Origin of the sequence: Alteromonas sp. MmMcT2-5 (assembly GCF_022348315.1) — a bacterium.
GTDB lineage: Bacteria > Pseudomonadota > Gammaproteobacteria > Enterobacterales > Alteromonadaceae > Alteromonas > Alteromonas macleodii.
Genome location: NZ_JAKRFB010000002.1, coordinates 230,685 through 288,355, shown reverse-complemented (window position 1 = coordinate 288,355; position 57,671 = coordinate 230,685). Strand labels below are relative to the sequence as shown.

Genomic DNA, 57,671 nt, shown 5'->3' with positions numbered 1-57,671 from the left:
GAAGATATTATCTCTACCTATATGGAATTCGACTTTGAAGGCGAAGTTGCAGACATGTTCTTAAGCGCAACCGCTGGTGTGCGTTATGAAATGACGGATGTGACGGTTAACGGAACGCAAGCGCCAATAACGGGCTTAACGATTCTGGATCAAACCGAAATGCTGGCTGGTTTTGGCGATGCGCAAAGTATTGCCACTGAGTCTGATTACGACGTGCTATTGCCAAACTTCAGCGTACGTTTGGAAATTACCGACGACTTAATTGCGCGCTTTGCGGCGAGTTCAACTATTACTCGCCCTACGCTTAACAGCATGTCGCCGGTAACGGTAATTACAACCACCCGCCAAGGTGGTGACTTAACATCTACCAGTGGTAACCCTGCGTTAGAGCCATTCAAATCGGATAACTTGGACTTGTCACTAGAGTATTACTATGACGAAGCAAGCTATGCATCGATTGGTTACTTCAGAAAGCTGGTATCGAACTTTATTGTTAATAGTCAAGAAGACAAAACCTTTGAGCTTGCTGACGGCAGCCTGCTAACCGACCCTTCTACAGGCACTAACGCTAGCGCGCCAGATGCGGGTGACGACGTAGCTGTGTTTACCAATACTCTGCCAAATAACGGTGAAGACGCGACGGTAGACGGCTTCGAGCTTGCGCTTCAGCACACTTTCGATAATGGCTTTGGGGTGCTTGCCAACGGAACTATCGTTGACAGTGACGCCGAACTCGATCCATTCGATATTAATCAGGTATTTGCACTAACCGGGTTAAGTGATTCTTACAACTTGGTGGCATTTTATGAAACTGACGATTATCAAATTCGTCTTGCCTATAACTGGCGTGATGAGTTTGTTCAGTCGTTAACACAAGGGCAGGGTGACGGCCCAACCATTGTTGAGTCTTATCAACAGCTTGACATTAGCGGTAGCTACAGCGTGACAGACAATGTAGAAATCTTCTTTGAAGGTATTAACCTTACAGAAGAGTTTGTACATAAACGCGGTCGCTTCTCTAATCACTTGCTGTTGGTTGAAGACAGCGGCAGACGTTGGGCCTTCGGTGTGCGCGGAAACTTTTAGTTTCGCGTAATTGGGGCCGACATTTGTTGGTCCCACATTCGTGGCTACCCTTTGGTAGCCACAGTTTTTATTCAGGAAATCAGTATGACAACAGCAACTCCCATAACGCACATTGTAGTAGTTGGTGGCGGTAGCGCAGGGTGGCTAACGGCTGGTCGTATTGCAGCGCAACATCAATGCGCTACCCGCAAAGACATTAAAGTAACCTTAATAGAAAGCCCCAATGTGCCTATTATTGGCGTGGGCGAAGGCACTTGGCCAACCATGCGCTCAACACTAATTGCATTGGGTATTAGCGAAACCACTTTCATCAAAGAATGCGACGCCACATTCAAGCAAGGGGCAAAGTTCGCTAAGTGGACCAGCGGTGAAGAGCACGATTTTTACTACCACCCTCTCATGCTGCCCCAAGGTTTTTCGCAAACAAATTTAGGCCCTTATTGGCAGTCTGTTGCACCAGAATTAAACGAATCTTTTTCCCATGCAGTATGTGTTCAGGAAGCGATATGCGAAGCAGGTTGTGCACCTAAAAGCATACGCCACGCAGAGTTTGCAGGCACCGCAAACTATGCTTATCACCTAGATGCAGGAAAATTTACCGCCTTTTTAACCAAACACTGCACTGAAAAACTAGGTGTACACCATGTGCTGGCCGACGTTAACCGCGTTGAAAGCAGCAATAACGGCGATATCAAAGCCCTTAATACCGAGCAAGGGGTAATAGTAGAGGGCGACCTTTTTGTTGACTGTACCGGCTTCAAATCTATGCTGCTTGGTGAGCATTACAAAGTGCCGTTTATTCCCTGTGACGATGTACTTTTTATCGACCGAGCATTAGCAGTACACGTGCCTTATGACACCCCGCAAAGTCCTATTGCTTCCCACACTATCTCCACCGCACAAGACGCCGGTTGGATTTGGGATATCGGTTTGCAGTCACGCCGAGGTGTAGGCCACGTCTATTCCAGTAGGCATCAGAGTAAAGATGACGCCTATGCTCGCTTAGACACATACGTTCGCCAAACCAGCACGTTAAACGGCATAGATGGGATAAACGTAAAAGACATTACTATTCAAAGCGGACACAGGCAGCGCTTTTGGCAAAATAACTGCGTGGCTGTTGGGCTAGCGGCGGGCTTTCTAGAGCCGTTAGAAGCCTCAGCGCTTGTACTGGTGGAGCTGTCTGCCTCAATGATTGCTGAACAGTTACCAGCAAACCGAGCCGTAATGGATATTGTGGCGAAGCGCTTTAATGACACCTTTTCTTACCGTTGGCAGCGAATTATCGACTTCTTAAAGCTGCATTACATGTTGAGTAAGCGAGAAGACAGCGCATTTTGGCGGGACAATCGCGATAGTCATACTATTCCGGATTCATTAAAAGAATTACTCGCACTGTGGCAATACCACCCACCTAGTGACAAAGACTTTACCAGCAACAACGAGGTATTCCCCGCGGCAAGCTATCAGTATGTCCTGTACGGTATGGGGTTCACCTCAGATTTAGGCGCACATCAGCAATGGGTTAACGCCGACTTTGCTAAGCAACAGTTGATGCAGAACAGAAAAGCTCGCGGCATGGCGGTGGAGAAACTGCCTAAACATCGCGAACTTATTAATAAAATTCACCAATTCGGCCTGCAGGCCGTTTAACGTAAATCAATAAGCAGGGCCTACGTATGACTCACATGGTTGCCATTAATAATAAACAACATGCAGATTTGAAAGTAACCGACGATGCATTGTCACTCAGTGCCAATCAGCACCTTGTTCCTGTGGTGGTCTCTGAACTCAACAAGCTTGTGGTACATTACCCCGTGGTGATCACCAAGTTTGACGATTCTGGACAATTTGGCTTATCTGCCTTATTAGGTTTTGAAGAAAAAGAAAACCTATTTTGGCAACAAGGTGAATGGGATGCGGTTTATATTCCCGCACAGTTTGAACGCCTGCCTTTTTATGTAGGAACGGAAGCGCAAAGCGCTGACAGCAGCAACCGGGTGCTGTGCATTGATATGGATAACGCTTCAGTAAGCGAAGAAAAAGGCACACCGCTTTTTGATAACACGGGAGAGCCCAGTAACTACCTGTTAGAAAAGCAGCAGATCCTTGCTCAGCTTCTTGACGGTGAAACGCAAAATCAACGTTTTATTGCCGCGCTGCAACAGCACAACCTTATCACACCATTCACCCTAGATATTACCTTTGAAAACGAAAGCAAAACGTCTATAACAGGGTTATATACCATTGATGAAGATAAGCTAGCGGCGCTTAGTGCTGACGCGATTGCTGATTTGCATGCACAACACATGCTGCAATGCATTTACACGCTCATAGCGTCAAACGCACAAATCTATGCCCTTATCGACAAAAAGAACAAGGCGAATAAAAACGCAGACGCATGGTTTCAAACTACAAATTGATTAAGGTTGGTGAGCAAGCCACACCGATTGTTGTTATCGATGGTTTCATACCAGACCCGCTGAGTTTGGTAGAAACAATTGCTCAACACCACCCGTTTACAAAACGAGATGGCGACTTTTATCCGGGGGTGAGAAGTCACCCGCCCCAGGAGTATGTCGAACACCTACATACCTCGCTTCCGCTGCTGTTTAGCCAACTTGCTTCGCATAATGGGCTACAAGATTTTGGCGTGGAAAAGCCGCTTCAAATACCCCTAGTGCAACTTTCCATAGCCAATCAAGAGCCGAAAAATTTGTCGCCCATTCAATGTATTCCACACATCGATACGCAAAAGGATAATGAATGGGCATTGGTACACTATCTGTTTAGCGCACCTTTGGGCGGTACTGCATTCTATCGACATATTGAAACGGGGTTAGAGCGGGTTAATGCAGCGCAATACGAAGGCTATTTTAAAACCTTAAAACGTCAAGCCACCAGCGTAGGGCTACCACCTAAAGCGTACATAAACGGTGATACCGCCATGTTCATCCAAATCGCCCGCATTGAGCCTATGTTTAATCGCGCCGTGTTGTATCCAGCCAACTTGCTGCACAGCGGCTGTTTACCTAACGATATTTCGGATTCTGTTGATGTGAAAGAAGGCAGGCTAACCGCAAACGCCAGTATCACGTTTAAAGGGTAAAACGCTCAGCCCTAATAATGAGGACTATGAAAACTTCAGATAGCGATTTGCGATAGCTGCCTTTGGTAGTGCTCGTTACGTTACTGCAATTTTAAGATTGACGACTAATTCATTAGTGAAAGTGTAATAGACGCGATTTCATCCGTGCCCGTTACGGTTATTGGTGAAGTCAGGCTATCAAAGGTAAATGGAATTTTCTCATAGCTTCGACCGCCGTGCTCTCTAGCCACTTCAACGTGAAGTATTAACGACGAAGAGTTTGCGCTTTGTCCAAAATCATCCAATCCATCCCACTCTATGTGCAAGGGCGCGTTTTTCTTTGTAGCCCCGGCAAACCCATCGACTAAACCTTCATTTTTCCGACCCACTCTTCGCCACCATGTGCGCAGCTCGCCTAGCCACCTTTCGCTGGTGCCGCGAAGCGCCAAGCTTTTTACTAGCCGGTTCTTTTCGTCGCTTATCCACACGCTTACGTAAGGACCGCGATAATCTGCAATGTCAAATAGCGGTAAGGTGATATCAATTGAGATGGCGTGGCCATTTTTTTCAGCCTTGTTTTTACCCGACGTGCGAGCCGTATAGGTGTTGCTGGTAAATACCCTGCCATTTTCATCAATTAACTTCAGCGCTAGTGATGGGTTCGCGTTAACTAACTCCATGGCTTGCTGCGCTGTTTTGGTTGCCGAAAAGTGTGCTAACAACATGGCTTCAAATGCGTTATCCGCCACTGATATGGCTTGAAACTTGGCGCTAGGCCAACCGTCACTGTGGCTTAACACGCCCTTTTCTAAAGACGCCAGCTTTGAAGTAGAAAGTACTGGGCGTTGCCACGGCCTGATGTATGCGATGGTGCTTGGATTACTAACAGCGTCCGTTGCGCGGCCATTTTGAATTACAGCCTCTTGCGCCACGGTCCCCTGCCAACTAAAACCTTGGTTCGACGCGTGGGTTTCTAGCCCTTGCGCGCTAATGTGGTAAGAACGAATATTAATTGATGTCAGGTAGTGAGCAATGCGATCTACGGCAAGAGAAGCTGTGAACTCGGATAAATCCCACTGGATAGGTGACGCAAATGCCACGCTGTTATCGTCATTAAAATTGACCTCAGCAATGCGCGCCACACGAGCAAGACGTCTCACTTCGCGACGCGAAAGGTCATGCTTACCTTGAACATATTCGGCCCAATAGTCATAAAGCGCACCGTTGCGGCAGCTTATGTTACCTTCAGTCCGATTAAACCAATCCTCGCACCGCTTAATGGCACTGTACAGCCACGCCGGAAGTGTACCTTCGTAACGTTGATTAATTTCGCTAAGCGCACTCGTTGCGTTTGATTTATCTAGCGTTTGATAGGTGTCTTTAATCAGTAGATCAATATTCTTTTGCTCAATGGCGCTAAGTGTCTGCTCTTCGTACAGGGTTATTTCTGTGTTAAGTGTGTGGGAGGTTGCTTCTGGTGATGGTGCAGGAAACACATACAACTCGGCCTTAACAGCATAGCTGGCGGTAAATACCGCCAGATATAAAAGGAAACGCCCAACCATTATTCGCTGACTTGTGCAGTGGTGGTGTCACTTTGCTCCTGCTGACGTGGCGCAGGCGCTGGATCAGCTAACGTTAAGTAGCCATCACCATTAGTGTCGTAGCGATGAAAGGCATTAAACCCAGACACCATGTACTCTGAAAATGTCATTTTGCCATTCTCGTCTGTATCAAGAACTTCAAAGCGAACGTAAGTTTGTTTAATTTGCCCTTCATGGGTCTTCTCGATCTGTGCATCCAGCCTGTCTTCAAACTCAAGCACGTATTCTTGCTCTGTAAGCTTGTCATCACTGTTTTCGTCTGTACGCTGGAATTGCGCTTTGCGAACGGCGTGAAACTCTTCTTTTGTTACCTTTTCGTCACCGTTTTGGTCGTATAAGGTGACAAAGCCTTCAATATTGTGGCTGGTCGGCATGCGCAACATAGGGCGCTGTACTAGCTCAGGTTTGTCATCTTTTTCCTGTGACGCCGAGCGACGGGGCGCTGGTTCAGGGTCGCCCAGTGCAACTACACCATCATTATCACTGTCCATACGCGAGAAACTTCGCTCACCCACCGCGTTTACTTCATCAATAGTAATGAACTCGTCATCGTTACTATCGACAGCATGGAAACGTATGTGAGTTTGTTTTACCGATGCTTTTCTGTCTTCAGCTAACCGTTTTTCTACTTTGCCTTCCCACTCATAAACGTATTCACTTTCATCAAGTACACCGTCTTTGTTGGTATCAGACGCATTGAAGCGAGCGCGTCTGGCATCAACGAACTCTTCTAATGGAAGTGACTCGTCTTTGTTTAAGTCATAGGTCAATATAATGCCGCTGGCGCTATGTGGTGCCGCTACTGCCGAAGCGCTAATACAAAGCGCAGATACAACGGCTAAACTTACTGTTTTAAACATAATTATCTCCTTGTACCCTCAATGATTAATAGGCTTCGAATGATAGTGTGGTGGTGTAGCTATAAGTGGGCACGTCTGCACCATCAGGCGCGTCGGTACGCAGTCTTACTTGCATCAAATAGACATCTTGTGCTGAAGGAGTAAATGACGCTTGCCCTTTGGCATTTGTCGTTAATTTTTCTACATCAGATTCTTCGGCGAACTGATCTTTTCCTTGGTACACCGAGATTTCATGATCGGTAACAGGCTTACCGTTAAACAGAACTTTGAAATTAAAACTCTCGTTGGCAAACAAACTGTTAGGGTGATTAATTGCCACGATCTCTAAGCCGTCGTTTCTTGGCGCTAACGCCTGTTCACTTGGCCCTTTCTTCGTTACGTACGTTGTTGCAAACGTAACTGATTGAAAGTGCTCTTTTAGTATCGCACCTTCAGGTAGAGGCTTTTCATTACCTCGCATAGAGCCTCGCTCACCGTCCTTTTCATACACGCGAAAAATTGCCCCCATGCGTTTTCCGGTCGAAAACTGGTAAGTCCCTTCTTCCTCTAAAGTGTGCTCAAGAACATTACGGGTAGACAGATCGACAACCTTCTCCACACTCACTTGCTTGCCGCTAGGGGTTACCACTTCAAACGATGCATTCGTAATTGCCGCTTCTGGTACAAAAAATTGTTCTGCAAAAGATGCATCCAGCGTGACTTTACCGCCTCTAACCGGTTCAAACTGAAGCGGTTTTAGGTAAGCCACGTGGGCTAGAGCAGCGCCACTGAAGCAGCTTGCAATAAGCAAGGGTAAACTGATGAGCGTGTGTTTTTTCATGGTTTTTTATTTTCTAGTTGTGTAAAAGTGAAATCATACTATTGCAAATGATAATGGTTATCAATAGTATTACGATCGATTTTTGACGCACGAAGTGTCAAGAAATCGCTTTGACAGGCGCGATTTAAGAAAAATAAAAATGATATCAACCGACGCAAACAGGAGGTTTAGCGTTGATACGAAATACTAATTATTTGCACTTTTATTAAAAATTGGAAAAGAACAATGAAATTTAAACGCTCAACGGTAGCTATTTCGCTTGGCTGTGCGCTAACACTTCCTGCCCTAGCTCAACAATCAGAATTGGCAGTTACAAAGGCCAAAAGTGAAGAAACCCTGACAACGACTGTCGAAACCGTGCTGGATGCACAAACTCTGTCAAAGCGCTCAATTACAAATATTGAAGATACCGCTCGCTATATCCCAGGAGTACAAACTAATGATACGGGTAACCGTTTCGGTAACGATGGCTTCAACATTCGCGGCTTGGAAGGAGACGCCGTAGCAGTAACTGTAGATGGCGTCGGTCAAGGCGAAACGCTAAACCCAAGCTCATTCGCCGCTTATGGAATGTATGGATCGAGCCGCGGCGAAATTGAATTGGAACACGTAAAAGCCGTCAATATCACTAAAGGCCCAAGCGCTGTCGCGCAAGGACCAGGCTCCCTTGCAGGCTCAGTTACCTACGTGACCAATGAAGCGAGCGACTTTTTACCTGCCACAGGTGATGCTACAGGCGTTAAGTTGAAAACCGGTTTTGATGCACGCTCTGACGAATGGCTAGTACACGGCACCGTCGCTAACAGAACGGGTAACTTCGACTCGCTATTGCAATACACAATGCGCGACAGTAGTGAAACAGAAGCCCACAGCCATGGTGAGAATATCTCTGGCTCAGCACGTGGTCAGGCTGACCCGATGGATAATCAAGTCGATGCAGTTTTACTTAAACTTGCTTATAACTTTTCTAAGCACCAGCAACTAGGCTTTGTTTACGAAAAGACAGACAGAGAAACGAACGGCGTACCTCTTTCTCGCCAAAGTGATTCTTATTTTGACTTCACCTCAGCGGATGAAAATAACCGCGAGCGAATTGGGCTTTTCTTTAACAACGAAAACTTGGGCCTAGCGTTTGCTGACAGCATAGATGTGACATTGAACTATCAAGAGCTGTTTTCATCGGGTGTAACCAGCTTTCTTTACGGCAGTGCAGACGGCGACGCTATATTGCGTACCGAAGACCGCAATTTCAGCCAGGACTCATTGAGTTTCAATGTTGATTTGGCCAAATCAATCACCGGAGAATTTAACCATGAGATTATTTATGGTTTTAGTTTTCAACAGGTGGACGCTGAAGCGGTGATGTTTGACCGCAGGTTCGCTGGACAAACCGCGGACTCGCCTATATTAGACGGCTACCCTATTCGCGACCAAAGCTTTGTTCCAGAAACCGAAAAAACGTTAATTACAGCCTACCTAGCTGACACGGTTGAACTTAGCGAGCAATTAAGTGTAAACCTTGGACTTCGCTACGATTCAACCGAATACACGCCTACTGTAGATAGCACATTTTCAGACCCCACAGGGTTAAGCATCACAGACAGCGAGTTTAGTGCGGTGGTTGGTGAGATTGGTGCTACCTACGAATTCGTAAAAGGTCATTCTATAAATGTCCGTGTTGCTCAGGGCTACCAAGCGCCTACGCTACAAAGCTTATATTTTGGCACGAACTCAGGGGATGAAGTTACCGACATTATAACTGGTGACACCTTTATTGATCTTGATCGTATAGCCAACAGTGAGCTTGATGCTCAAGAGTCGACTAACTTTGAACTCACTTATATTGGTGATTTCGAGAACGGGAATGTCAGCGTGTCGGTGTTTAGAACTGAGTACACCAACATGATTCAAGACGAGACTTATTCAACGCCTTATGGCACTGAAGTAACTACCGTGCAGTGCGGTCGTTTCGGTTGTGAAACTGTAGTGAACACTGATGATGTATTCACGCAGCCACAAAATACGGGTGAACTGACTGTTGACGGTTTTGAAGTTACCGCCAATTATCATTTTACCGATAATGTATCAGGTCGTTTTGCATATACAGCGTTGGACGGTACCTACGACACCGCGTCTGCTTTCAACAATGCAGGTGACGACTTAGAAACCGTATCGCCAGATACCGCAACAGTTGGATTAGGCTACGTATCTGATGAAGGTGATTGGGGCGCAGAACTTGTCGCAATTTTGAGTAAAGGGGTAGAAGAAAGTACTCAACTTAGCTACACCTCGTTGAACAACGGCGCAGGTCCATCGCATACGCCTGCAGGCTATGCTGTTTTCGACCTGCTCGCCTACTACGACATTACTGAAAACCTGCGCTTTACCACGGCAATTTACAACCTTACAGACAAAGAGTATTACCGCTGGGAAGTACTTAATAGCGTAAGAGACGGTACTGGTGGTTTCTTTGGCGGCGTAAGCGGCAATGGATACCAGCGCTACTCAGAGCCAGGCAGAAGTATAAGTGCCTACGTCACTTACCAGTTCTAATGTAACCAAAGTGCAGGCCATACTGAGTTCAACTTAGCCAAGTGGCCTGCTATTCACTCAAGTATTCTCCCATGAATGTTTATGAAAGTTTGTTCACGAAAATGGGTGATCGAAAGTTCCTGTTCAAACGTTTTCTCGCTATCTCTCTTTTTAGGACTTTCACTATGTTTGGACTTTTTAAAAGCAATCCAACCAAAAAGATGCGGAAGCAGTATGACGCCCTTCTTGAAAAAGCCATGCACGCGCAAAGAAACGGTGACATAAAGACTTATTCATTGCTTACCGCCCAATCAGAAAAACTGTGGAAAGAAATAGAAACACTGGAGAAGAATACACAAGGAACATAAATGCTAGGCGCTTGCACATTGCGTGTGACCGAATACTAATACGTGATGTTTACACCTAAGGCGTAGCGCGCCCCCGCGTCTTGCACAAGCAAGAGATGATTGCTGAATCGGCCGCGCTTATGCACGGTTTCGTTAGTAATATTGATTCCTTCAAAAAATACAGAAACCCTCGGGCTAAATTGGTATGAAAGGCTCATATCCCACTGCTTGTAGGGGCTAACAAAGGTAGGCTCGGTGCTTTGGGTTTGGTTCAGTGATTGCAAGAACCCTTCTCGCTGGTTCCAGGCCACCCGCCATTGCAGCGCATTTTTTTCATAAAAAAGCACCATGTTTTTTGCACCCGACAACCCTGTAAGTGCGAAGGTTGAACGGATATTGGCGGTGTCTAATTCAGCGTTGCTGTCTACAAAGCTCGCATTGGCCTGAATTCCCCACCCTGACTCGCCAAACAAATGCTGTACTGCTACCTCTACCCCTTCAACCGTTGCAGACTCACCGTTGCTAGGAGATATTACGGAAAACTGCGCTAATGCATCAGCATCATCAACCGCGTTTGGATCTGTGCCGGTGCTAGGGTCAGTCACGTTATTAAAGGTTTGTGTACTGCTTTCATTAACAATGAAATTATCTACCGTTTTTCTAAAGTAACCTGCCGATATATAGCTATTTTCCTGGTAGTAATGCTCAATGGCCAAATCAATGTTTTTTGCCTCAAAGGGCAATAGCTGTGCGTTTCCGATACGCGCCCGCAGATCACCACCTTGTCGCGTGGTGGTGTAAGTTACGCCCGGCGCCATCTGTTCTAAGGTTGGGCGGGTGATACTGTGATTATAAGCCGCGCGAAATACCCAGCTATCTAACCAGCTGGCTTTAAAACTTACGCTAGGTAAAACATTGGTGTAGTTTGACGATTCATCAATGCTTACCGAGGCGCCAAATTCTTGCCCCAGTTCGGTTTGGTCTAAAATAACTAACGCCGACAACTGTTCGTCGACACCACTTACTTTTACGTCAGTATACTCAGCCCGTAGCCCTGCATGCACATCAATAAACCAAGGCGCAAAATCCTTTTCAATAGCGGCTTGAACATACCCCGCATACACGGTTTCCTTAACCGCGAAAGAACTCCCCCGAGTTTCAGCGGCTAAACTGACATCACCGGCGTTCTCCAAGTAACGAAATAATGTATCGCCGTCGTGACGCAGCCACTGATGAGGTATGTTCTCATGCCCACTAATTGACCCAAGAAAATCGTCGCCAGCGTCAAATATGGTTTGGAAGCTATCGGGAATATCAGGTGCATCAAAATAGCCACAAAAACTGCAGTGTCTTGCGTCGGCTTCGTTGTCTCTTCTTTCGTTGGCTTTTTCTCGCTGAGTTAATGCTCCGCCAACGTCAATTTTGCTAAACCAGTTATCGTCGCCAAGCACGCTTACATTGATTTTTCCTTGCCCTATATCGTCGTCAACACTCCATCCTCTGCGCAGCATCACATGAGAACGGCCGTTAGCTGGGTCTAAGTAATGGGATACCCCCACAGGCTCCCCCAAAGCGTTAACTTGACGAGGGTTGGCTTGTTCAAAGCCCGATATAGCCGGCAATATGTTTGATTGAGTATGGTCAAATGAAGAGCGATTTAAATAGCCGATAAGAGAGAGTGAATTGCCCTCTCCGTTATTGTCATCGACATTAGCCATTGAATAAGACAGATCAGCATCAACAATTACGCTATCGCTCGCGATATAGTTTGCTGCAAAACCGAAGCTTTTTAAAGTCGACGAACGGTTAAATGTGCGCGCGTGAAAGTCGGTGGCGTGCCCACTGTTTTGTGAAAAAGCCACCGCCGTGCCGTTTTTATCAACCGTAACATCTTCAAGATTACTTGATGTAAACCAATGCCCCATTGAGGTTGCCGAGGTCTCCACATCGAATGTCGACCCCAAATAGTCGGCAGTAAGCTCTAGCTTGTTGTTAGGTCTATACTGTAAAACGAGTGCAGACCCCGTGCGGGTTCTATCGTCAAAACGCACTCTTTGATCGTAATTTCTGGGAACGTATAACGTAGGAACGTATTCAGAAAGCTCACTTTCAGGTACGTTAGTATTTACCAACCAGCCATCAATTTGCGCTTCTTCTAACCGCGCTTGGCGCTTGTGCTGAGTAAAAGAGGCTAGAATACCAAACGAGTTATTTAAATAGGTGTTGCTGAACATAGCAGAGGTAGAAGGCGCGTATTGTTGCGAGTTGGTGTCGTACTGCATTTTGACGCTGCCAGCCGCCCGCATTCCCTTGAAGGATAAAGGTTTAGCAGTTTGAACATCAATCGTAGCGCCAATGCCACCCGACTGCATAGTCGCCTGACTTTGTTTGTGTACGGTTACACTGCTGACAATCTCAGAAGCCAGTGTATCAAAACTGAATTCGCGCCCGAGCTTATCGGTTGCCATGGGCCTGCCGTTTAATAAAACCCGATTAAATTCCGGCCCAAAGCCCCTCACCGTAACAAGTTGCCCTTCCCCTTCTGCGCGGTCGATAGATACGCCAGACACACGCTGCAGCGCTTCTGCGAGGTTTTGATCGGGGAACTTACCCATATCCACCGACTGGATTGTATCAATGATGACGTTCGCGTTGCGTTTAATCCCCACCGATTGAGCAACACGCGCTCGCAAGCCCCTTACTTCAATGTATTCAATGTCGTAACTACCTTGCTCATCCGGTACGGTCACCAAGCTATCGTCTTGTGCGGTAATGGCGTTAAACAGGCGACCTAGCAAGTGATTGTTTTCATCGCCATCGCTAGCAGGCACTATTTTTATGCGTGTGTTATCAACAATGTGAGCACTCAGACCCGTACCAGCTAAAAGCTTTTTAATTGCCTCCTGCGGCGTATAGTTACCACTTACTTCGTTGGCAAAGACATGTCTGACTTTATTGAAGGGAAAGACTACGGTCAGCTCGGCCTGGTTTGCAAACGCGATGATCGCCTCATCTGCGCTTTGTGCGGGAATAGCGAAATTTATCGCTGGAAGCGGTGACTTATTTTGAGCAATTACTTCGGCTTGTTGGTGAGGAAGCACCGATTGAGCAATAGCGGTGTGACTTGCGCCGAACGACACCATACACAGCGCAACCGTTAAAGCTTTAGGCTTAAAAGGCAGCTTGGGTTGTGTGTCGAATGGGTTATTTGCCACAGGCATATTTGTATTTACGCTATTGTTATTATTAATTTATGAAGGGGAAATGCCTACGCGTCACCCTCCTCTTTATTGTTGGTGTTGTTTTAAACTAGCGCCGCATTATATACAACCCATTAACAAATTTAATTTTTGAGCGATAATGTTGAAAATACTGGGGGAAAATAGCGTGGCTGTCGTCTTAGTAAGTAACAACGATAAAAAATAACAATATGCCCATAGAAACAGCCATACATAATGCCTATATGTCGGCGCGCGGCTCGATGGCCAAAATGCTATCGCGCCTTGTGCCGCCTAAAGAAGTCGACGACATACTACAGGATACGTACGTCCGCTTGTGTCAGGCTAAATCTACTGAGCATATTAAAGAGCCTAAGTCGTTTTTGTTTAAGACCGCAAAAAACTTGGCTTACGATCATTTAAAGCGTGCTGATACGCGCATGGTAGACGACAGCGTAGAGGTTGCGGCGGCGCTGGAAAGTGCAATTAGCGGTGTTGAAGATGAAACATTTCACAACAACGCTACCCAGCAAGAGTTTAAGTTGTTTTGTGATGCAGTGCGCGCCCTACCCAAACAATGCAGGCGCGCATTTGTGTTGAAGAAAGTGTATGGCTACTCTCTTAAAGAGATTGCCCAGGAATTAGAGATAAGCGAAAAAACCGTGGAAAAGCATATTGCTGAAGGGATTAAAAGATGCACCTTATTTATGCGACGACAAACAACGTCGTATACACGGCCGAACGCTTATCAAAATGGTGGGCAACACAGTACGGCGGATGTAAAGAGAGACGCCCATGAATAGTTCAACAAACGAAACAAAAAACGCTAAGTCAGACACCAATAGCAACGTTGTACAGTTTAATAGCGATGAGCGTGTGCTTGATGCCGCTAGCGAATGGCTAGTGAAACTCGACGAAGGGCTTGATGCCGAAGAAATGCAAGCGCTAAAAACATGGCTCGCAACGCCTTTGCATCGAGACACCTTCCTCGAAATGGTAGCCTTGTGGGACAAGATGTCGGTGCTTAGCGAACTGGCTGAAATCGTACCTCATACACCTGAGCCTAGCGCCAAACAAAAAGCACACAACACCGTGACTTGGAAGCGCCCGCTGGCCATTGCTGCCTCGTTTTTAATGGTTGGGCTGTTAAGTTATCAGGGGCTAAATATATTCTCGCCGTCTAACCAAACCGAACCTGTTGCACAAATGGCAAGCTACTCGTTACAAGCTTCGACCAAACCGGGCGAGCACAAGAGTATTAGCTTAGAGGACGGCAGTACACTATGGCTTAATACCAACTCTCAAGTGAACATCGCTTTTACTGAAACCTCACGGATTATTCAGCTTGTCAAAGGTGAGCTTCATATCGAAGTGGCGAAAGACAAATCACGCCCGCTCAATGTACTTGCAGCCGGTAAAGCCATACAGGCGGTTGGTACTGCTTTTAATGTGCAATATCACCGCGGCGACCTTGAACTGGTAGTTACCGAAGGCGTGGTAGAAGTCGCCAGCTATACACTTAACAAAGCGAATGGCGAAAGCATTATTGATCCAATTATTAAACCGCAGGCTCAGCCACTGACGTTAGTTCAAGGTGAAAAATCGCTTTTATCTTTGCCTAACAGCACCGTTGAGACCGTGTCAGATGAAGATATCGCGAATGATTTAAGCTGGCGTGAGGGCAAGATTGTATTTCGCGGCGAGCCATTAATTGACGTGATTGAAGAAGTAAGCCGATATACGGATAAAACGGTCGTTTTAGGTGATGCTGCGCTTGCTAACATGCAAGTAGCAGGGCTATTCAACACCAATGATGTAGACGCGCTTATTGCCGCCCTTGCCGACAATTTACAGATATCTACAGACTACTCTAGCGACACTATTGTTCTTCGCCCCCGTTAACGGTGGGTTTGCTCATAAGTTCTTACTTAGCTTTATTGAGCTACAAACTAAGAGTAAAGCGCGTTCTAAAGCTTAACTCGCGCTTTTACCCACTCCCCCTTACAATGACGCCTTATACCAGTCGGCATGCATTGGTATGATAGATAAATGCATCAAACAATAAGGCGTCTTTGATATGCAAATAGGCAGTGCTGTAACGGCAATTAAACATTTCACTTCCAGGCTACTATTTCTGGCCACCTGCGCGGTGCTATCTAATACAGCTTTCGCCATTGAAGCTGGCCAATATTACTATTTCATTTCTGACAAGTGCGTGGCTAAAGGCCCTCAAACGCCCGAAGAGCGAGGCGCCGTAACCCCAGATGTTATGCTATTTGAAGTGGTACCTGCGGGGATCAGCGACTACTACGTAAACATGAATACGAGCGCACTGATTCACTATACAGAGGAAGGGCAAGCGCACCTTTCTTCAATGGAAGCAGAGCAGGCCTATACTGCTGGTAAAGCACCGTCGAAAGACAGCCTTAGAAAAGATGGCAATGCCATTCAGCACGACTTCATGCTGCAGCGCGAAGCAATAGATTTAAAAACCCTGATAAACACGTTAAATGGTTTTTCCCAGCTGCAGTCTGATAAAGGCTACTTTTTTAAGAAAATCGTAGGCCTTTCTAACCCCGACGCTAAATTTAAAGCCATTACCCGGGTTCGCTTAAGCGATATGGGTTACGACAATCGCATGATGCTAACAAGCTACTCCAGCGACTACTTTATGCTGGATGAACAAGGTAAGGCCTCTGACACAGCTTTTATTACGGTAGATCACGGCGCAGCGCTACGCAATTCACTGCACGACACCAACAGCCCGTACGCCATATTTACCAAAAATTCAGTATGCGGTGAAAAGTGGGAGCCGGGCAATTAACAAGGTAATTAGCTAGGACATACTTTAAACGCTTGTTGAATGGATCGGGCTTACTTCGGCCTTTAGCGGCTTTGGTTTTAAAAGGCTCTGGTTTTAATTACTACGATAAAGCGTTTTAATAAGGTGGTAGCCGAAACGGGTCTTCACCGGCCCGTGTACTTTTAGCACGTCTTTTTTAAATACCACATCGTCGAAGGCTTTTACCATTTGGCCTCTACGGAATTCACCAAGATCGCCGCCACGCTTGCCCGACGGACATTTAGAATGACGCTTTGCTAACGTCGCAAAATCCTTACCCTTTTTAAGCTGCTCTAAAATAGAAAGCGCTTCTTTCTCTGTTTTAACCAAAATGTGAAGTGCGGATGCCGTTGCCATGGAAAGGACCTAATTTGTCTCGGGGTTTAAGAATAATATCGTGCACGCTAAGTATACCCTAGTGAACAACCCGCCTGCCATTAGTCAATGTGATGTGTTGGGCTAAAAAAGCGATGTAAAGGCTACTCTGCTGTTTAAAAACTGCGTATCGTTAACCTTTATCAATCATTGACGAGCCTTCCCTTTTGTTACCAGAATTCGACTTGGCCCAAGCGATAGGAATGTTGAGTTTTGCGCTTGGCATTTTGTGCTTTTATCAGCGTGATGATCAGCACCTGCGAATAATGATGGTGGTGATGAATTTAAATCACGCCCTGTGCATTTTGCGCTACTTGGTGCCGTAACCGCATGCTTAAGTGCCTTGCTTTCAGTGGTAAGAACAGGCATTTCAATTAAAACTCGCTCCCGAAGTGTCGCCTACCTGTTTATATTGATATCGCTAGCAGCCGGGCTGTATTTGGCCGAAGTTTGGTACGATTTATTCCCTATTTTGGGCACGTGCATAGGCACTTATGCCTTATTTTGTTTGTCAGGAATACGCATGCGTTTAGCGTTTTTGTGCGGCGCTATATGTTGGCTAACCAACAATATTATTGTCGACTCTATTGGCGGCACCCTGCTTGAAGCTACGCTACTGGCAGTTAATAGTTTCACTATTATTCGCTTGTACAGAGGGCAAAAAGCACTCGGTCAGGCCTGATTGCCCAAAGTGAATGCGTTGCTATACACACACTGCATTGGAAGCTTTCAAGCCAACCTCGTCGAGTGAGTCGAAACACGTCAATTAGAACGAGAGCGCAAACAGACTCGTTACTGACGTATGATAGTCCAATGACATAGCGATAGATAACAGCGTTATATTCACAATGGAGAAACCAAAAACACGTTTTGCCCAGCCTTCTACGTTGATGTCGGGTCTGTATCCGCGCAGCGCCATTAACAGCCACCAAAGGCTTGTTGCGAAAGCTACTGTTAAAAAGCCAATACCTGTATAACCGCTAAGTGGAAGCAGCATTACAACTAAAGCAAATAACGCAATATGAAGAACAATATGGCGTTTTGCTTTCGCGATACCTTGCGATACAGGCAATACTGGAATGCCAGCCGCCTTATAGTCGTTATATCTAAAGATAGCGATGGCATAAGAATGGGGCATTTGCCAAATGCTGAACATCCCCAGCAAAATAGCCGCAGCCATATCAAACTGACCGCTCGCGGCGCAATAACCGACTACGGGCGGAACGGCCCCCGACAAACTGCCAACGAAGGTGCCATACACCGAATTTCGCTTCATATACAGGCTGTAAACACCCACATAAATGACGTAGCCAAAAGCGGCAAAAAATACCGCGGTAAGGTTGGTGTAAGCTGCTAACAAGCCGAACCCCGAAATGCCTAGCACAGCACCATGCAACATCGCAGTAAGTAATGGCAACTCGCCTGTTACCGTAACCCGGCTAGCCGTGCGCTGCATTTTGCCGTCGATATCTCGGTCAATGCAGTTATTGATGACACAACCTGAAGCCACCACCAGCGATAAACCGATGAGCGTTGCGAGCAATAGCCAATAATCTATATCGCCACGGGACGCGAGCAAGAAACCGCCCGTTACCGAAATAGCATTGCCCATAATAATGCCGGGCTTGGTGACTGAGAGGTAACGTTTATAAGTAGAGGTCATGGGTAAAATCCAAATTTAGAACGCGCCCATTTAGACACGTATCAAGGTGTACTGAGAAGCCCGAATGTTGCCCCCCAAAATAGGTTGCACCAATAGAAGGGCGAAACATGAGGGCTTAACGTACTGACCGCGATGAAGTAAACACATTGAAAAGCCTGACATGATCGTCAGGCTAGACCACGCATATACAGAGATTTGCTAATACATCATCATGGCGTTTGATTCGTAGATGATCCAAACGGATAACCCAACCACCATGAAAATAATAAGCGCACTAAATAAGAATGAAAACGTATTGGCTCTGCCTTCTTCAGTAACAAAGTTAAGGTGCAAAAAGTATTTAAGGTGCACCCAAATTTGAACCAAGCCCAAAGTTACCACGCTCCAAATCGTGGTAACTTTAGATAGGTCGCCATTCATCACTAGAGTGAACGGAATAGCGGTAAGTACCACAGATAGAATGAAGCCAATAATATAAGACTTCACATCGCCATGTGCGTCATCACTTTTGTGGGTCGATGAAGCGTGACCGTCCGTATTTGAAGCTAATTTTGCATCGTGTAACGCCATTACATTGCCCCCATTAAATACACTACGGTAAATACACATATCCATACGATATCGAGGAAGTGCCAAAACAGACTTAAGCAACTAAGTCGAGTAACGGTTTGCTCACCTAAACCTCGGCGGGTTACTTCAATAAACATGATTGTCATCCAAATAAGGCCCGCTGTAACGTGCAGTCCGTGCAGTCCCACTAACGAGAAAAACGCCGTTAGAAACGCACTTTGCTGCGGCCCGTTGCCATGCTCAATAAGGTGATGAAATTCGTACACCTCCATACCAATAAAACACGCACCCAGTGCCCATGTCACCGCCAGCCAAGCAAGGGCGCCTGACTTGTTTTGTCGGTGAGCACATATCATGGCAAAGCCAAAGGTAATGCTGCTTAAAAGCAGAGCGGCTGTTTCAACTGCAACAAAGTTGAGCTCGAAAATATCTTTGCCAGACACACCGCCCGCCGTATTCATAAACAGCACGGCATAGGTGGCAAAGAAAGAAGCAAACAACAAACAGTCGGTCATTAAGTACAACCAGAAACCAAACACGGTGTTGTTTTCATGATGTTCTTCGTGTGCGTGTTCATGCGGCATTGATGCGGCGCTTGATGTTGCAATAGTACTCATGAGCGACCTCCCACTGTATTGGCACTTAAGTGCGTAGCTTCAACTCGTTCAACCTCATCTACCTGCACGTAGTAATCAACATCCGAGGTATAGCAACGCTTAATAAATACTCCTATTCCCGCCACTAAACCGACAACAGCAAGCCACCAGATATGCCAGATAAGGGCAAAGCCCATTAGAGTAAAGCTCATGCTCATGAAAACTCCGGCTGAAGTATTTTTTGGCATATGAATAGGCGCGTAATTTTCAGGGCGTTGATACGACTCGCCGCGTTCCTTCATATCCGTCCATGCATCAATGTCTTTGATGTGAGGAATCTTGGCAAAATTGTAAAATTGAGGCGGTGACGCCGTTGACCACTCTAGCGTGTGACCATTCCACGGGTCGCCCGTTGTATCGTTAAGCTTCTCTTTGTTTTTGAAGCTTACAAACAGCTGAAGTAGCTGGAAGAAAATACCAATTGCTATAACAAACGCACCAAATGCAGCAATGTACAACCAGATATTCCAGTCAGGGTTGTCGGTGTGATTTAAGCGGCGTGTCATACCCAAAAAGCCAAGCACATATAGGGGCATGAACGCCAAAAGGAAACCAATTTGCCAGCACCAAAAGGCTGCTTTTCCGGTTTTTTCGTCAAGCTTAAAGCCCATGGCTTTCGGGAACCAAAACGCAAAGCCAGCCAGATAGCCAAATACCGCACCACCAATAATGGTGTTGTGAAAGTGCGCAATGAGAAACAAGCTATTATGAAGTACGTAGTCAGCACCAGGAATAGCAAGTAACACCCCTGTCATGCCGCCAATGGTGAAGGTCACCATAAAGCCTAACGTCCACAGTACAGGCACACTCAATATTAAGCGACCGCGATACATGGTGAATAGCCAGTTAAACAGTTTCACGCCCGTGGGTACGGCAATAACCATGGTCATAATGCCGAAGAAGGCATTCACATTGGCGCTCGACCCCATGGTAAAGAAGTGGTGCAGCCAAACAATAAAACCAAGAATGGCAATGGCACCCGACGCATACACCATCGACTTGTAGCCAAACAGGCGCTTAGCGGTAAACGTAGATATAACTTCTGAAAAAATACCAAATGCAGGCAGTACCAGAATATAAACCTCAGGGTGTCCCCACGCCCAGAACAGGTTGATATACATCATAGAGTTACCACCAGCTTCATTCGTGAAGAAGTGGAAATCCATATAACGGTCTAGCGTCAGCATGGCTAACACAGCCGTCAGAATTGGGAACGAAGCAGCAATCAGAATGTTTGCCCACGTACAGGTCCATGTGAAAATAGGCATTTGCATTAACTTCATGCCGGGCGCACGCATTTTAAACACGGTAACTAAGAAGTTTACGGCGGTTAGCAGCGTACCGAGCCCGGATATCTGCAGGGCCCATATGTAATAGTCGACGCCAACCCCGGGACTAAACTCCAACCCGGCTAGCGGCGGATAAGCAACCCACCCTGTTTTTGCGAATTCACCTAACCCCAAAGACACATTTACTAGAATTGCGCCACCTGCGGTCAGCCAAAAACTTAAGTTATTTAAAAATGGAAACGCCACATCGCGAGCACCAATTTGTAGTGGCAAAATGATATTCATCAACCCAATCATAAACGGCATCGCCATGAAGATAATCATGATAACGCCATGCGCTGTGAAGATTTGGTCGTAGTGCTCTGGCGGTAGATACCCGGGCGCACCATTGGTTGCCATTGCAAGCTGAGTACGCATCATAATAGCGTCGGCGAAGCCACGCAGCAGCATGATCATAGCCAACACAATGTACATAATACCAAGACGTTTGTGGTCGACAGACGTTATCCAATCAAACCATAGGGTTCCCCACTGTTTGTACTTGGTGATAAGCATGGCTATGACCACACCCACCACTGCCACAACAGCAAGTGTCACCATAATAATCGGCTCGTGATAGGGCACGGCCTCAATAGATAATTTACCTAATAAAGACATGGTTATTGTGCATCCTCTTGGTGATGGCTGTGTTGCATTTCAGGCATGGCGTGATGTTCGCCCATGGCGGTATTTTCCGGCTTGTTGTAGAAATCCATAGAGCCGTGATCTTTCATGTATTTCATAACAATGTTATGAAATAAACCGTCATCGACTTTGCTGAAATAGGTCACCGGATTGTTTTCGCTTGGCTCAGCAAGCTGCTCGTAGGCACCTGACGTTAACGATGTTTGCGACTGCTTAACGCTGGCAACCCACGCCTCGAAGTCATCCTCGGTAGGTGTGGCAATAGCGTTAAACTTCATTCCAGTGAATCCCGCACCGCTGTAATTTGAAGAAATGCCTTTGTACGTACCTGGCTCGTCGGCAATAAGATGAAGCTTGGTTTCCATTCCCGCCATGGAATAAATCTGGCTTCCTAGCTGAGGAATAAAAAACGAATTCATGGTGCTTTCAGAAGTAATCTTAAACGCAACGGGTTTATTGGCTGGAAACACCAATTCATTGACCGTTGCGATACCTTGTTCAGGATAAATAAACAGCCACTTCCAGTTGAGCGAGACTACTTCGACAGTAAGATGCTCTCCTTGACCTTCTAGCGGTGCATAAGGGTCGAGTGCGTGAGTAGAGCGCCAGGTGATCACACTCAACGACACGACAATGAGAATTGGAATGGACCACACCACCGCTTCTATTTTGGTCGAATGTGCCCATTTAGGGGTATAAATTTCGAAATCGCGACTAGCGCGATACTTCCACGCAAAGTAAAGCGTAAGAAAAATAACGGGAACAACAACAATCAGCATTAGGATGGTGCAAAGAATAATCAGATTCTTTTCATCCATACCCACTTGCCCTTTAGGGTCAAGCACGCCACCGCTGCAACCGGCCAACGTCAGCCCTGCACCAGCAACAATTAAAGTAAAAAGGTTACGAATAGACAAAACAAGTTCCTATAACCCACAAGTTAAACGGCGATGACTGGGCCGCTTAATAGAGAATGGCAGCGTTACAGCATCGAAAAACACACCGGTAAAGCTTTGTCACACATATTGCGCAACGCTTTCGGCGTTAGATAATCAAATCGGAGACGTTTAACTAAAAAGTGGGGGCGCTCTACTGCCAACCGTCTGAACAAAAGGCTGGGGGAATGTAGGGCAAAGGTAAGGAATAGGTCGGCGCTGTTTTGTTATTTGCGCCTTTGCTATAGCCGTGGCTTTAACCAAGAGACCAACTAACACTAATGCAATAGTGGGAACAATAAATTGCGAAAGCGTGTGATTGGCCAGTGCAATGAAAAAAGGCTCTACAACCAAACTTTCATTAAACGCACTGACAAATTCTGCCGAGTCAGCCAAGGTACCACTGATAACTAGCGCAATGTTCAGCAGTAACACCAGATTAGCCAACCACAGAATAGCGCCTACACCACTGGTGTAGTTTATTGCGGGTCTAATCGAAGAATTCAGTTCGTCTAAAAAAACGAAAGAACGTGGTGCCATATAGAATGTAATGCCTTACAAGAACAATGCTCTAAGTTTAACGCTGCTTCAAATGAGAATGAGAAAGCAGGCGTGGCAGAGTAATCTCAAATAAGGACAAGTACAAGCCACCTATCGACGGGCTGAAAAGACCTAGTAATTAAAGCACCAGACACAAATGACTATTTTATTAACATTCAGAAGGTAAGACTCTGCTTCCACAGATTTATCGTCGCCCTTAGTACAGATGTCACGCATTTATTCACTTTTTCGCTCGCTGAGTCTTCAACTTGCACCTCGACAGCACCTACACATGTTAATTTTTTGTTTTAAATATACAGAATTAAACCGCTTACCGGATGCGGTTGATAAAGCGTTAACCTTCTTATAGATGCGATGAGTTGCACGACAGTTTTCTCTCTTTTCTCAATGTAATTGATTTAAAAATCATCAATAATTTAAAATGCCACCGGTAGCATTTTGTTTAATTCGTGTTAATATCGAGCAATATTATCTTGATTTCGGGACCGCAAAAAGATGGAAAGGTATGTTATTCCCAGTGTTATGCAGGCGCTGCAGCTATGTCAAGCCATCGCCGAGTCTCGCTCGGGTTTAAGTGCCTCTGAAATTGAGTCAGCGCTTAAACTTCCCCGCACATCAGTATTTAGATTACTTAGAACATTAACCAGCGAACGGGTAGTCGAAAAGCGTGGTACAAAATACTTCTATGGCACACGCATTTACGAAATTAGCGCCGCTAACTCGCGCAGCAGATACGTTCAGAGAATCACTGCACCTGCGCTTTCGAAACTTATAGCTGCAACCAACGCTAGCGCAATCATCTGCACATTAGGCGACTACTGCGCGTTTGTAATTGACGTTTTAGATGCCAGAGAAAAGCAAATAACAACAATTAGGCCAGGGACAAAACTGCCCTTATTTGAATCTGCTGCGGGTCATGTCATGTTGGCCTACCATCCCAAGTATCAAAACATGAACGACAGCACACACCCCGCAAACTTTGATGAACAACAAGCCGCGAAATTACGAGCAACAACTTGTACCAGAGGCTATGCCGTCAGCCACTTCGCACCGCGCAACGTAACGCTTGTTGCCGTACCAGTCTTCATGCGAGATGGAGAGCTTGTATCAATTTTAGCAATAGAGTTAGAAGGTATGATCCACGACGTTAAGGTACTCCAAGCATGGAGCGCTAAACTCAAAGACATCGCCCGCCTTCCAACCACCGGTGCCCACCCTTACGAGCAGGACATGCAGTAATGAAACATATTCCAATTCAACTGATTGTCGCTTTCGTCGCGTTTCTCGCTTTGTCTAACTGTCACGCACAATCATTGGCGTTTGAAGGCGCGCTGGGGTTCGGAAAATACACACAAGGTGGAAACCAAGGAAAAGTGTTAGTTGTTAGCTCTTTGTCTGATAATGCCAAAAGCCCACAAGAGGGAACATTGCGATGGGCTATTGCGCAAGACTATCCCAGACTGATTGTCTTTAATGTGTCTGGCGTGATAGCGCTAGAAAAGGAGTTAGAAATAAAACATGGCAACGTCACCATTGCAGGACAGACATCTCCCCACGGAATTGTAATTTCTGGCGCATCAACAAGCGTTGAAGCTAATCAGGTCATTATTCGACACATGCGCTTTAGGCCGGGGAAAGACAGTGAAGAAGGCGATGCAGTAACCGTTAGAAATACCACTGATGTCATTATCGATCATTGTTCGCTAAGTTGGTCAAAAGACGAGGTAGGCTCTTTCTACAATAACCAACGCTTTACACTGCAATACAGCATACTATCAGAGAGTTTAAACAACGCGGGTCATCACAAAGGTAGCCATGGCTATGGCGGCATTTGGGGTGGCAGTAATGCTAGCTTTTTGCGCAATATATTGGCCAATCATACCAGTAGAAACCCGCGCATTAACGGATGGCGACTGAACCCGCCTTACCCACAGCAGCAAGAATTCGTTGATATCAAAAATAACGTTATTGCCAACTGGCAAAAAAACTCAGCTTATGGCGGCGAAAACGGCACCGCAAATCTGGTTGGGAATATTTATGCCCCAGGCCCCGCTACGAAAAAGCTATGGTTTTTCCAATTATGGGACGATAAGGAATCACTCACTCGACTTTATGTTACTGAAAACGTGATGAAGGGCTATAGCGACATGTCTGAGGACAACAGTAAAGGCATAGATGTTAAGAGCGCCAAAACCGGTTCAAAGAAAGAAAAAGACGTAATCACTCGTTCTCTTTCAACGTCGCCTTTTCATCAGAATGAAATAGATAAATTAGGCGATGCGCAACTTACTGCACAGCAAACATGGACAAGCTTGATTGAAAACCAAGACGTAGGTGCTAATCTCACCCGCACAGGTAAAGATCTAGACCCTGTAGACTCGCGCATACTTAAGCAAATACAAAGCAATCAGTACACAAGCAAAAATGGGATAATTGATAGTGAATTAGATGTGGTTGACTGGTCAATTTACAGCAGCTACTTTACTGCCAACCCCGCGCCCTCTCTTACTTTTCATGAAGAAAACTCATGGCGGGTACTCGCAGGAATCCCAACACTGTGATCACTAAATATTCATATATTAATAATTTGTGAAATAAACGTTAAATGTTAGTGCATTCCTATCTGACAAGATCAATACTGCCACCGGTGGCATAGCAAAATACAAATACTACAGCTATGTCGATTTTGGAATTTAGGAGTTCAAAACATGAAAGTGTTTCAATGGACAGCCCTCGCTCTAGCCGTGTCCACGGCGTTTTCCAGCATGGCGCAAACAGCACCCGCTCAGGAAAATACCGAGCAAACTGAAACAAATGAGACCCCTAGCGAAATTGAAGTAGTTGAAGTAAAGGGTGTTAAACAGGCAGACCTTAAAGCGCGTGACTTAGAACGCATGAAAAGCGGCTTTAGCTCTGTTATTTCTACCGATGATTTAGGCAATTTTGTTGATCAGAACGTGGCGGAGTCCCTTCGACGACTGCCAGGTGTTACGCTACAGCGCTCTGAAGGCGAAGGTAAGTTTGTCACTGTACGGGGCTTAGGACCCGGCTTCGTATCCATAAATATGAACGGCGCACAAATGTCTGGTGCAGGCGAAGAACGGAAAGTGGGATTAGACGCACTTCCTGCTGACCTTCTCGGTACCATTGAAGTGCTGAAAACACTCACCCCAGACCAAAACCTAAATTCCATTGGCGGTACAGTCAACGTTAAAGCAATTTCAGCTTTCGATCGCGGCAAAAACACATTAAAAATGCGTGTTCAAGACGCATATTCAGAAGCGCGCGAAAAGCACTCTCCGAAATTTAGCTTAGACGGCACCCAGTTTTTCCTCGACAACACCTTTGGTATTGGCTTTGCCATCTCTCACGAAGACCGCAAAACCCAGATAGACGAAACGCGCCACCACAGCACCAACGAAATGAAGTTTTATACCGCCGACTTGGGTAAAACAGAAGAAGAAATTGCCCAGGGTGACGAAATTCTTGCGCCTTCTCAGTTAGAAGTTCGTCGCGAAATTGCAGGAAGAACTCGTCAAGCAGCAGCACTAAACCTTGAATACAAGCCCTCTGCAGACGCCTACTATTATGCCAAAGGCACGTTCACTCAGTTTGAAGATGATGATCGCGCACAGCGAGAATTTTACGATTTTCAAGATGCTGGCTCTGTCGGAAACGATGAAATTGTATACGTAAATGGCGCTACGAAAGAGTTTATTCTTAGCGATATAGACGTATTCCACCAGCATTTCCTACAAGAAAGTAAGAACAAAACCATCACGTTCAGCTTAGGGGGAGAAAACCGTATTGCTGAACGCTTCGTGTTTGACTACGAATACGCTCAATCTCGCTCTGAAGAAGACTCCACTGGTGACCGCCGCGTTCAATTCCGTGAACGAGACCTGATTGTTTATGGTCAAGGCGGTCGCGACAACATTAACGCCCGCATTTTAAGCCCACAGGAAGCTGCTGAAATCGCAGGTCTAACCTACGACCCGGAAAACAGTATTTTTGGAACGTCGGGTAGTGGCGATGGTTCTGACCTTTCAAATTATCAATTCGATAACCTGTTTTTAGAAGGCGGAACGCGAATTGATGAAATTAAGACAGTGAACCTTAACTTGCGAACCGACATTTTTAATGACTGGTTAAACACCATTAAATTTGGTGTGCAGGTGAGCGAGCGCGATCACGTGCGTGACAAGGACCGGTGGAGTTTCGACCCTTCTGCCGGCGACTGTAGCGACGATGCATGTATTGCCGCAGTGAATTCTACCCTTGCCGACTATGACACCCAAATACCTTCAAATAGCGCATTCCAGCTGCCGTTTGAAAGCCGCGCAGTTGTCGACCAAATTGTTGATGCCACTCGTCAAACGGTTGAGCCTGCCACAAATGGCGAAGTGTCGATAGAAAGCACTAAGGGCGACTACAGCATTACCGAAGATACGCAGGCTGTATACGCAATGGCAGAATTGCCATTAGGCGCAGATGCCACACTAACAACCGGCGTTCGCTGGACACAAACCGAGTTCTCTTCTACCGGCTTTTTGTCTTTAGAAAACGATGACTTTGAGTTTAATGGCGCAGGGGCTGGTGCATTGGATATTGCTATCCCTCTTCCAGAAGCGTCTATTAAATACAGTGAGTTTTTCCCTAGTGCACACATTAAATGGGAGCCGAGTGAAAACTTCCTAGTGCGTGCCGCAGCATGGACGAGTTTTACTCGCCCGTCGTTTAAACAAGCCCGTGCATTTGCTGTGTTTGACAGCGATATTGAGCTTTGTCCTCCGGGTTCTGACGATTGTGATGACAGTCAAGATGGCGCATCGCTTCAACAGTTAAGCCAGTATGTGTTGGGTTCTGATAATGCACTAGATGTGGGTAACCCTAACCTCGTTGCAATGACATCTATTAACTACGATGCGTCAATTGGCTGGTATCCAAGCGAAAACCTCTTTATGGAAGCGGCAGTTTTCTATAAAGACATCGACAACTTTATCGTAGATGTAAACGGAATTGGCATGGCGCTTAATGACCTGCCGCTAACGCTTCCGGTAAACCAGGTGACTGAGTTTGTTATTCCGCAAGATTTATATCTCAACGAGATAAACATTACCGTTAACGGCAACAAAGCCTCGGTTATCGGGTTAGAGCTTAGCTACAACCAGTACTTTGAAAATGGTCTATTCATTCAAAGTAACGCCACCATCCTAGATAGTGAAGCCACGCTGGATAGCAGTATTCGTCAAGGCAAAGTGGCACTGCCCGACCAAGCTGATACCACCTTCAATCTTGTATTTGGTTGGGAGAGCGAAACGTTCTCAGCTCGCTTAATTGGTAACGTGCGTTCTGAAGTTCTTGAACAAATTGGCTCATGCCCAATTACTGCCGATCTTAACGACCCGAAAGGCTGCAAGATTTGGGGCGACCAATATCAAGATTCGGTTAAAAGCTTAGACTTTAAACTTCAGTACGACATTACTGAGTACGCACAATTGTACTTTGACGCCATCAACCTTACCGAGGAGTCTGACCTTCGCTACTTCCAAGGTAACGCGTTAAGCGGCGGCAACATTCTGTACCAAAAAGAAGAATACGGCCGCAGCTACCAGCTGGGTGTAAACATTAAGTTCTACTAATTGTCTGCGCCGGGGAAACCCGGCCTTTTCCACATAATAAAGCTGGAGCGGACATGTAGTGCGGTAGTACGCCCAGTAAAATATGGAGATTGAGTATCATGAAACTCACGAAAATTGCAGCCCTTATGGGCGGCGTTATTCTCGTTGCCGCCTGTGGCGAGAAAAGCTCTACCAATGTAACCCTCCCCCCCGACCCAGCACTGACTGGCGTATTTGTTGATAGTCCCGTTGAAGGAATCAGTTATTCCTCTGCTTCTGTGGAAAATGGTACCACTAATGCGCAGGGTGAATACTCTTACTTCAGAGGCGAGCAGCTCGCTTTCAGCATAGGTCAGCTGACGTTTCCAGAAACACCGGCATCAAGCGTTATCTCTCCTCTTGACCTGTTCGCAACTGACAACCCTTTTAACCAGTCGGTCGTAAACACGCTTCGACTTTTACAATCTCTTGATACCGATGGCGACCCAAGTAACGGTATATCGCTAAGCGCCAGTGCTGGCGATGTGGCGGTAGCTACGCTAGACGAAGGGCAAACCATTGAAGACTTCTTTAATCAATCTGATGCAGATTTTGCAGCCGATGTAGAGGTGTGGCTTGGTTCTGCTGGCGGAGCCAGTGCTACGCTTGTGGATAAAGCACAGGCTATCAGCCATTTCGTAAATTACCTTGAAGCCGAATTAGGTACGCTGTTCCCTAACACCTTTGATGTAACCCGCTTCACAGGCGACATTTACGCACCAACACTGGAAGGCAGAAGTGTATCTCAAGCCACTTACACCTTTACGCCAGACGACGAAACGAACTTGTCAGGTACTTTTGTAAGAGTGCACGGTGAGGAAAGCACAACAGGTAGCTATGAATTCTCTTTTGGACGAAAAGTTATTGCCCTTAGCTACGGTGAGCAAACTGAGTATCTTATTTCCCGTGCTTTCAACACGGTTAACGAAGTATACAGCCTGTGCGTGATATCCCCAGATAACGCTCAGTCTATGCCGCTAGTGCTGCATGTTGAAAATTGCCTTGCCACCGAAGACCCGCAAAACTACCTGTTTGCATTTACCCAGGAGCAAGCAGATGTTGAACTGGCAAAATTAGAGGAAGCAGCGAATTCTATCCAGGCAGCGCTTGAAGAGAATTTCGATACCGACACCGATACGTTTTTCTCATCGTCGTACAAGCGTTTAAGTGAAGAGCCAGATGCTGGCGCGCTTTATTATGTAACAGGTGGCAGCCCACTAGTCGACGCCACCACAGGTCAACTTACCCTTGAAGGCGATCGATTCAGTATTGGTAACGCTGCAGCCAACCCAGGTGCCAATACGTCGGCAGCAGATACGGTAGGCATGGGTATTTATAACCTTAGCGAAGGTTTTACCATCAGCTTCGACGTTATTTCTCATAATGGCGGCGGTACGTTCAGCCTTTATGTAGATAACAACACCACAGGGCAAGATAACTCTGTACACGGTGCTGCTTCTAAGTTTGTAAGCGAAGGATTAGCGGACGGCACAATGGTACCCGGCACACGCTTTACCTACACCTATGAGCCGGGTGACGATATTGGTGGCGGCGATCCTAGTGCACCTGACGCGAAAATTCTCGACAGCTCGGTAACCAATAGTTTCTTCCAATTGCGCACAGATTCGAGTGCCACTATCACTATCGATAACTTAAAAATTGAAACGGTAGCTGACGCAGTTGACCCAGTGCCTCCGGTTGAGCCTGAGCCTACCGAGCCTGAAGAGCCCGAAGTTATTCCAAGTGTACCGCTGCCGCTTTCCTATACCTTTGCAGGCGAAAGCGAGGATATTTTCTCGACAAACTTTGCCGCGATTGAAAATGCAGCGGGTGAGCAAGTCGCCATGTTTACCATTACCGGTGGCTCGGTAACTCAAATTGACACTGGTATTCAGCTTGACGGCGGACGCTTTACCCTTGGTAATACTGAACCTGATACCCAAAGCTCGTCTGACGATACATCATCAACCGGTGCACTGGATTTGAGCCGTCCTTACAATGTTATCTTTGATGTCATTTCTGCTGAAGATTCCGAAGGCGACAACAAATTCCAGATTTACGTGGATAACAATACTTCTGGCAGCGCCAACTCACACCTAGGTTCAGATTCTCGTTTCTTTAATGAGCCTGTGCTCGATTTAGTACCGGGAACCACCATGACAGTAGAAGGACAGATAGCAACGCCTAACTCGTACCTTCAATTTAGAACGGAAAGTGGCTCTATTGTGGTCATCGACAATATTCGCATTGAATATATTGATGAAAACACCCTGTTAGAGGAGACGTTTGAAACAGACGCTGACACCTTCTTCAGCCCGGAATACAAGTCGACCGATGGTGGTGCGACACCGTTTTATAGCGTAACGGGCGGCGGCTCAGGTTTAGTGATTTCCGAAGGCCAACTAGCCATCGACAGTGCACGCTTTACCATGGGCAACAGTACCCCTGATACAGACACAACCGCTGATGACACTGTAACCACAGGTATATTAGATTTAAGCCGTGAATATACCATTAGTATGGATATCATTGCCGTTGAAGACAGTGAAGGCGACAACAACTTCCAGATATATGTAGACAACAACACCAGCAGTAGCAGCAAATCGATACATGGTGGCGACTCTAAATTCTACAGCGAGCTGGTTAATAACCTTGTGCCAGGACAACGCCTAACTATCGATGGATTTATTGGTACACCCACCTCGTTCCTACAGCTTCGTACTGAAAGTGGCGGCAAAGTGGTTATCGATAACTTTGTTATATCGTATGTGGGTGAAGCGCCAGATGACAGCAAGTTTAGCTGTGAAAATGAACCACAGCTTTACTTCTGTGACGACTTTGCATCGGGCTCTTTAGATAACTTCACGCTTATTTCAGACGACGCAGGCTCAAACGGCCCACAAGGCACGTTTGATATTGTAGAAGATGACGGCAACAAAGTGATGCGCTACACCGCTGGCGGTGAAGGTGGCGAAATTTTCTTGGTTAAAGAGTCGGTGCTTAGCAACCTGCCAGAAAATGGAAATTACTTTGTTGAAGCGCGCATTCGTCCAAGACAAAACAGCACTACGCGAAACAAACAGATCTTCCTTCTAGGTCGTTATGATAGCGCTGGAAACTGGTACGGCGGAGGTTTGAATGTACAAAACTCATCGAGCAGTACACAAGTGGAAGTAGCGGTAAGTACCGAAGGCAGTATTTCTCGCCCTGTCCAAGCTAAGTCACCGATTGTACTGGGTGAAAAAGACGGAACAGACGGCACGTGGTATCGCGTACGTTTTGAAATGGAAAACGAGAAACTCACCGTTTATTTAGACGGCGAGAACATGGGTACAGCAGAAGACACAACCTATAGCGCAGCGGGACTGATTGGCCTTTTCACTAATAACCGCTCGTTCGAGCTGGACGATTTAAAAGTGGGTGACCCCGCTATTAAACCAGTTCAACTTACTCTGGATTTCAAAGAAACAGAGTGGGAAACCACCACCAGTAGCGATCCGTTGTTCGTTTACGTTACCGCAGTACAAAACGACGGTATAACTGAAGACACGTTTACCGTAACCAGCAATGATGCGAGTGTGGTCAGCGTAGAGCAGCAAGGTCCACAAGTTACCATTACCCCTCGCGCTGCCGGCAGCGCAATAGTAACTTTTACCTCTGGCTCTGACCCTACGTTAAGCAAACACATTGCCGTTAATGTTGGCGAAGGCTTCACAATGCCTACCGCCACCTATGGCGACTTATTCCCCGATACCACACCGTATTCGGGCAATAACAATGCGTATACCGATACCCTACTCTCGTTAACCTTCGACAGCGAACCCACCTTAGGAAGTAGCGGTGAAGTGCGCATTTACAATGCGACAGACGACACCCTGGTAGACGTTATCAATATTGCAGCTGATGAAGACTTTATTGGCTTTGAAGGCCAAGACAGACAGCGCAAAGTGGCTTACCGCCCAGCGTCAGTTGTAGGCAACAAATTAGTGATTAAGCCTCATACAAATGCCCTTCAATATGCTCAGTCGTATTACGTAGCCATTAGCGATGGTGCGGTAACCGGCGCAACGCTAAATGGTGAAAGCTTTAGTGGTATTGGCAAGAGTGCGAACTGGCGCTTTGCAACAAGAGCCGCTGCACCTTCTGGCGCGAATGTTACCGTAGATGATGACGGCGAAGCGGATTTCCGCACGGTGCAAGGTGCGCTTAATTACGTGATGCAAAACGTAAGTAGCGATACGCCATCTCGCATTACGATTCGTGACGGCGAGTATCAGGAAATGCTGTTCCTTCGCGGTAACAACAATGTCACGCTTCAAGGCGAGAGCCGAGACAATACCGTGGTGTACTACGATAACTTTGAAAGCTTTAACAGCGGTAGTGGCAAGAGCGAAGCACCTGCGGCGGGCACGCCATCAGGCGGAAGAAGCGTATTTTTAGTGGAAGGCGTAGATAACCTGACGCTAACGAACTTCACTTTGAAAAATTCACACATCAGAAGCAACGACTACTCTAACCAAGCTGAGACGATATACTTTAACAGTGATTCAGGTCGTCTAACTGCCGTTGATATGAACTTTGTGAGTGAACAAGATACGCTGCTGTTAAAAGGCTTTAGTTGGTTCTACAACTCATTGATTGCCGGCAACGTTGATTTCATTTGGGGTTACGTAAATACCGCACTGTTTGAAAACAGCGAAATTCGCACCATTGGCGACTCTAAAAATGGTAACCCTGATGAAGACACAGCGGGCGGCTACATTCTACAAGCTCGCGTACCTGATATTTCTTATAAAGGGTTTATCTTCTTAAACAGCAGCTTCACCAATGGCCCAGGCCCTATTGGTAACGGTGTACTCGACGACTCTACGTATATTGCAAGAAGTGGCGGCAGCGCAAGCTACTTCGACAATATTACGCTTATTAATAACCGTTTCGACACCCACATTGCCACTATCGGCTGGGCGGGCGAAGGAGTACGCGACCAACCTGCACCAAACCCTAGCCCTGCAACCGCAGCAGCTGGATGGCGTGAATACGGCAGCATGGATATGCAGGGTAACCCGCTTGATCTTTCAAGCCGTCAGTTTGCCCACATTCTTACCGACAGCGAAGTGACTGAACTTACCAGCAGAACGGCAATATTCTCTCACTTTAATAACGGCGAAGGCTGGGTGCCAAGCGAGCCTAACTTACCGAATGTAGCACCTGCTCCAACGCTTGATGCGTACGGTTTTGCGCAATACAACTATGCATTAACCGGCGGTGCTGGCGGTACGGTAGTCACCGTAGATAACGGTGCTGATCTGCAGGCGGCGTTAGATAGCGCAGCGAACAGCAACACCCCAGTAACGGTTTATGTAGATGGCACCATTACCGACGCAAACAATGGCGGTACGGGCTCACCGATTGAAATAAAAGACATGAACGATGTGTCAATTATCGGGGTTGCAGACAGGGGCGAATTCGACGGTATTGGCATCTTAATTAGACGTGCAAATAACGTGATTATTCAAAACCTGAAAATCCACCACGTGCTTACTGATGGAAAAGACGCTATCTCTATTGAAGGTGATAACGACGGCTCTACCACCAGCAACATTTGGATTGACCACAATGAGCTTTACAGCACATTGTCTGTGGACAAGGATTTCTACGACGGATTAGTAGATAGTAAACGCGGCGCGAAAAACATCACTATCTCTTACAACTACCTTCATGATCATTGGAAAGCCTCGTTACACGGCCACACTGAGAATGATGTAGACAGTGATAATACCGAGCGTTTAATTACCTTCCACCACAACCGCTTTGAGAATATCGAGTCACGTTTACCGTTATTCCGCTACGGTCACGGTCACTTGTATAACAACTATTACAATCAGATATCCTCTACGGCAATCAATTCAAGAATTGGTGCAGAGCTACAGGTAGAAAACAATGTGTTTGAGAACACGCAAAACCCAATTGTTTCTTTTTACTCAGACGTTATTGGATATTGGAACACGTCAGGCAACCTGTTTGGCGAAGGCGTAACTTGGACAACGCCAGCTGATGGTGACGTTGTAGCAGGACCTGATGCCACGCCAACATCCAGCTACGAAGTGCCGTACGACTACGTACTAGATGATGCCGACGTGGTTAAGCAGCGAGTTATCAACTACTCGGGCGTAGGTAAGATCAACCAGAATGCCGATGACATTCCTCCGTTAAACTAACTCCCAAAAGAGTTAGCACAAACAAAAAAGGCGCTGCTCTATGAGCAGCGCCTTTCTTTTAAGCGTTAAGCTTGGGGGATGATTACATCATGCCGCCAATTATAATAGACCACCTTGACTGTATAAAATATAAGAGTGGTGTCGATTTCAAATGGTGGAATTCCATACAATCTGCTTTTCAACCTAATTAGTGACCCTCTAATAGGGTCCCCTTTGATCAAAAATAAAACTCTTAATACGCAAGCTTTTAAATAACATTTTTACTGTCGAATATCTTATTATGATGCTCCATATAGTTTGAAAACCTAGCCTTATCCTCAAAGCTCATATGGGTAAAGTCGACAGTTTCCCCTTCATGTATGCCGAGACCTTTCAATTCTCTTATATTTAGTTTGGTAGACACAGTAAGAGCATAACCCTGCGACTTCGGCTTGAACGTTATTAGATGATTATCAAAGAGTTTATCGATATGAGCACATAGAAGTAGTCCATTCGCCCCATCTAATCTCTCCTCACTAGTACTACAATCGCTCCAAGCCTTGATATGAGAAGCAATCAGTAACTCTTGAATATTACATAACGTGACAACACAACCGGATGTTCCCCAAACTCTTTTCACATTCGACTTGAACTTACCCTGTCCTAATCTAGATTTGATAAGGATGTCTTTTTCAGTAGAGCTTAAGTCACTATCATTATTAATTGAGCTTATATCACTAGTTATATTGTCATGTTCGCTTCCATGTAGAAAACTCTCTAATACATTCACAACTTCTTTATCTAGTTGGCGTTGGAGAGATGAGCCTTGTTTACAAAAATGCTTTTGAAAATTGTTCCATTCGTATTTATATGTGCTCTTAGGTAAAAGGTCGCTCCAAACATCCTCATCTATTTCTAACGCCTCATCTAACTTTGATAGATCTTCTAATTTCACCCTGTAAGGACGATTTTTGAAGTTAAGAGTGTCTTCATATTTACCTACAATTTTAAATTTCCCGCAAAACTCGAAGTGACTCCAGCCTTTTAATTTTTGAATGATGTAAACAACATCTCCTATGTTTACTTTTTCAACTTTAGTACTTTCTGAAAAGCCGTAGCCTCCCTTAAAGTCAAAAGGTTCACTATTTTCATTTGAGTGATAAGCAAAGTAGTAATTCATAATTTAGCCGCATTTCCCTATTTATCGATTCGACTATTTTCTACTTTATCTTAAAAAACTCAGTTGATCGAACCTACTCAAAAAGCGAGTGCAGTTTCACTTAAGAATAAATAGCGCAGACATAAATCCACTTTTGAAAAAATCAATATATGCGTAGCTTGAAGACATTTATTCGAACTGTCGCATCAGCGATGCCATGCAACTTAAAGAAGAAGCATTTTGTTGTTGATGACTGAATCATTACGATAAACACTGAAAAAGGAGAAACGAAAGCAGCAGCACGTACCTTACCTTTACCTGATGCAGTAGGTGAAAGATTACTATCCCACATTAGCAACAAAGGTGATGATGATTTTGTAATTGGAATTAGAATTGTTCGACGAAATCACCCCGAAAGTGATTCAGGGCTAGTTTCTGACTAACTATGACTTCAAGCTGTAAGCCTTTACAGAGGGAGCATGTAACCCATATTATTGGTGAAATGGTGAAAAATTAAGGATTAGACATGGAGTCAGACCTAAAGAAGCTAGCAGTACGATACGGCTACACTTCGACTGAAGGTCTGGTACTGACAGACCACAAGCTAACACCACGCGGTAAACTCTCAGTAGACCATGACTATGACGCAGAAGTCTGTGCCTTTAGCCAAGTTGACCAGCTACTTAATAAGTCGGGTTTGTATCAAATCTTTACTGATGACGGTATTCCGCTGAAGGTTGGTATAGCAACAAAGCTGAGAGCAAGACTCAGACAGCATGCTGAGTCATCTCAGAAGTACCTACAGTTCAAACATAAAGGCACAGATATACAACCGAGTGATGTGCGTTCAAATCGTTCCATCCTAGCCAAGCATTTGTACTTCGATAGTTCTGTAGCACCAGATTATAAACTGACCACAGAGGAAGGAAGACGCAACTTCTTACAAGCCGACTGCTACCTTGTGATTACCTACACTCAGAATAGAGCGGCCGCACGAGAGCTTGAGAAGCTGTTGGAAGCAAAGAAGTTTTTTCGATATCAAGGAAAGGTCATTAGGCGATAAATACCAAATAGTAATGCCAACTTATTCGTAAGGAAATTTAACATGGATGACTTCGAACAAATACAAGCTTATGATTCTGACGAGCAGGAAGCCTTATACATGGAGTATTTTCGAGTATTCCAAGGAATCTTGGTATCTTTGGAAGCAGTGGAAGTGTTGAAAGAAATTGAGAGGCCTGACACGCCTAGCAGCAGTTCGTATATCAAGGCCGCAAAGGAACTTCAGAGCTATTTCATAAATGCTGGTGCAATAAAAGAAGTCATAGATACCTTGCCTCAGGTCTCCAGCTTTGCATTCTCACATGACCAACAATGTTCTTACATCATAGGTAAAGCTATAAGAAATAAAGTTGCTCATGAAGGGTTATGGACACCAACATATAGAACAGCATATAAATTAACTAATAACTGGCAACAGACGACACGCTCCTTTGCTTTTACAACGGAAGAAGTAATCAAAAGCATCAATCAGCTATACGCAAAAAGGCAGTACGGCACTACAGATAAGCAACAGCGAAAAGCTCAGCGGGACAACCAAAAGTTACTAGACGCCAAAAGCTTCATTCAATTGATAGACGATAAGGGCTATCTGGATATTATCGCTTTTACTTCAAGACATGCCGACTTACTGTTTCCTGTTTACATTAAACTAATGGAACAAGCATATCGTGACAGTAAAATGCAATCCTTGTCGACTTTAAGAAGCGACTTTAACTTAACAACCATTGATGACCAACTTTCTCTGCTTCATGCAAAGCTTCAGTAAACACCAATTCATTTAATCTCAAAAATCTGTGAGGCTAATGCGCCAACTAGGAAGTCATAACTCCTCTAATGGAGTACTTCTACGCACAAAACTCGCAGCGCAAAGACAACCTTCAAGCCATCCGCAGCGTTCATCTTGACCAAACACGAAGACGACGCACGGGCTCTGCTGGTCGATCTTCAAACCAAACGACAAACTTAAAGGTTAGTGAAGTACACCAAAGATTGAAGGCTACAAGACAGGCTTGTACTCGCTTAGAGGTCACTTTGCGACAGCGCTAGAACAAATGGGTTGTCCTGAAGACATCGTGAAGAAGCTGGCGGCGGACAAGCATCTGCCCTTGACGTATAACTTGTACGGTAAGTATAAGAACAAAGACGAACTGTGGCAGTATGTCGAGAGGATTCACGAGGCTGACTGCTTGAAAATTTTAATAGGTTCAAATTATTCAAGGAATAGATATGAAAAGTAAAAGAAAGGGAGAAGTAATCGCGCTAACCATGGGAGTGTTTCTAGGGTTGCTGATAAGCTCATTTTGGGTTGTGGGTTGGGTTTCGGATAGTAAGTCTGCCGAAACAACAGTTGGGTTATCCATAAAGTATGGTCTACCTTTATTACTCGACGCATTACTAACCTATGGTGTATTCGCTACGTACCTTGCAAGCCGAGAAAAAAAGAAGTGGAGTGGTGTTAAACGTAAAGCGCTGGAGGACGTTGCCTCGCTATATAATTGGCTTTACACCGCTGTTGGCGCATCAATTACTAGAGACCCTCAAGCTGCTCAATCAGTTCTACACAATGCTAAATATCGTCATGGAAAAGTGCAAAGTCTTATCACTATGAGCGGAACGGGGCTTGGCAGTGATACTCTTCCGCAGCTTCTCAATATAGTCGAGAGCATTGACCTTTTAATCCCCAAAATCGAGTTTCTAATTATGGCTTCAGGCGAAAGCTCCAAACTTTCACAACAAAGAAAACAAGGGCTGTTTCTGATTGAATCTGTACCTGATGATTTAGCTGAGTTGAAGGCTGACGTTTTGAACTGTTTATCAAATGATGAAACGGTTCTAAAAAATAGCAACCTTCATGCTCCAAGCGATTTAACTCAGGATTGGAGTGGGTTTGTTCAGCGTGTGGGTCTTCGAACAGATATTGATAGTGATATTGACGCGACTGGGAAGTCTTCAATTATTATTTTTAATATCGAGACTGCAACTAGATGCCGTATAAATGCGCCTGTAGGCACAGTGATGCAAACATTTTATTACTAATTTAAGGTAACCGTTTTCAGCACACAAATCTGAGAGGCCAATTCAATAATGATGAAGCCGCAACTCCCCCCATAGGGTGTCTCTATGCACCACAGGAACACCGTCAAGACAATCTTCAAGCAAGTCGCAGCGTTCATCTTTACCAAACACGAAGACAATGCAGGGGCACTACTGGTGTCTGTCAGAGCCAAACTGCAAAACTGCATTATGCTTGATTAGTGTTCACTATGCAGATTTGCAGCGCTTAACAGAATGCAAATTTGCAGTTCGCTATTCGTCCACCAACGTAAGAGATTTTTACAGGAGACAAGCATTACATCTCCAACTCTAAAATTTCAGTTTATGACAGTGTCAAATAAGTATTGTGAGAATGTGACACCATTCTATTAAAGCTTAAGACTGTTTATTTACACATGCATTAAAATGTGAGTTTTGCTATCATTTAGAAGTCACTGGTTCTTCAGTGATATGCATGACTTAGTTTCGATCCCTCCACGCCAGTAGAAACTAAGGAAGACCCAGACCTTCGAAATGAGCAGTGTGGATTTACTTGTGGGGCTGAAGGCGAGCATTAACAAATCCCGTTGTAATGAGTCGATAGCGGAAAATGTATTAAAGAGGTCGAAATGCTTTCACATCAGAACAGATTAATAAGCTTTATAAACGAAGGCTTATCCGCAGGCACTATCAATTTGTGCGAATTCACGAGAGTATCATCTATAAGCTCAAAGGACTTTAAATCTCATGCTGAAAGACGGTTCGCACGTAGTTGTGATTCACGAGGGATACAGTACAAATATGAACCTTTTACTTTTATAAGAGTTTTGAGAAACATTGACGGCAGCTTTTTTCACTATGGAGTAGGTGAGCATCAATACACCCCTGACTTTTACATTCCCTCTTTAGACCTATATGTTGAAGTAAAAGCTCAAGATTCAAGCCTAACAAAAACTTTATTTCAAAAATATCATCAATTTGGAACTCAAATGATGAGGAATAATAAGTCAAAATTTGCTGTTATTAATTACGGTTACAGTAATGAAAGAACTAATAAACTGGAAATGAGCAATTTTGGGCATCCTGACGTTGAAGATCAAGATTTAAACTTATTGAGCCTTCTCATGGAATTTTAAGAGCGTCATACAGTTATTGCCACTCTATGAATTGTGCAGAGTTACGTCTTCCTGCGTGTAGATTAAGGTGGCAAAAAATGACCAAAAATAAAACACGTTTTTTTAGAGAATCACGGAACGACGCAATCGTCACTAAAGGTCATTACCTCGCCCCCTCCCCCCTGTGCCCTACAGAAGATCTGTGAGAAGACTTTGAGAGAGAGCAGACCATAAGCATACCCAACCCATTACGAGATCGTAGGGACGCTTACAGAGCTTATTTTATAGAGTAAAATTTAAGGGTAGCTAATGAGGAGCTGATGGAATATTGTAAAAGGAGATTAAGGAAATGGTGTGAAACTAACCGTGATACAAAACGTACCACAGTTAGTCTCAGAAAGCTTGTAAGCCCTTGATTTATAAGGACCTAGAAAGCAGGGCGATTCTTACATCATGCCGCCCATTCCGCCCATACCGCCCATATCAGGCATTGCTGGTGCGTCTTCTTTAGGTAGTTCAGCTACCATTGCTTCAGTTGTGATCATTAGTGAAGCAATTGAAGATGCGAACTGTAGTGCAGAGCGCGTTACTTTAGTTGGGTCAAGAATACCCATCTCTAGCATGTCGCCGTAAGTGTCGTTACCTGCGTTGTAACCGTAGTTACCTTCGCCGTTCTTCACTTCGTTAACTACTACTGATGCTTCTGCACCTGAGTTGATAGAGATTTGACGTAGAGGCGCTTCCATTGCACGTAGTGCAAGCTTAATACCTACGGTTTGGTCGTCGTTGTCGCCAGTAAGGTCAGCAAGTTTAGCTGCTGCGCGAACTAGTGCTACACCACCACCAGGTACCACACCTTCTTCAACCGCTGCGCGAGTTGCGTGTAGTGCATCTTCTACGCGGTCTTTCTTCTCTTTCATTTCAACTTCAGTTGCTGCACCAACTTTAATTACTGCAACACCGCCAGAAAGCTTAGCTAGACGCTCTTGAAGCTTCTCTTTGTCGTAGTCTGACGTAGAGTCTTCAATTTGGCCTTTGATTTGAGCACAACGGCCTTCAATCGCTTCTTGGTCGCCGTTACCGTCAACAACAGTTGTGTTGTCTTTGTTGATAACTACGCGCTTAGCAGTACCTAGGTCTTCAAGCTGAACTTTTTCAAGGTCTAGACCAATCTCTTCAGAGATTACTGTACCGCCAGTTAGGATAGCGATGTCTTGTAGCATTGCTTTACGACGGTCACCGAAACCTGGTGCTTTAACCGCTGCAACTTTAACAATACCGCGCATGTTGTTAACTACTAGTGTAGCAAGCGCTTCGCCTTCAACATCTTCAGCGATGATCATTAGCGGCTTACCCGCTTTCGCTACGCCTTCAAGGGTAGGAAGTAGTTCGCGGATGTTAGAAATCTTCTTGTCAACCAATAGGATGAACGGGTTGTCTAGTTCAACAGTACCGTTTTCTTGGTTGTTGATGAAGTATGGAGATAGGTAACCGCGGTCGAACTGCATACCTTCAACAACGTCTAGTTCGTTTTGAAGTGCCTGACCTTCTTCTACAGTGATAACACCTTCTTTACCTACTTTTTCCATTGCCTGAGCAATGATGTCGCCAACTTCTGCATCAGAGTTTGCAGAGATAGTACCTACTTGAGCGATAGACTTGCTGTCTGCACAGTCAGTAGACAAAGCTTTAAGCTCTTCAACTGCTGCCGCTACCGCTTTGTCGATACCGCGCTTAAGATCCATTGGGTTCATACCCGCTGCAACGCTCTTAAGACCTTCAGTTACGATTGCTTGCGCAAGTACAGTAGCAGTAGTTGTACCGTCACCCGCTTCGTCGTTCGCTTTAGACGCTACTTCTTTTACCATCTGCGCGCCCATGTTCTCGAACTTATCTTCAAGCTCGATTTCTTTCGCTACAGACACACCATCTTTAGTGATAGTAGGTGCACCGAAAGACTTGTCTAGAACAACGTTACGGCCTTTTGGACCTAGTGTTACTTTAACTGCGTTAGCTAGTGTGTTTACGCCTTTCAGCATTTTGCTGCGAGCGTCATCACCAAAACGTACTTCTTTAGCTGCCATGATTAAATTCCTCTAAAATTCGTTTTAACGTTAGTTGTAATTACTCAACAATCGCTAGAATGTCGCTTTCGCTTAGGATTAGTACTTCTTCACCATCCAGCTTTTCTGTTTTAACGCCGTAACCGTCGTTGAAAATAACGGTGTCGCCTACTTTAACGTCTAGCGCTTTAACTTCGCCGTTCTCAAGAATGCGACCGTTACCTACTGCGATTACTTCGCCGCGTGTAGATTTTTCTGCTGCAGAACCAGTCAGAACGATACCGCCTGCAGATTTGCTTTCTTGCTCTGCGCGCTTAAGGATTACGCGGTCGTGTAAAGGACGAATTGCCATTTTCAAGTCTCCTGAAAATTTCACTATTCAAATGAATGTAATTGTCGACATTCAGACAATCTAAATGCCGTGTGTTTAAGGTTGCTCATTGCTGAGCAGTTAAAATCGTTTCTGCACGGATAGATGGGGTAGTACCCAGATAACTTCAAGGGTTTTTAAGCAAAAAAATGTAAAAAATTTGGTTTTTTCGCTAAATACTTCTTTTTATTGGGCAAGTAAACGCCGTTTATCGCGGTAAACGGCGCTCATAACCTGATGGAGAGGGCGTTGGGGCTCGCTATTTTAAGCGCTTATCTGGGTCGTTAGTGGTGTGATCGGTGTACTCACCTTCAAACACATCACCATCGCTATTATGTGAGCGTGAACGCTGGTCGAAAGGACTTTGCCCAAACGGTGACTGACCCTGTCCGAAGCCTGCAGTTCCCGGCCCCATACCCGGAGCGACAACACGCATTTTCATGTGCTTACTGACCTGAGCAGCAAAGAAGTGACGAGAGCCTGGCATTGCCAATAAGAAGCCGAAAATATCGGTAATAAAGCCTGGCGTCACAAGTAAAATACCCGCAACCACCAGCATCAAGCCTTCAACTAGTTCTTTTCCTGGCACTTCATTTCGCTGCATTTTTTCTTGTGCAGTTTGCAGTGTACTCACGCCTTCGCGCTTAACAAAATAAGCACCAATAAAGGCAGAAAGAATGACCAAGCCAACGGTATTCCAGCCACCAATCACGCTGCCTACATTAATAAGCAACGCAATTTCTAAAATAGGTAATAGGGCAAACAGTATAAATAAAACCCGCAAAATGCTTCCTCTTTCATGTATTCATAACCTGTTATAGGGTCTTTGTACGTAATAACAAGAAAAGGTGCCCACCCTTTCGCTTAAATAGCCACTTAAAGCGACCGATAACGACCGTGATATACTGTAGCTATGAAAGAATAGTGCGACTTTTCAGGTCAATTACATATCGACCCATTAGCAAAGTAACAGGCGCGAAATAAAGTAGGAAAAGTTCATGACAATTAAGCTTGTATTGTGCACCACGCCCGATGAAAAGACAGCGCAGTTAATTGCCAGCACGCTCGTTGAAGAAAAGCTTGCCGCCTGCGTCAACATAATCAAGGGTATAGAGTCCGTTTATGAGTGGCAGGGGAAGGTGGAAACCGACGTAGAATGCCAACTGCTTATTAAAACGAACACACAACACGTTTTACAGGCCTTCGATAGAGTAAGCGAACTACATCCGTATGATGTCCCTGAATGGTTAGAACTTAATGCTGAGGCTAGCAGCGCTTACGGTCAGTGGTTACAAACCACGCTACAGCGCTAGTTAAAACGTAATTCTAATAAAAATAACGACAACGCAAAATAGATAAAAATGAACTGTAACTTTATGACTTTACCTCCTTTTCCATCAGGCACTGCATCAGCTTCACTGTTTCGTCGCTTTAGCGCTTATGTACTTTCAGCATTTTGTTTAATGACGTTATTAAGCACGTTCGCCTCGGCTCAGGTGCCCAATGCCTTTGACGATCCGTTCGTGGATGAACCCCAATTTTTAGATGTAGACCAAGCGTTTGCGTTCGATTTTAACCAAAAAGGCGACGCGCTTACGGTAAGTTTCGATATTGCGGAAGGCTATTATCTGTATCTAAAGCAGTTTAAGTTTGTGGCGAAACAAGCCGAAATTGGCGAGCCTGAGTACCCAAATGGGATAATGATTCAGGATGAGTTTTTTGGCGAGTCTGAAGTGTTTTATAACGGCGTATCTATTACCTTACCCATTGAGTCAGCACTCAGTGACGGCGTAGTAAAAATTCGCTATCAAGGCTGTGCTGACGCAGGGCTTTGCTACCCGCCAACAGTGAAAGTCGTATATTTAAATGAAGTGGGAAGCAGTGCAGTTGCTGAGACAGATACGGCCTCAGAACCAAATAACGCAGCAACTTCTTCACAAAGCGAGCAGTTCGATTTAGCGCAAAGGCTAATCGATAAAGATAACCTTGCGCTCACTTTAGCTCTATTTTTTGCACTAGGCGTAGGCTTAGCCTTTACACCTTGCGTATTCCCGATGTATCCCATTGTGTCGGGCATTGTGATTGGTCAGGGCAAACCTAAAACCGCATCGCATTCATTCTGGCTAACCTTTGTTTACGTTCAAGGTATGGCGATCACATACTCACTGCTTGGATTAGTGGTTGCGGTAGCCGGCGCGCAGTTTCAAGCTGCGCTTCAACACCCTGTAGTACTCGGCGTATTCATTGTGCTATTTGTGGCGCTGGCCGTTGCTCTGTTTGGTGGCTTTGAAATTCAGCTACCGGCAAAGTATCAAGAAAAGCTCACTCACATGAGTAACAATCAAACGCCCGGCAGTTTCGCAGGTGTATTTGTTATGGGTGTATTGTCTGGCCTTATCGCTTCGCCCTGTACGACGGCCCCGCTAACCGGCATATTGTTATTCATCGCCCAAACTGGCGATATGACACTGGGCTTTATTTCTCTTTACTTGTTAAGCATTGGTATGGGCGTTCCACTTATTCTGTTCGGCATGACAGGAGGAAAACTCCTACCTAAAGCAGGTAACTGGATGAATGTGGTTAAAGTCACCTTCGGCTTTATGATGCTTGCCGTGGCCATTGTGTTTATTGAGCGTTTATATAATAGCCCAGCCACTGGCTTCCTATGGGGATTGCTTGGCTTCGGTTTATTCGGTTACTACTGGGTACTCAATCGCGCCAGCAAAAACTCACTGATGAAGCTTGTACGTGCTGTTGTGGTGGCAATAGGCATTATGGGAAGTGCTGGCCTTACTTATCAAGCAGGGCTAAACACAGGGCTTTGGGGCGAGCACTCTGATGGTGTCCACGCAGGGCATCCAGACTTTGTTGTTGCGCGAGACTTGGCAGACTTACGTAATAAAATAGCGGCGGCTAACACAAAAGGTAAAACCGTGATGGTCGATTTGTACGCCGACTGGTGCGTAGCCTGTAAGGAGTTCGAGAAGTACACGTTCCCTGACGAGAAAGTGGTATCTGCACTTAGCAATACGGTATGGATGCAAATGGACCTTACCGATAACACACCAGAACGTCAGGAGATTTTTGACACCTTTACTGTGCTAGGCCTGCCTACCATTTTGTTCTTTGACAAAAACGGCGACGAGCTAACCAAAGCTCGTGTCACCGGGTTTATGAAAGCAGACGCCTTTGCCGGTCACGTAAACGAGTGGCTTAACAATGGGTCTAACACTAATGACGGTCAAAGTGGTCGCTTGGACTAAGGCGCGTCGATTCCAGGACTTTCCTCTTCTCATATGGCGAGTATGGCGAGCGGTGCGAAGCGCTGCTCTCTTTATCTTGGGTAGAAACGGGGTTCAGAAAAGAAGGTTGGCTTCAATGCTGGCCTTCTTATTTATTTCGCTCACTTTTTCCCTATCAGTAACAGCGAAAACCACGGGGTGCTTTGATAACAAACGCTTTTGTTTTGAGCTTACGCCTTCGTCTTCTTCTCTTTATTTAGTCTCAGTACAGAGAAAAGTAGAATTGCCCGTAGCGCTAACTCTGTATTCCAATGTGATGCAAGACATTCCAACAGACAATGGGGAGCTTAAATCAAAAGCCCACGTTAATGCATTTTTAGATACCAATGACCAAGTGCCCCTTGGCGTAGTAAAAAATGCCGACGCATTCTGGGATTCTATGCGCGTTAAATGGACGGTGGGGCGCGTAGACGCGATACACGACAACGCCTATACGTATCTGCCACCGCTACAACCAGCTAGCAAATACCGTATTGTGCAAGGCTTTAACGGCAATTTTAGTCATTCTGGTGCGTCAAGGTATGCTCTCGATTTTGCCGCGCCTGTAGGTACACCTATTTTAGCCGCCCGGGAAGGCGTAGTGATCGATACGAAAGATGACGGCACGAAAGGCGGGCCAACGCCGAAGTTTGCAAAATACGCTAACTACGTTGTTATTCTTCATAGCGACGGAACCACCGGCGAATACTACCACCTGAAATATAAAGGTGTTGCTGTGACAAGAGGGCAAGTCGTGAAACGCGGGCAGCTTATCGGTTATATCGGCAATACGGGGTTTTCTTCCTTACCCCACCTTCACTTTGGCATATATGTAGCCAAATTCCATGGTAAGTACGTAAGTGTGCCGTTTTCCCTCGACAGCGCCCTAACTAAGGCCTCGCCTTAGCATTTATAGCAATACATACTGATATTTTTCGTTAAAACTGCCATCTCATCCCCCACTAACGCCTTCTGAGAGTGCAGCATGCTGCGGTTTCACAGGCAGCCAACAAGCAAACTTCCCAATAAACTTTGCGCCGAAAACACCTGATTAGACCAGTATTTTGCTGCGAAATCTTTATCTATCACTATAATCAGCATTTAACACAATAAACGAGCAAATTAATTGGCTTTTTTTCGTGCAACTGTCACAAAAGTTTGTTGAAATGGCAATAACCGTGACTTTTTCCCGAAGATAGCAGCAAACTAGATGAATATTTTGTTATTGAACGGCCCTAACCTGAATATGTTAGGCCAAAGAGAACCCGACAAATACGGCACACAAACCTTGCAAGACATCGTAGATGATTTGCAGGCGCAGGCTGCGTCAAGCAACGTGACCTTAACGCATTTTCAGTCAAACGCGGAGTTTGAACTGATCGATCGCGTGCACGCTGCTATGGGTACTGTTGATGCCATTATTATTAATCCTGCTGCCTTCACGCACACCAGCGTCGCCCTTCGCGATGCATTATTAAGTGTCAATATCCCGTTTATTGAGGTGCATTTGTCGAACGTTCATGCCCGTGAACCGTTTCGTCACCATTCCTATTTTTCTGATGTTGCAGCTGGCGTCATTGTTGGCCTTGGTGCCATGGGCTACTCGCTCGCGCTTACTGCAGCAATCAATTTACCGAAATCGCAAAAATAAAACAGAGACAGAACATGGATATTAGAAAGATTAAAAAACTCATCGAACTAGTGGAAGAATCTGGCATTGCCGAGCTAGAAATCACTGAAGGCGAAGAGTCTGTACGCATCCACCGTGGCCCAACGGGTGTTCAAGCGCCAATGAACTACAGCTTTGCAGCACCAGCGGCACCGCAAATGGCACCAGCTCCAGCAGCGGCAGCTACCACTGCGTCTGAAGCGCCAGCTGAGCCAGCACAGCCAGAGGGTCACGTTGTTAAGTCTCCAATGGTAGGTACGTTCTACCGTGCATCTTCACCAACGGCAAAACCGTTTGCAGAAGTGGGTCAGCAAGTAAAAGTTGGCGACACGCTTTGTATCGTTGAAGCGATGAAGATGATGAACCAAATTGAAGCAGATAAAGCAGGCGTGGTTAAGGCAATCTTGGTTGAAAACCAAGATCCTGTAGAGTTCGACCAGCCAATGTTCATCATTGAATAAGCGAGTGCTTAACTATGCTAGATAAAGTACTTATTGCTAACCGTGGTGAGATTGCCCTGCGTATTTTGAGAGCCTGTAAAGAACTAGGCATCAAAACCGTAGCGGTACACTCTACTGCGGATAAAAACTTGAAGCACGTGTTGCTGGCTGACGAATCGATTTGTATTGGTAAAGCATCGGCAACCGAAAGCTATCTGAACATTCCTCGCATTATTGCTGCTGCAGAAGTCACTAACTCTATTGCTATTCACCCAGGTTACGGTTTCCTAGCGGAAAACGCAGACTTTGCTGAAGCGGTAGAAAAAAGCGGCTTTATTTTCATTGGCCCTAAAGCTGAAACTATCAACCTTATGGGTGACAAAGTTTCTGCTATCAACGCCATGAAAAAAGCAGGCGTACCGTGTGTACCCGGTTCCGACGGCCCGCTAACTGATGACGTAGAGCGCAACAAAGCCATTGCTAAGCGCATTGGTTACCCAATCATCGTTAAAGCTGCGGGCGGCGGCGGTGGTCGTGGTATGCGCGTGGTGCGCAGCGAAGCTGAGTTGATTAAAGCCATTGAAACAACGCAAGCAGAAGCTGGCGCTGCATTTGGTAACTCAACGGTTTACATGGAAAAATTCCTTGAGAACCCACGTCACGTTGAAATTCAGGTATTAGCCGATGGCCAAGGTAACGCCATTCACTTAGGTGAGCGTGACTGTTCAATGCAACGTCGCCACCAAAAAGTGGTTGAAGAAGCGCCTGCACCGGGTATTTCTGAGCAAATGCGCACCAAGATTGGCGATCGCTGCCGCAGAGCCTGTATTGAAATTGGCTACCGCGGAGCAGGTACATTCGAGTTCCTATATGAAAACGGCGAATTCTATTTCATTGAAATGAATACCCGTATTCAGGTAGAGCACCCAGTATCTGAAATGATCACAGGCGTTGACCTTATTAAAGAGCAGCTTCGCATTGCAGCCGGTCAGCCACTATCAATTGATCAGTCGCAAATTCAAATTCGTGGCCACGCTATTGAATGTCGAATTAACGCAGAAGATCCACAAACCTTCATTCCTAGCCCTGGTCCTATTGATATGTTCCATGCGCCAGGTGGTTTAGGTATTCGTTGGGAGTCGCATATTTACGCGGGCTACCACGTGCCTCCTTACTACGACTCAATGATTGGTAAGCTTATCACTTATGGTGAAAGCCGCGACGAAGCGATTGCTCGTATGCGCCACGCCCTTGAAGAGATTGTGGTTGAAGGAATTAAAACGAATATCCCTCTTCAGCGCGCCATTATGGCCGATGAAAACTTCTTCGCGGGTGGAACCAACATCCACTACCTAGAGAAGAAGCTAGGTTTAGCCTAATCCCCCCTTTGGGCTACACGCTGTTTTTTGTGTAGCCCAATTTTCTTTCTTCGCTATTCGCTATTCGCTATTCGCTATTCGCTATTCGCTATTCGCTATTCGCTATTCGCTATTCGCTATTCAGCACATTCTAATTTTCCGATTACTACAATCAATTTTTAACGATTTTCCTATTTAAAAACTGGTTCTATACTGCATACAAGTTTTAAGACATCTCCCTGAGTTTTAATGCTTTTGTGTGTTTTACCCTCATTGGAGTCCCACTCCACTTATTGCCGGCATCCCTGCCGGCTTTTTTTTCGCTTTTTATCTACATAGCGAAATTTATCTGTCCGAAAAAGTTATGATTGATGTATAAACTGATTAACTGGAAATGAGAAGGGAAATTGCGTGAGGGTAATCTCTATTTTTATTTGTGTATTCTTATGCGGCTCGCTCTCCGAGGCTTGTGCTGAAGACATCACGCCTTCGTTCTCACAGAAACTCGATATCCAAGTGCGTTACGATAATCGCTCCAATCGCCCTAGCCGTGAACAATATCGATTGCGTTACTATCCATCGCTCGCCCTCACTTCTACATGGTCGGTAAACAGTTTTATTGTTACTGGCGATGACTTTTCATCTAGCCACAATACGTTTGGTAGCGACACAACCGATTATCTTTATGCAAGACGACTGTACTTAAGGCATGAAACCGATTCGGGGAAAACTGAGTTAGGCGTTATTCCAACTTACAAAGGGCGTGTTTCTTCCACCGGCTTGTCGAAAGATGGTTGGATAACGGGGGTACGTCATGTGAGGCAATTGCAAAACGACACCGCCATTGAAATAGTCGTTGGTCAACTTGCAAATGCTGAAGCATCTGAAGCCTTTAATATTGGCGGAGAGGATGAGTATTTCGAAATTGAATATTCGGCCAAGATGGGACAACGACATAGCTATGAAGCCAGTTTTGAAAGAATGCTGAACGGTACGTTTGCCCGGGCAGAATATCGATTACGTATTAATGAACAAGATACCGCGTTCATTGAATTAGTGCAGCGTACTGATGAAAGTGCAGCGAAAGTTGTAGTGGGCACCAGCGGCGAATTCGCTGCAAGCGCTTTTAACACATCATATCCTATCGAATATTTTGCTTACTATTCCTATATAGACAGTAGTTTTGGTGAGCGCGCTGAATTAATTGAAGACTTCCTAGGAACTGGTCACGGCGGCTCTCTGGAATTTAGTGGCGTGCTATCGGAGAAGCATGATGTTGAGTGGTTTATAAGAGCTGATGTGGTAGATAGTGTCAGTCGATTACTGGCAGGAGTAAAACTCTCCTTCGATAGTTGAATGAAACAAAGCGCCTACACCACATAAAAAAGGCCCATCAAACGATGGGCCAAACAGCAAGAACGCGTACACACTTTAACAGTGCATAGTGAGTTACGGTTTATCGACAAACAGAGTTCAGTTATCGCAGATTACGTATTTTTAATCTTAACAACTTTCAACGATATTTAGGTTTTATTACAATTTGGCGGTGTTGATAGGAATTATCTTCATTTTATTTCAAGGTTTTACCCGTTAAGAAAAGGTGTTTTTGTGCCAAGCCGCTACGCTCAGTTCAAAGAAAAACTTCCCATTTCTCGACTCTCAGATGAAGCGCTTCTAGCGTTTCGTGTCCTCTTTGATGATCCCCTAGATATAGTAGACTTAGCGCAAGATATATCTGACTTAACGCTCTACCCTGAACGCCTGAAAGACAGTTACAGGAAAGAATGGGAAGCGTACGTGATCAAGGCGCTGGCCTTTGAAATAAGGCAGCATAATGACCTTTCACCAGCAGAATTCATTGAATTTATGATGAAAAAAGTGGAAGCCGTTCAGCAAAGTGATGAAACCTATCAGAATTTACTGCGCCAAGTCCATCACGCAAAAAGCATTACCCAATCTAGTAATACCATCATATTCCCTACGCCGTTACGTCAGCAGCTAACCGCATTCCTCTTACCGATAACAACAATGACGCATCCTAAGAAGTAATGTAGTGCAGCCTTCGCTAAAGGGGCTCTACAGACCCCACGCGCTGATTGGGTACACTACTTATTGGCACTTTTGTATTTATACTGTGAAGGACAATACCCTCTGTCTACACCTTCAGGTCGCAAGCTAGCGTGCTTTGTTTTTCTGCCCGATACACGCTCTCGCCAGTTTTTGAAAGTTTTCTGTTTGAGGTTTTTGCGCATAAGCTTTATTACGTCTTTTTCTGGCAGCCCGTATAAACGCTCAATGGCTTCAAACGGCGTGCGGTCTTCCCACGCCATTTCAATTATTCGTGATTCTTGTTCTTCAGTTAATGCCATCTCTTACTTCTCAATATGCATTTTTAACCCTTTAGATACTAAGCTAACGCGCATTTTGTTCAGTACACCAGTCTAAAATAACACGAGGACAATTACGTATTTGACGAAATACCCACCAGCTCATCGTCTTTTTCAAACGCTAGCTTTAACAACTCGGCAGCGGCTTTGGCATCGCTCAGCGCACGGTGATGCTGCTCCATATCGATGTGAAAGTGCCGGGTCAGGTTTGCCAAGGAGTAGGATGGTAGCCCCGGATAAGTGCGGCGCATTTCGCGCACGGTGCACATTTTCGGTCGCCTAAAAGTTTGCTCTAATCTTGCGAACTCTTGCTTAATGAACCCATAGTCGAAATTCACGTTATGCGCGACAAACACAGCATCTTCGGTGAAGCTGGCCACGTGTTCCGCGACTTCGGCAAAAATGGGGGCATTTGCCACCATGTCATCCGAAATTCCGGTAAGACGGGTAATATTGCTTGGAATACGGCGCTGCGGGTTTAATAGGGTTTGAAACCTGTCTACCTCTTTACCGCCAACAAGTTTTACCATGCCTATTTCGGTAATTCGGTTGTAGCTATTGTTGCCACCAGTGGTTTCTATATCTACCACAACATAGGGCTGCGCCGGGTCACGTACCCATTTCACCGTTGTCACGGCAACATCAAATCCAGCTTGCTGCAGTCGTTGAATTGAAACCAGCTGATTTCGGCGAAGCTGATCGCCAGGCGCTTTGATTTCTTCAAAGCGAAGTGCGCCGTCAAATACCATGATATCGGGGAAGCCATCTCGGAGGCTCTCAAAGTCTTTGCACATCATGCGAAGTAGAGCATAAATAGAATCTAGCGAACCATGCTCAATTAGCGCTTCTATAGGCGTAAGCAAATGACTAGACCACATAAACAGGCTATTCACTTTGCCATAGTGCATCGTGGCCATTTTGTGAATGTGAAAACGCAGTTTTTCTTTGCTATCAAGCGCCTGTAACAACGCTTCAATACTGTATTCAAACTTAGCGTAAAAGTTATTCTGTTTAAGCGATAACGGTCTGCGATCAAACTCCGTAACCAGCGTGTCTTCTTCGTAAAGTTGCCTCCAAAAGGTAAGGCCGAACAAACTGCGCCATAATCGGTTTTCCGTGCGCCAACCTTCAATGCCGTGCCTTGCATAATGCGCCAGCACACCACGCTCAACCTGTTGATTTTGGCTTACGTCAATATCCAGTGTACGGCTAGCATTGCGAAGCATGTCGGTAACCGCGCTGGTGCGTTTTTTGTGGTATTTACGGGCATAGAAATCTTCTGCAAATGCTAACAGCGTATCCGATTGCGGATTATCAATTATCTCTTCAAGGGTCTGTTTAACACTATTTTCATTTCCGTCCTTGTAGCTCTCTCTTAACCACTTTTCTTTTGCCTTATCGCTTTGCGCCGCTTTCAATACTTCTAGCCCTTTCGCTCTATCAAACATCAGCACTTTTAGACCTAATGCATACAGAAACTGGTCGCGATAAAAACAGGCCGACACACCTTCTGTAATGGGCAGTTCACCTTCGGCAATGGCAAGCAACATATCATCGTTATAAAAAGCTAACTGGCTGTAATGGTTGGCGTAAAACCATGACGCTTGGGCGTCGCTTTTAGTTTCAAAACGCGCCGTATCCGTTACGGAATCAGAACGGGTTCTCATTACGCCTAAATCGCGCATAGAAAACTGATTTAGACGGCTTTTGGTGTTACCAAAATAGATAAACAGCAAATAGCGAAGTGCATTGTCAAACAAGCACACTAAGTAGTTATCTAGCGAAAAGCGCTCTGGCCAGCCTCTACCTTCGATATGTTCATTAAGCAACGTCACGAGTTTAGGCTTGGTGAGAGATGCGAGCCCCTGAATACTGCCGTATTCAGCAAGTAGCTCAAGCAGAGCATCTTTGGTCAAGACACCAGCGATGTCATTAAGCGAAGCGTGGGTAAGGTCACCAAACCAGCCGTTGTCGGTAAGCCAATCTATTTGCTCTTGTGGCACAGCGATTTCGCTATAATTGAACTGCGTCCTGTCAATCACTGCATACTTGCGATTTGCAGCGCGCACAACAATACACTGTTTGTCATCGTCTAACGCTTTAAAACGCCTAACAAAGTCAGTGGCTTCGTCACTTAGAAGCGCCCTGCTAGCACCTTCAAAGAACCCGAGGAACTCGTGAAAGTGTGTAAGATAATAACGTGGCGGTAAATCTTTTCGCATGAGGTATCTTTGGCTATGAAAACACCAATAGTGTATATTTATACAGCCACGCGAATCAAATTAAATCCTCCGCGATTGGGTATCACATCTGCTGCTAATAGTGCACAGCGTGTACTTTTACACGCGCACGCGCTGTTTGGACACCCAATGAAAGAACGAAGAAAGCTGCGCATCTGCCAATAAACGCTGCAAATTGAAGTAGTGTTTGGCCAACGTCATCTCATCATAAAATCGATGTATACCGCTGTGACATTGTCTGCAAATGTAAATGCCGTCCTGAAACTCCGCTTTGCTAAAGTGCTTTTTAAAATAGGTACGCCTGTGCATTTTTCGCGGGATAAGATGATGGTAAGTAAGGCGAGCTTCTCTATTACAGCACGGGCATTGACCAACTTTATTTGCCACAAGATCACCTTTTTCGTCTATCACATCTATTATTTGTGCACCCAGTTTTCTGATTACTCATAAGCGTCAAATAGCAGTCTTGCCCTTTTCTCTTAAAATCAGAGACAAGGGGCGTGTCTAAAAGAAAATCCACTCGTCTTTGCATTACGTAACAAATAGCATTAGTGATTACAAAGGCATTTAAATATGAGTTTAACTCGTTCCATGGGCTTTTCCTGTCCTTACTGTATGGCTCCAAATGATGTTGAAATAGATGAAATTAACGATGTTGGCCAAGTACAGGTGCTCGACTGCCAAGTGTGTTGTCAGCCCATTGAGCTTACTGCTTATCAGCACGGTGATGACATTCAGATAGAGGCAGAAAGAGAGAATGACTAAGCAGTTCACCCGCGGTGATATAGACGCCCTTGCACAGCGCTACCGCGCAAACCTAATTAATAGTTTGTCTGGTTTTAAATCGGCGACTTTGGTGGGCACAACAAACGGCGTTACAAACAATTTGGCTATAGTGAGCTCTATTGTTCATGTCGGTGCTAACCCGCCGCTCATTGGCATGATCATGCGTCCACATACCGTTACGCGAGATACGTTAAGCAATATAAAACAGCAGGGCTTTTTTACGCTAAATCACGTGTCTGTTGACTGGGTCGACAAAGCCCACCAAACATCAGCCCGCTATGCGCCAGATGAAAGTGAATTTGAAGCCGTTGGGTTAACCGCGCAGATCAGTGAGTCCTTCAGTGCGCCGTATGTCAAAGAAAGTGAAATTAAAATGGGCTTAAAAGTAGCACAGCATTTTACTTTGCTTAATGACACCGAAATGGTTATCGGCGAAATCCAAGAGCTCTACGTTCCTGAGCAAATAATAGATTCAGACGGCTATGCTGATATAGAGCAAGCGCAAACGGCTTGTATCTCAGGCCTAGACAGCTACCACAGCACACAACGAATTGCGCAATTTGCGTATGCAAAGCCCGATGTAAAGTTAACCGTGAAGTGAACTAATAAACTGTCCAGCGGTCTTACATTCAATACTTAAGGTTGTAACTCTGAAGTTTATTTAATCTGGATCAAGCGAAAATGCGACATTTCGTTCGATCTTTTTTCAAAAAGAGATAGTATTTAAACATGAAACAAAACCTGCCTCTTTGGGCAGGTTTTTGCGTTTAAGGCACTGAATAAAAAAGAATCATTATCGTTTCTATCTCTTAAGGAGAATGTTATGAAATCTGTAAATCGCCGTGACTTTTTAAAGCTTTCTGGCTCGACAGTTATCGGTCTTACATTAGGTGGTGTAGCGTTACGTGCTCAGGCTCAAGAACAATTGAGCGCTGATGACCCTACTGCAAAAGCACTGAACTACACACCGTCGTCAACTGTTGAAGGTGCAAAATGCGCAAACTGCATGTACGTGCAGGGCGCCGATGGCGAACAACACCGCCCTTGTAACATTTTCCCTAATAAGCTTGTTAACGCTGATGGCTGGTGTAGCGCTTGGGTGAAAAAGCCTGGCTAACCAATCGAAAGAAAAGACGTTAAAAAGCCCTTAAGTTAAACCAAGGGCTTTTTTCGTTTCTGTTGAGGCGAAATACGATTATGTATCCTCATTTCCCGCTAGCGAACTACATCAATTCCGTCTTCAATACCTTTTAGCGCTGGGTTGTCAAAACGTGTAGGCAGAAGGCCAGGCTTAATGAAGAAGCCGTGTTTTGCTTCAAAGACTCTACCTATTTTTAACACGCTTTCGTCTTGCCACTTTCCACCAATAAAGCTAATTCCCACAGGAAGATCTTTCACCTGTCCAGCGGGCACTGTGAGATGCGGATATCCTGCAATTGCGGCCAAATACCCGATACCGATAAAACCGACTGGCGAATGGTCACCATATACGCCATCTATTAAAAAAGAAGGGCTGTTTGAGGGCGCAACTAGTACATCAACATTGTGCTTTGCTAACAACGTATCAATACCATTTTTGCCCGCTGTGTCTTGGATAAGGCGCAGTGCATTTTGATACTTTTCGCTTTCAATGGCTGCCGACGCGAGCGATTTTTCGAAAATGTCTTGATTGAATAGCGCTAACTCGCGCTCTGTTTTGTTATTGAAATCGATAAGCTCAGACAAGTTCCTTGCAGGGAGCTCTGCCGGCGACCCCGACAAGTATTCGTTAATACTATGATGGAACTCGCTCAGCAGAACATTATAAGAGTCAGCCCAAAATGAATCTGGCTGAGAGAAGTCACTGATGTCCACCAACGTAGCGCCCGATGCTTTTAGCTGATTCAACGCCTTTTCATATACGGCGAGTACATGAGGATTATCGCCTTGGCGGTACCTAACCACACCAATTCGCTTACCTTTTAAATCGGTAGCAAGCATGGACGATGCGGGCATAGCTGGACGATGAGAGTCTGCATCTAGCGTAGCGTTATCGCTTGCATCTGTGCCTGCCATAATTGACGTCATCAGCCAGGCATCTTGAACGTTAGATGTCATTGGACCCGCGGTGTCTTGACTGAAAGATATAGGCACTATGTGAGTTCTTGAAAGTAAACCCACTGTTGGTTTAAAGCCTACTACACCGTTTATAGACGCGGGACATATAATAGAGCCATTGGTTTCCGTACCCACGGCGAGGGACGCCAAGCGCAGCGACATAGCCGCTCCCGAGCCCGACGAGGAACCACAGGCACTTCTTGATAGCATATGCGGGTTTCGGGTAAGCCCGCCAACTGCACTCCAGCCGCTGATAGAGGATTCAGAGCGAAAGTTTGCCCATTCAGATAAATTGGTTTTACCCAAAATAATTGCCCCTGCCGCTTTCAGTTTTTCTACGATAGGCGCATCGCGACCAGTGTCATTAGTAATAAGCGCCATTGAGCCGGCTGTGGTGGGCATCTCTTTACTTTCTATATCATCTTTTAGCAGCACGGGAATACCTGCCAGAGGGCCAAGCGTCTCGCCATTCGCTAGTCGTTTATCGATGGCCTTCGCTTCGGTCAGCGCATTAGGATTCAACGCTAAGACGCTATTTACCTTTTCATCTAGTCGTTCGATTCGCGCAAGATAACCGCTAACGAGCTCATCAGATGTCGTGTCGCCACTCGCAATAGCTTGCG

General features: G+C 45.4%; 48 protein-coding genes and 1 pseudogene (2 of these 49 cut by a window edge). 30 read left to right on the top strand and 19 right to left on the bottom strand.

What is annotated here, in order from left to right; translation table 11 throughout:
- The 4 genes from MHN09_RS03270 to MHN09_RS03255 form a co-directional block, all read left to right on the top strand.
- Positions 1–1,086, top strand: the end of a protein-coding gene (locus MHN09_RS03270) for a TonB-dependent receptor (RefSeq protein ID WP_168463126.1). Its footprint begins 1,821 nt before the window's first position; 1,086 of the gene's 2,907 nt are visible here — the last part of the coding sequence; its start codon lies off the left edge, out of view; it ends in the stop codon at positions 1,084–1,086.
- 84 nt (positions 1,087–1,170) lie between these two features.
- A complete protein-coding gene (locus MHN09_RS03265; RefSeq protein ID WP_168463125.1) occupies positions 1,171–2,739 on the top strand; it encodes a tryptophan halogenase family protein in 1,569 nt (522 codons plus the stop codon).
- A gap of 26 nt (positions 2,740–2,765) precedes the next feature.
- The gene (locus tag MHN09_RS03260) at positions 2,766–3,509 is read left to right on the top strand and encodes a SapC family protein (protein WP_168463124.1); all 744 of its coding nucleotides are present in this window, start codon (positions 2,766–2,768) and stop codon (positions 3,507–3,509) included.
- The gene (locus MHN09_RS03255) at positions 3,488–4,195 is read left to right on the top strand and encodes a DUF6445 family protein (protein WP_168463123.1); all 708 of its coding nucleotides are present in this window, start codon (positions 3,488–3,490) and stop codon (positions 4,193–4,195) included. The genes MHN09_RS03260 and MHN09_RS03255 overlap by 22 nt, the downstream gene beginning before the upstream one ends.
- A gap of 104 nt (positions 4,196–4,299) precedes the next feature.
- Here the strand turns inward: MHN09_RS03255 and MHN09_RS03250 are convergent, their stop codons facing one another.
- Genes MHN09_RS03250 through MHN09_RS03240 form a run of 3 tightly spaced genes read right to left on the bottom strand, consistent with a single transcriptional unit; the run spans position 4,300 to position 7,458 of the window.
- Entirely contained in the window at positions 4,300–5,739 is a 1,440-nt protein-coding gene (locus MHN09_RS03250) for a DUF2271 domain-containing protein (protein WP_239217759.1), read from the bottom strand.
- On the bottom strand, positions 5,739–6,638 hold the full coding sequence (locus MHN09_RS03245) for a calcium-binding protein (protein WP_061486789.1): 900 nt from the start codon (positions 6,636–6,638) through the stop codon (positions 5,739–5,741). Before MHN09_RS03245 ends, MHN09_RS03250 begins: the two co-directional genes overlap by 1 nt.
- A 25-nt stretch (positions 6,639–6,663) precedes the next feature.
- Positions 6,664–7,458, bottom strand: a complete 795-nt coding sequence (locus MHN09_RS03240; protein ID WP_239217761.1) for a DUF4198 domain-containing protein — start codon at positions 7,456–7,458, stop codon at positions 6,664–6,666.
- 225 nt (positions 7,459–7,683) lie between these two features.
- Here MHN09_RS03240 and MHN09_RS03235 point away from each other — a divergent pair, with 225 nt between their 5' ends.
- On the top strand, positions 7,684–10,011 hold the full coding sequence (locus tag MHN09_RS03235) for a TonB-dependent hemoglobin/transferrin/lactoferrin family receptor (RefSeq protein ID WP_239217763.1): 2,328 nt from the start codon (positions 7,684–7,686) through the stop codon (positions 10,009–10,011).
- A gap of 164 nt (positions 10,012–10,175) precedes the next feature.
- The gene (locus tag MHN09_RS03230) at positions 10,176–10,358 is read left to right on the top strand and encodes a DUF6435 family protein (protein WP_039229326.1); all 183 of its coding nucleotides are present in this window, start codon (positions 10,176–10,178) and stop codon (positions 10,356–10,358) included.
- A 35-nt stretch (positions 10,359–10,393) separates the two neighbouring features.
- Here the strand turns inward: MHN09_RS03230 and MHN09_RS03225 are convergent, their stop codons facing one another.
- Entirely contained in the window at positions 10,394–13,558 is a 3,165-nt protein-coding gene (locus MHN09_RS03225) for a TonB-dependent receptor (protein ID WP_239217765.1), read from the bottom strand.
- A 209-nt stretch (positions 13,559–13,767) separates the two neighbouring features.
- On the opposite strand from MHN09_RS03225, the gene MHN09_RS03220 reads away from it, so the two are divergent.
- The 3 genes from MHN09_RS03220 (at position 13,768) to MHN09_RS03210 (ending at position 16,379) form a co-directional block, all read left to right on the top strand.
- A complete protein-coding gene (locus MHN09_RS03220) occupies positions 13,768–14,358 on the top strand; it encodes a sigma-70 family RNA polymerase sigma factor (RefSeq protein WP_239217767.1) in 591 nt (196 codons plus the stop codon).
- The gene (locus tag MHN09_RS03215) at positions 14,351–15,457 is read left to right on the top strand and encodes a FecR domain-containing protein (protein ID WP_239217769.1); all 1,107 of its coding nucleotides are present in this window, start codon (positions 14,351–14,353) and stop codon (positions 15,455–15,457) included. Before MHN09_RS03220 ends, MHN09_RS03215 begins: the two co-directional genes overlap by 8 nt.
- Positions 15,458–15,632: 175 nt before the next feature.
- Positions 15,633–16,379, top strand: a complete 747-nt coding sequence (locus tag MHN09_RS03210) for a hypothetical protein (RefSeq protein ID WP_187446354.1) — start codon at positions 15,633–15,635, stop codon at positions 16,377–16,379.
- Positions 16,380–16,472: 93 nt separating this feature from the next.
- On the opposite strand, the gene ppiC is transcribed toward MHN09_RS03210, so the two are convergent.
- Positions 16,473–16,754: a peptidylprolyl isomerase PpiC gene (gene ppiC / locus MHN09_RS03205; RefSeq protein ID WP_012520075.1), complete on the bottom strand. Its 282-nt coding sequence runs from the start codon at positions 16,752–16,754 to the stop codon at positions 16,473–16,475.
- A 221-nt stretch (positions 16,755–16,975) separates the two neighbouring features.
- On the opposite strand from ppiC, the pseudogene MHN09_RS03200 reads away from it, so the two are divergent.
- A pseudogene (locus MHN09_RS03200) lies at positions 16,976–17,454 on the top strand (YgjV family protein).
- A gap of 84 nt (positions 17,455–17,538) precedes the next feature.
- Here the strand turns inward: MHN09_RS03200 and cyoE are convergent.
- The 6 genes from cyoE to MHN09_RS03170 form a co-directional block, all read right to left on the bottom strand.
- Positions 17,539–18,435, bottom strand: coding sequence for a heme o synthase (gene cyoE / locus MHN09_RS03195; RefSeq protein WP_239217771.1), 897 nt, complete (start codon positions 18,433–18,435; stop codon positions 17,539–17,541).
- A 198-nt stretch (positions 18,436–18,633) separates the two neighbouring features.
- Positions 18,634–19,005: a cytochrome o ubiquinol oxidase subunit IV gene (gene cyoD / locus MHN09_RS03190; RefSeq protein WP_239217773.1), complete on the bottom strand. Its 372-nt coding sequence runs from the start codon at positions 19,003–19,005 to the stop codon at positions 18,634–18,636.
- Positions 19,005–19,622: a cytochrome o ubiquinol oxidase subunit III gene (cyoC, locus tag MHN09_RS03185; RefSeq protein WP_014977735.1), complete on the bottom strand. Its 618-nt coding sequence runs from the start codon at positions 19,620–19,622 to the stop codon at positions 19,005–19,007. Before cyoC ends, cyoD begins: the two co-directional genes overlap by 1 nt.
- Entirely contained in the window at positions 19,619–21,607 is a 1,989-nt protein-coding gene (cyoB, locus tag MHN09_RS03180) for a cytochrome o ubiquinol oxidase subunit I (RefSeq protein WP_239217775.1), read from the bottom strand. The genes cyoC and cyoB overlap by 4 nt, the downstream gene beginning before the upstream one ends.
- Before the next feature lie 2 nt (positions 21,608–21,609).
- Positions 21,610–22,551, bottom strand: coding sequence for a ubiquinol oxidase subunit II (gene cyoA / locus MHN09_RS03175; protein ID WP_239239105.1), 942 nt, complete (start codon positions 22,549–22,551; stop codon positions 21,610–21,612).
- 150 nt (positions 22,552–22,701) lie between these two features.
- Entirely contained in the window at positions 22,702–23,109 is a 408-nt protein-coding gene (locus tag MHN09_RS03170) for a hypothetical protein (protein WP_168533097.1), read from the bottom strand.
- 516 nt (positions 23,110–23,625) lie between these two features.
- Between MHN09_RS03170 and MHN09_RS03165 the strand changes: the two genes are divergently transcribed.
- From MHN09_RS03165 to MHN09_RS03150, 4 genes are all read left to right on the top strand, one after another.
- Positions 23,626–24,369 (top strand): helix-turn-helix domain-containing protein, encoded by a 744-nt coding sequence (locus tag MHN09_RS03165; RefSeq protein WP_231513126.1) that lies wholly within the window; start codon positions 23,626–23,628, stop codon positions 24,367–24,369.
- The gene (locus MHN09_RS03160) at positions 24,369–25,691 is read left to right on the top strand and encodes a pectate lyase C (protein WP_239239103.1); all 1,323 of its coding nucleotides are present in this window, start codon (positions 24,369–24,371) and stop codon (positions 25,689–25,691) included. Before MHN09_RS03165 ends, MHN09_RS03160 begins: the two co-directional genes overlap by 1 nt.
- Positions 25,692–25,838: 147 nt before the next feature.
- A complete protein-coding gene (locus tag MHN09_RS03155; RefSeq protein WP_239239101.1) occupies positions 25,839–28,772 on the top strand; it encodes a TonB-dependent receptor in 2,934 nt (977 codons plus the stop codon).
- Positions 28,773–28,870: 98 nt separating this feature from the next.
- Positions 28,871–35,008, top strand: coding sequence for a pectinesterase family protein (locus MHN09_RS03150; protein ID WP_239239099.1), 6,138 nt, complete (start codon positions 28,871–28,873; stop codon positions 35,006–35,008).
- A 247-nt stretch (positions 35,009–35,255) separates the two neighbouring features.
- Here MHN09_RS03150 and MHN09_RS03145 read toward each other — a convergent pair whose 3' ends face one another.
- Complete coding sequence (locus tag MHN09_RS03145) at positions 35,256–36,167, bottom strand: HNH endonuclease signature motif containing protein (protein WP_150141021.1); 912 nt, start codon at positions 36,165–36,167, stop codon at positions 35,256–35,258.
- Positions 36,168–36,672: 505 nt separating this feature from the next.
- Here MHN09_RS03145 and MHN09_RS03140 point away from each other — a divergent pair.
- The 5 genes from MHN09_RS03140 to MHN09_RS03125 all read left to right on the top strand — a co-directional run bounded on the left by MHN09_RS03140 (position 36,673) and on the right by MHN09_RS03125 (position 40,378).
- Positions 36,673–37,209 carry a hypothetical protein gene (locus MHN09_RS03140; RefSeq protein ID WP_223866672.1) on the top strand — a complete coding sequence of 179 codons (537 nt, stop codon included), beginning with the start codon at positions 36,673–36,675 and terminating at the stop codon, positions 37,207–37,209.
- Between the two features lie 42 nt (positions 37,210–37,251).
- Entirely contained in the window at positions 37,252–37,974 is a 723-nt protein-coding gene (locus MHN09_RS03135; RefSeq protein ID WP_150141019.1) for a hypothetical protein, read from the top strand.
- Positions 37,975–38,435: 461 nt separating this feature from the next.
- Complete coding sequence (locus tag MHN09_RS03130; RefSeq protein ID WP_239239097.1) at positions 38,436–39,245, top strand: hypothetical protein; 810 nt, start codon at positions 38,436–38,438, stop codon at positions 39,243–39,245.
- Positions 39,246–39,329: 84 nt separating this feature from the next.
- A complete protein-coding gene (locus MHN09_RS21370; protein WP_275446399.1) occupies positions 39,330–39,464 on the top strand; it encodes a hypothetical protein in 135 nt (44 codons plus the stop codon).
- Positions 39,465–39,871: 407 nt separating this feature from the next.
- Positions 39,872–40,378, top strand: a complete 507-nt coding sequence (locus MHN09_RS03125) for a hypothetical protein (RefSeq protein ID WP_239239095.1) — start codon at positions 39,872–39,874, stop codon at positions 40,376–40,378.
- Between the two features lie 425 nt (positions 40,379–40,803).
- Here the strand turns inward: MHN09_RS03125 and groL are convergent, their stop codons facing one another.
- The 3 genes from groL to MHN09_RS03110 form a co-directional block, all read right to left on the bottom strand.
- Positions 40,804–42,441 carry a chaperonin GroEL gene (gene groL, locus MHN09_RS03120; RefSeq protein ID WP_014980670.1) on the bottom strand — a complete coding sequence of 546 codons (1,638 nt, stop codon included), beginning with the start codon at positions 42,439–42,441 and terminating at the stop codon, positions 40,804–40,806.
- A gap of 40 nt (positions 42,442–42,481) precedes the next feature.
- Positions 42,482–42,772, bottom strand: coding sequence for a co-chaperone GroES (locus tag MHN09_RS03115; protein WP_012520088.1), 291 nt, complete (start codon positions 42,770–42,772; stop codon positions 42,482–42,484).
- 277 nt (positions 42,773–43,049) lie between these two features.
- On the bottom strand, positions 43,050–43,574 hold the full coding sequence (locus MHN09_RS03110; protein ID WP_061486801.1) for an FxsA family protein: 525 nt from the start codon (positions 43,572–43,574) through the stop codon (positions 43,050–43,052).
- A 214-nt stretch (positions 43,575–43,788) separates the two neighbouring features.
- On the opposite strand from MHN09_RS03110, the gene cutA reads away from it, so the two are divergent.
- From cutA to MHN09_RS03070, 8 genes are all read left to right on the top strand, one after another.
- On the top strand, positions 43,789–44,103 hold the full coding sequence (gene cutA / locus MHN09_RS03105; RefSeq protein ID WP_039228986.1) for a divalent-cation tolerance protein CutA: 315 nt from the start codon (positions 43,789–43,791) through the stop codon (positions 44,101–44,103).
- Between the two features lie 63 nt (positions 44,104–44,166).
- Complete coding sequence (locus MHN09_RS03100) at positions 44,167–46,053, top strand: protein-disulfide reductase DsbD (protein WP_239239092.1); 1,887 nt, start codon at positions 44,167–44,169, stop codon at positions 46,051–46,053.
- A 115-nt stretch (positions 46,054–46,168) separates the two neighbouring features.
- Positions 46,169–46,978, top strand: coding sequence for a M23 family metallopeptidase (locus MHN09_RS03095; RefSeq protein WP_239239161.1), 810 nt, complete (start codon positions 46,169–46,171; stop codon positions 46,976–46,978).
- A 303-nt stretch (positions 46,979–47,281) separates the two neighbouring features.
- The gene (aroQ, locus tag MHN09_RS03090) at positions 47,282–47,722 is read left to right on the top strand and encodes a type II 3-dehydroquinate dehydratase (protein WP_061096173.1); all 441 of its coding nucleotides are present in this window, start codon (positions 47,282–47,284) and stop codon (positions 47,720–47,722) included.
- A 14-nt stretch (positions 47,723–47,736) separates the two neighbouring features.
- Positions 47,737–48,201 (top strand): acetyl-CoA carboxylase biotin carboxyl carrier protein, encoded by a 465-nt coding sequence (gene accB, locus MHN09_RS03085; RefSeq protein ID WP_039221534.1) that lies wholly within the window; start codon positions 47,737–47,739, stop codon positions 48,199–48,201.
- A gap of 14 nt (positions 48,202–48,215) precedes the next feature.
- On the top strand, positions 48,216–49,559 hold the full coding sequence (accC, locus tag MHN09_RS03080; protein WP_014951277.1) for an acetyl-CoA carboxylase biotin carboxylase subunit: 1,344 nt from the start codon (positions 48,216–48,218) through the stop codon (positions 49,557–49,559).
- A gap of 390 nt (positions 49,560–49,949) precedes the next feature.
- A complete protein-coding gene (locus tag MHN09_RS03075; protein ID WP_239239089.1) occupies positions 49,950–50,894 on the top strand; it encodes a hypothetical protein in 945 nt (314 codons plus the stop codon).
- Between the two features lie 252 nt (positions 50,895–51,146).
- On the top strand, positions 51,147–51,587 hold the full coding sequence (locus MHN09_RS03070) for a hypothetical protein (RefSeq protein ID WP_239239087.1): 441 nt from the start codon (positions 51,147–51,149) through the stop codon (positions 51,585–51,587).
- A 56-nt stretch (positions 51,588–51,643) separates the two neighbouring features.
- Here MHN09_RS03070 and MHN09_RS03065 read toward each other — a convergent pair whose 3' ends face one another.
- The 3 genes from MHN09_RS03065 to MHN09_RS03055 all read right to left on the bottom strand — a co-directional run bounded on the left by MHN09_RS03065 (position 51,644) and on the right by MHN09_RS03055 (position 54,552).
- Positions 51,644–51,907, bottom strand: coding sequence for a TIGR03643 family protein (locus MHN09_RS03065; RefSeq protein WP_015000000.1), 264 nt, complete (start codon positions 51,905–51,907; stop codon positions 51,644–51,646).
- A gap of 92 nt (positions 51,908–51,999) precedes the next feature.
- Complete coding sequence (locus MHN09_RS03060) at positions 52,000–54,147, bottom strand: exonuclease domain-containing protein (protein ID WP_239239084.1); 2,148 nt, start codon at positions 54,145–54,147, stop codon at positions 52,000–52,002.
- A 117-nt stretch (positions 54,148–54,264) separates the two neighbouring features.
- Positions 54,265–54,552, bottom strand: coding sequence for a hypothetical protein (locus MHN09_RS03055; RefSeq protein WP_239239081.1), 288 nt, complete (start codon positions 54,550–54,552; stop codon positions 54,265–54,267).
- 186 nt (positions 54,553–54,738) lie between these two features.
- Here MHN09_RS03055 and MHN09_RS03050 point away from each other — a divergent pair, with 186 nt between their 5' ends.
- The 3 genes from MHN09_RS03050 to MHN09_RS03040 all read left to right on the top strand — a co-directional run bounded on the left by MHN09_RS03050 (position 54,739) and on the right by MHN09_RS03040 (position 56,068).
- A complete protein-coding gene (locus MHN09_RS03050) occupies positions 54,739–54,930 on the top strand; it encodes a CPXCG motif-containing cysteine-rich protein (RefSeq protein ID WP_014980678.1) in 192 nt (63 codons plus the stop codon).
- Positions 54,923–55,552, top strand: a complete 630-nt coding sequence (locus tag MHN09_RS03045; RefSeq protein WP_239239079.1) for a flavin reductase — start codon at positions 54,923–54,925, stop codon at positions 55,550–55,552. Before MHN09_RS03050 ends, MHN09_RS03045 begins: the two co-directional genes overlap by 8 nt.
- Positions 55,553–55,774: 222 nt before the next feature.
- Positions 55,775–56,068: a high-potential iron-sulfur protein gene (locus tag MHN09_RS03040; RefSeq protein ID WP_014951285.1), complete on the top strand. Its 294-nt coding sequence runs from the start codon at positions 55,775–55,777 to the stop codon at positions 56,066–56,068.
- Positions 56,069–56,166: 98 nt separating this feature from the next.
- Here MHN09_RS03040 and MHN09_RS03035 read toward each other — a convergent pair whose 3' ends face one another.
- Positions 56,167–57,671: the 3' portion of an amidase gene (locus MHN09_RS03035; RefSeq protein WP_239239076.1), read on the bottom strand. Its footprint extends 115 nt past the window's final position; only the last 1,505 of its 1,620 coding nucleotides appear in the window; the start codon falls outside the window, past its right edge; the stop codon is at positions 56,167–56,169.

Coding starts and splice junctions, on each gene's coding strand:
- MHN09_RS03265 (WP_168463125.1), top strand. CDS start 1,171: ATGACAACAGCAACTCCCATAACGCACATTGTAGTAGTTGGTGGCGGT.
- MHN09_RS03260 (WP_168463124.1), top strand. CDS start 2,766: ATGACTCACATGGTTGCCATTAATAATAAACAACATGCAGATTTGAAA.
- MHN09_RS03255 (WP_168463123.1), top strand. CDS start 3,488: ATGGTTTCAAACTACAAATTGATTAAGGTTGGTGAGCAAGCCACACCG.
- MHN09_RS03250 (WP_239217759.1), bottom strand. CDS start 5,739: ATGGTTGGGCGTTTCCTTTTATATCTGGCGGTATTTACCGCCAGCTAT.
- MHN09_RS03245 (WP_061486789.1), bottom strand. CDS start 6,638: ATGTTTAAAACAGTAAGTTTAGCCGTTGTATCTGCGCTTTGTATTAGC.
- MHN09_RS03240 (WP_239217761.1), bottom strand. CDS start 7,458: ATGAAAAAACACACGCTCATCAGTTTACCCTTGCTTATTGCAAGCTGC.
- MHN09_RS03235 (WP_239217763.1), top strand. CDS start 7,684: ATGAAATTTAAACGCTCAACGGTAGCTATTTCGCTTGGCTGTGCGCTA.
- MHN09_RS03230 (WP_039229326.1), top strand. CDS start 10,176: ATGTTTGGACTTTTTAAAAGCAATCCAACCAAAAAGATGCGGAAGCAG.
- MHN09_RS03225 (WP_239217765.1), bottom strand. CDS start 13,558: ATGCCTGTGGCAAATAACCCATTCGACACACAACCCAAGCTGCCTTTT.
- MHN09_RS03220 (WP_239217767.1), top strand. CDS start 13,768: ATGCCCATAGAAACAGCCATACATAATGCCTATATGTCGGCGCGCGGC.
- MHN09_RS03215 (WP_239217769.1), top strand. CDS start 14,351: ATGAATAGTTCAACAAACGAAACAAAAAACGCTAAGTCAGACACCAAT.
- MHN09_RS03210 (WP_187446354.1), top strand. CDS start 15,633: ATGCAAATAGGCAGTGCTGTAACGGCAATTAAACATTTCACTTCCAGG.
- ppiC (WP_012520075.1), bottom strand. CDS start 16,754: ATGGCAACGGCATCCGCACTTCACATTTTGGTTAAAACAGAGAAAGAA.
- cyoE (WP_239217771.1), bottom strand. CDS start 18,435: ATGACCTCTACTTATAAACGTTACCTCTCAGTCACCAAGCCCGGCATT.
- cyoD (WP_239217773.1), bottom strand. CDS start 19,005: ATGGCGTTACACGATGCAAAATTAGCTTCAAATACGGACGGTCACGCT.
- cyoC (WP_014977735.1), bottom strand. CDS start 19,622: ATGAGTACTATTGCAACATCAAGCGCCGCATCAATGCCGCATGAACAC.
- cyoB (WP_239217775.1), bottom strand. CDS start 21,607: ATGTCTTTATTAGGTAAATTATCTATTGAGGCCGTGCCCTATCACGAG.
- MHN09_RS03170 (WP_168533097.1), bottom strand. CDS start 23,109: ATGGCACCACGTTCTTTCGTTTTTTTAGACGAACTGAATTCTTCGATT.
- MHN09_RS03165 (WP_231513126.1), top strand. CDS start 23,626: ATGGAAAGGTATGTTATTCCCAGTGTTATGCAGGCGCTGCAGCTATGT.
- MHN09_RS03160 (WP_239239103.1), top strand. CDS start 24,369: ATGAAACATATTCCAATTCAACTGATTGTCGCTTTCGTCGCGTTTCTC.
- MHN09_RS03155 (WP_239239101.1), top strand. CDS start 25,839: ATGAAAGTGTTTCAATGGACAGCCCTCGCTCTAGCCGTGTCCACGGCG.
- MHN09_RS03150 (WP_239239099.1), top strand. CDS start 28,871: ATGAAACTCACGAAAATTGCAGCCCTTATGGGCGGCGTTATTCTCGTT.
- MHN09_RS03145 (WP_150141021.1), bottom strand. CDS start 36,167: ATGAATTACTACTTTGCTTATCACTCAAATGAAAATAGTGAACCTTTT.
- MHN09_RS03140 (WP_223866672.1), top strand. CDS start 36,673: ATGGAGTCAGACCTAAAGAAGCTAGCAGTACGATACGGCTACACTTCG.
- MHN09_RS03135 (WP_150141019.1), top strand. CDS start 37,252: ATGGATGACTTCGAACAAATACAAGCTTATGATTCTGACGAGCAGGAA.
- MHN09_RS03130 (WP_239239097.1), top strand. CDS start 38,436: ATGAAAAGTAAAAGAAAGGGAGAAGTAATCGCGCTAACCATGGGAGTG.
- MHN09_RS21370 (WP_275446399.1), top strand. CDS start 39,330: ATGCACCACAGGAACACCGTCAAGACAATCTTCAAGCAAGTCGCAGCG.
- MHN09_RS03125 (WP_239239095.1), top strand. CDS start 39,872: ATGCTTTCACATCAGAACAGATTAATAAGCTTTATAAACGAAGGCTTA.
- groL (WP_014980670.1), bottom strand. CDS start 42,441: ATGGCAGCTAAAGAAGTACGTTTTGGTGATGACGCTCGCAGCAAAATG.
- MHN09_RS03115 (WP_012520088.1), bottom strand. CDS start 42,772: ATGGCAATTCGTCCTTTACACGACCGCGTAATCCTTAAGCGCGCAGAG.
- cutA (WP_039228986.1), top strand. CDS start 43,789: ATGACAATTAAGCTTGTATTGTGCACCACGCCCGATGAAAAGACAGCG.
- MHN09_RS03100 (WP_239239092.1), top strand. CDS start 44,167: ATGACTTTACCTCCTTTTCCATCAGGCACTGCATCAGCTTCACTGTTT.
- MHN09_RS03095 (WP_239239161.1), top strand. CDS start 46,169: ATGCTGGCCTTCTTATTTATTTCGCTCACTTTTTCCCTATCAGTAACA.
- aroQ (WP_061096173.1), top strand. CDS start 47,282: ATGAATATTTTGTTATTGAACGGCCCTAACCTGAATATGTTAGGCCAA.
- accB (WP_039221534.1), top strand. CDS start 47,737: ATGGATATTAGAAAGATTAAAAAACTCATCGAACTAGTGGAAGAATCT.
- accC (WP_014951277.1), top strand. CDS start 48,216: ATGCTAGATAAAGTACTTATTGCTAACCGTGGTGAGATTGCCCTGCGT.
- MHN09_RS03065 (WP_015000000.1), bottom strand. CDS start 51,907: ATGGCATTAACTGAAGAACAAGAATCACGAATAATTGAAATGGCGTGG.
- MHN09_RS03060 (WP_239239084.1), bottom strand. CDS start 54,147: ATGCGAAAAGATTTACCGCCACGTTATTATCTTACACACTTTCACGAG.
- MHN09_RS03050 (WP_014980678.1), top strand. CDS start 54,739: ATGAGTTTAACTCGTTCCATGGGCTTTTCCTGTCCTTACTGTATGGCT.
- MHN09_RS03045 (WP_239239079.1), top strand. CDS start 54,923: ATGACTAAGCAGTTCACCCGCGGTGATATAGACGCCCTTGCACAGCGC.
- MHN09_RS03040 (WP_014951285.1), top strand. CDS start 55,775: ATGAAATCTGTAAATCGCCGTGACTTTTTAAAGCTTTCTGGCTCGACA.